47 protein-coding genes and 1 pseudogene (1 of these 48 running past the window's edge) are annotated in these 57,671 nt (G+C 41.0%); 11 read left to right on the forward strand and 37 right to left on the reverse strand.

The features are described 5' to 3' along the window. The first annotated feature begins 231 nt into the window (after window positions 1–231). Complete coding sequence (locus ABDW32_RS18960) at window positions 232–1,029, forward strand: hypothetical protein (RefSeq protein WP_343565230.1); 798 nt, start codon at window positions 232–234, stop codon at window positions 1,027–1,029. Between the two features lie 501 nt (window positions 1,030–1,530). Here the strand turns inward: ABDW32_RS18960 and ABDW32_RS18965 are convergent. Then, a complete protein-coding gene (locus tag ABDW32_RS18965; RefSeq protein WP_343565232.1) occupies window positions 1,531–1,977 on the reverse strand; it encodes a nuclear transport factor 2 family protein in 447 nt (148 codons plus the stop codon). Window positions 1,978–2,229: 252 nt separating this feature from the next. Here ABDW32_RS18965 and ABDW32_RS18970 point away from each other — a divergent pair, with 252 nt between their 5' ends. Then, window positions 2,230–2,733, forward strand: a complete 504-nt coding sequence (locus ABDW32_RS18970; protein ID WP_343565234.1) for a hypothetical protein — start codon at window positions 2,230–2,232, stop codon at window positions 2,731–2,733. A 256-nt stretch (window positions 2,734–2,989) separates the two neighbouring features. On the opposite strand, the gene ABDW32_RS18975 is transcribed toward ABDW32_RS18970, so the two are convergent. Further along, window positions 2,990–3,400 (reverse strand): hypothetical protein, encoded by a 411-nt coding sequence (locus ABDW32_RS18975; RefSeq protein WP_343565236.1) that lies wholly within the window; start codon window positions 3,398–3,400, stop codon window positions 2,990–2,992. Between the two features lie 431 nt (window positions 3,401–3,831). Continuing rightward, complete coding sequence (locus ABDW32_RS18980) at window positions 3,832–4,278, reverse strand: nuclear transport factor 2 family protein (protein WP_343565238.1); 447 nt, start codon at window positions 4,276–4,278, stop codon at window positions 3,832–3,834. Between the two features lie 158 nt (window positions 4,279–4,436). On the opposite strand from ABDW32_RS18980, the gene ABDW32_RS18985 reads away from it, so the two are divergent. Further along, window positions 4,437–5,453, forward strand: a complete 1,017-nt coding sequence (locus ABDW32_RS18985) for an ADP-ribosylglycohydrolase family protein (RefSeq protein WP_343565240.1) — start codon at window positions 4,437–4,439, stop codon at window positions 5,451–5,453. A 776-nt stretch (window positions 5,454–6,229) separates the two neighbouring features. On the opposite strand, the gene ABDW32_RS18990 is transcribed toward ABDW32_RS18985, so the two are convergent. From ABDW32_RS18990 to ABDW32_RS19035, 10 genes are all read right to left on the reverse strand, one after another. After that, the gene (locus ABDW32_RS18990) at window positions 6,230–7,111 is read right to left on the reverse strand and encodes a hypothetical protein (protein ID WP_343565242.1); all 882 of its coding nucleotides are present in this window, start codon (window positions 7,109–7,111) and stop codon (window positions 6,230–6,232) included. Between the two features lie 125 nt (window positions 7,112–7,236). Next, window positions 7,237–7,461 carry a hypothetical protein gene (locus tag ABDW32_RS18995; RefSeq protein WP_343565244.1) on the reverse strand — a complete coding sequence of 75 codons (225 nt, stop codon included), beginning with the start codon at window positions 7,459–7,461 and terminating at the stop codon, window positions 7,237–7,239. 15 nt (window positions 7,462–7,476) lie between these two features. After that, a complete protein-coding gene (locus tag ABDW32_RS19000) occupies window positions 7,477–8,253 on the reverse strand; it encodes a hypothetical protein (RefSeq protein WP_343565246.1) in 777 nt (258 codons plus the stop codon). 233 nt (window positions 8,254–8,486) lie between these two features. Continuing rightward, window positions 8,487–9,107 (reverse strand): hypothetical protein, encoded by a 621-nt coding sequence (locus ABDW32_RS19005; RefSeq protein ID WP_343565248.1) that lies wholly within the window; start codon window positions 9,105–9,107, stop codon window positions 8,487–8,489. 391 nt (window positions 9,108–9,498) lie between these two features. After that, window positions 9,499–9,945, reverse strand: coding sequence for a hypothetical protein (locus ABDW32_RS19010; RefSeq protein ID WP_343565250.1), 447 nt, complete (start codon window positions 9,943–9,945; stop codon window positions 9,499–9,501). A 147-nt stretch (window positions 9,946–10,092) separates the two neighbouring features. Next, window positions 10,093–10,608 (reverse strand): hypothetical protein, encoded by a 516-nt coding sequence (locus ABDW32_RS19015; RefSeq protein ID WP_343565252.1) that lies wholly within the window; start codon window positions 10,606–10,608, stop codon window positions 10,093–10,095. 195 nt (window positions 10,609–10,803) lie between these two features. Further along, entirely contained in the window at window positions 10,804–11,202 is a 399-nt protein-coding gene (locus ABDW32_RS19020) for a hypothetical protein (protein WP_343565254.1), read from the reverse strand. Between the two features lie 296 nt (window positions 11,203–11,498). Then, a complete protein-coding gene (locus tag ABDW32_RS19025) occupies window positions 11,499–11,861 on the reverse strand; it encodes a hypothetical protein (RefSeq protein WP_343565256.1) in 363 nt (120 codons plus the stop codon). A gap of 8 nt (window positions 11,862–11,869) precedes the next feature. Beyond that, window positions 11,870–12,856, reverse strand: a complete 987-nt coding sequence (locus ABDW32_RS19030; protein ID WP_343565258.1) for a PDDEXK nuclease domain-containing protein — start codon at window positions 12,854–12,856, stop codon at window positions 11,870–11,872. A 99-nt stretch (window positions 12,857–12,955) separates the two neighbouring features. Continuing rightward, window positions 12,956–13,150 carry a hypothetical protein gene (locus ABDW32_RS19035; protein ID WP_343565260.1) on the reverse strand — a complete coding sequence of 65 codons (195 nt, stop codon included), beginning with the start codon at window positions 13,148–13,150 and terminating at the stop codon, window positions 12,956–12,958. Window positions 13,151–13,427: 277 nt separating this feature from the next. Between ABDW32_RS19035 and ABDW32_RS19040 the strand changes: the two genes are divergently transcribed. Beyond that, on the forward strand, window positions 13,428–15,488 hold the full coding sequence (locus tag ABDW32_RS19040) for a M48 family metallopeptidase (RefSeq protein ID WP_343565262.1): 2,061 nt from the start codon (window positions 13,428–13,430) through the stop codon (window positions 15,486–15,488). A 60-nt stretch (window positions 15,489–15,548) separates the two neighbouring features. Here ABDW32_RS19040 and ABDW32_RS19045 read toward each other — a convergent pair whose 3' ends face one another. The 16 genes and pseudogenes from ABDW32_RS19045 to ABDW32_RS19120 all read right to left on the reverse strand — a co-directional run bounded on the left by ABDW32_RS19045 (window position 15,549) and on the right by ABDW32_RS19120 (window position 36,376). After that, the gene (locus tag ABDW32_RS19045; RefSeq protein ID WP_343565264.1) at window positions 15,549–15,995 is read right to left on the reverse strand and encodes a nuclear transport factor 2 family protein; all 447 of its coding nucleotides are present in this window, start codon (window positions 15,993–15,995) and stop codon (window positions 15,549–15,551) included. A gap of 469 nt (window positions 15,996–16,464) precedes the next feature. Then, window positions 16,465–17,067 carry a DUF3267 domain-containing protein gene (locus tag ABDW32_RS19050; RefSeq protein ID WP_343565266.1) on the reverse strand — a complete coding sequence of 201 codons (603 nt, stop codon included), beginning with the start codon at window positions 17,065–17,067 and terminating at the stop codon, window positions 16,465–16,467. Between the two features lie 1,180 nt (window positions 17,068–18,247). After that, window positions 18,248–18,649 (reverse strand): annotated as a pseudogene (locus ABDW32_RS19055) (PDDEXK nuclease domain-containing protein); the annotation flags it as partial. Window positions 18,650–18,916: 267 nt separating this feature from the next. After that, entirely contained in the window at window positions 18,917–19,327 is a 411-nt protein-coding gene (locus tag ABDW32_RS19060) for a hypothetical protein (RefSeq protein ID WP_343565267.1), read from the reverse strand. 680 nt (window positions 19,328–20,007) lie between these two features. Next, complete coding sequence (locus tag ABDW32_RS19065) at window positions 20,008–20,454, reverse strand: nuclear transport factor 2 family protein (protein WP_343565269.1); 447 nt, start codon at window positions 20,452–20,454, stop codon at window positions 20,008–20,010. Window positions 20,455–20,617: 163 nt separating this feature from the next. Then, window positions 20,618–21,067: a hypothetical protein gene (locus ABDW32_RS19070; RefSeq protein ID WP_343565271.1), complete on the reverse strand. Its 450-nt coding sequence runs from the start codon at window positions 21,065–21,067 to the stop codon at window positions 20,618–20,620. A 336-nt stretch (window positions 21,068–21,403) separates the two neighbouring features. Then, on the reverse strand, window positions 21,404–22,252 hold the full coding sequence (locus tag ABDW32_RS19075; protein ID WP_343565273.1) for a TraB/GumN family protein: 849 nt from the start codon (window positions 22,250–22,252) through the stop codon (window positions 21,404–21,406). Window positions 22,253–23,083: 831 nt separating this feature from the next. Further along, window positions 23,084–24,163: an SGNH/GDSL hydrolase family protein gene (locus ABDW32_RS19080; protein ID WP_343565275.1), complete on the reverse strand. Its 1,080-nt coding sequence runs from the start codon at window positions 24,161–24,163 to the stop codon at window positions 23,084–23,086. Window positions 24,164–24,255: 92 nt separating this feature from the next. After that, the gene (locus ABDW32_RS19085; protein WP_343565277.1) at window positions 24,256–25,128 is read right to left on the reverse strand and encodes a phosphodiester glycosidase family protein; all 873 of its coding nucleotides are present in this window, start codon (window positions 25,126–25,128) and stop codon (window positions 24,256–24,258) included. Window positions 25,129–25,134: 6 nt separating this feature from the next. Beyond that, window positions 25,135–26,283 (reverse strand): YdcF family protein, encoded by a 1,149-nt coding sequence (locus tag ABDW32_RS19090; RefSeq protein WP_343565279.1) that lies wholly within the window; start codon window positions 26,281–26,283, stop codon window positions 25,135–25,137. A 1-nt stretch (window position 26,284) separates the two neighbouring features. After that, complete coding sequence (locus ABDW32_RS19095; RefSeq protein ID WP_343565281.1) at window positions 26,285–27,982, reverse strand: right-handed parallel beta-helix repeat-containing protein; 1,698 nt, start codon at window positions 27,980–27,982, stop codon at window positions 26,285–26,287. 24 nt (window positions 27,983–28,006) lie between these two features. Beyond that, entirely contained in the window at window positions 28,007–28,933 is a 927-nt protein-coding gene (locus ABDW32_RS19100; protein ID WP_343565283.1) for a sugar phosphate isomerase/epimerase family protein, read from the reverse strand. Window position 28,934: 1 nt separating this feature from the next. Then, on the reverse strand, window positions 28,935–30,716 hold the full coding sequence (locus ABDW32_RS19105; protein ID WP_343565285.1) for a RagB/SusD family nutrient uptake outer membrane protein: 1,782 nt from the start codon (window positions 30,714–30,716) through the stop codon (window positions 28,935–28,937). 20 nt (window positions 30,717–30,736) lie between these two features. After that, complete coding sequence (locus tag ABDW32_RS19110) at window positions 30,737–34,279, reverse strand: TonB-dependent receptor (RefSeq protein WP_343565286.1); 3,543 nt, start codon at window positions 34,277–34,279, stop codon at window positions 30,737–30,739. A gap of 189 nt (window positions 34,280–34,468) precedes the next feature. Then, entirely contained in the window at window positions 34,469–35,680 is a 1,212-nt protein-coding gene (locus tag ABDW32_RS19115) for a FecR domain-containing protein (RefSeq protein WP_343565287.1), read from the reverse strand. Between the two features lie 153 nt (window positions 35,681–35,833). Beyond that, complete coding sequence (locus ABDW32_RS19120) at window positions 35,834–36,376, reverse strand: sigma-70 family RNA polymerase sigma factor (protein ID WP_343565289.1); 543 nt, start codon at window positions 36,374–36,376, stop codon at window positions 35,834–35,836. A 480-nt stretch (window positions 36,377–36,856) separates the two neighbouring features. Here ABDW32_RS19120 and ABDW32_RS19125 point away from each other — a divergent pair, with 480 nt between their 5' ends. Beyond that, complete coding sequence (locus ABDW32_RS19125; RefSeq protein WP_343565291.1) at window positions 36,857–37,558, forward strand: Crp/Fnr family transcriptional regulator; 702 nt, start codon at window positions 36,857–36,859, stop codon at window positions 37,556–37,558. Between the two features lie 61 nt (window positions 37,559–37,619). Here the strand turns inward: ABDW32_RS19125 and ABDW32_RS19130 are convergent, their stop codons facing one another. The 4 genes from ABDW32_RS19130 to nirB all read right to left on the reverse strand — a co-directional run bounded on the left by ABDW32_RS19130 (window position 37,620) and on the right by nirB (window position 41,867). Further along, on the reverse strand, window positions 37,620–38,051 hold the full coding sequence (locus ABDW32_RS19130) for a hypothetical protein (protein ID WP_343565293.1): 432 nt from the start codon (window positions 38,049–38,051) through the stop codon (window positions 37,620–37,622). A gap of 5 nt (window positions 38,052–38,056) precedes the next feature. Beyond that, complete coding sequence (locus ABDW32_RS19135; protein ID WP_343565295.1) at window positions 38,057–38,869, reverse strand: formate/nitrite transporter family protein; 813 nt, start codon at window positions 38,867–38,869, stop codon at window positions 38,057–38,059. A 47-nt stretch (window positions 38,870–38,916) separates the two neighbouring features. Further along, a complete protein-coding gene (nirD, locus tag ABDW32_RS19140) occupies window positions 38,917–39,276 on the reverse strand; it encodes a nitrite reductase small subunit NirD (protein WP_077438650.1) in 360 nt (119 codons plus the stop codon). 74 nt (window positions 39,277–39,350) lie between these two features. Then, a complete protein-coding gene (gene nirB, locus ABDW32_RS19145; RefSeq protein WP_343565298.1) occupies window positions 39,351–41,867 on the reverse strand; it encodes a nitrite reductase large subunit NirB in 2,517 nt (838 codons plus the stop codon). A 200-nt stretch (window positions 41,868–42,067) separates the two neighbouring features. Here nirB and cobA point away from each other — a divergent pair, with 200 nt between their 5' ends. The 4 genes from cobA (at window position 42,068) to ABDW32_RS19165 (ending at window position 49,300) form a co-directional block, all read left to right on the forward strand. After that, window positions 42,068–42,829, forward strand: a complete 762-nt coding sequence (cobA, locus tag ABDW32_RS19150; protein ID WP_343565300.1) for a uroporphyrinogen-III C-methyltransferase — start codon at window positions 42,068–42,070, stop codon at window positions 42,827–42,829. A gap of 166 nt (window positions 42,830–42,995) precedes the next feature. After that, a complete protein-coding gene (locus ABDW32_RS19155; RefSeq protein WP_343565302.1) occupies window positions 42,996–44,300 on the forward strand; it encodes an MFS transporter in 1,305 nt (434 codons plus the stop codon). A 19-nt stretch (window positions 44,301–44,319) separates the two neighbouring features. Next, window positions 44,320–47,841, forward strand: coding sequence for a molybdopterin-dependent oxidoreductase (locus ABDW32_RS19160; protein WP_343565304.1), 3,522 nt, complete (start codon window positions 44,320–44,322; stop codon window positions 47,839–47,841). Then, window positions 47,831–49,300, forward strand: a complete 1,470-nt coding sequence (locus tag ABDW32_RS19165) for a rubredoxin (RefSeq protein ID WP_343565306.1) — start codon at window positions 47,831–47,833, stop codon at window positions 49,298–49,300. The genes ABDW32_RS19160 and ABDW32_RS19165 overlap by 11 nt, the downstream gene beginning before the upstream one ends. A gap of 138 nt (window positions 49,301–49,438) precedes the next feature. Here the strand turns inward: ABDW32_RS19165 and ABDW32_RS19170 are convergent, their stop codons facing one another. The 4 genes from ABDW32_RS19170 to ABDW32_RS19185 form a co-directional block, all read right to left on the reverse strand. Next, window positions 49,439–50,608 carry an alpha/beta hydrolase-fold protein gene (locus ABDW32_RS19170; RefSeq protein ID WP_343565308.1) on the reverse strand — a complete coding sequence of 390 codons (1,170 nt, stop codon included), beginning with the start codon at window positions 50,606–50,608 and terminating at the stop codon, window positions 49,439–49,441. Window positions 50,609–51,035: 427 nt separating this feature from the next. Continuing rightward, window positions 51,036–51,449, reverse strand: coding sequence for a hypothetical protein (locus ABDW32_RS19175; RefSeq protein WP_343565310.1), 414 nt, complete (start codon window positions 51,447–51,449; stop codon window positions 51,036–51,038). Window positions 51,450–51,523: 74 nt separating this feature from the next. Continuing rightward, a complete protein-coding gene (locus ABDW32_RS19180) occupies window positions 51,524–52,540 on the reverse strand; it encodes an alpha/beta hydrolase (RefSeq protein ID WP_343565312.1) in 1,017 nt (338 codons plus the stop codon). A 163-nt stretch (window positions 52,541–52,703) separates the two neighbouring features. Further along, window positions 52,704–53,867, reverse strand: a complete 1,164-nt coding sequence (locus tag ABDW32_RS19185) for a helix-turn-helix domain-containing protein (protein WP_343565314.1) — start codon at window positions 53,865–53,867, stop codon at window positions 52,704–52,706. A gap of 615 nt (window positions 53,868–54,482) precedes the next feature. Between ABDW32_RS19185 and ABDW32_RS19190 the strand changes: the two genes are divergently transcribed. Together ABDW32_RS19190 and ABDW32_RS19195 are read left to right on the forward strand one after the other, a co-directional pair. After that, entirely contained in the window at window positions 54,483–54,821 is a 339-nt protein-coding gene (locus ABDW32_RS19190; RefSeq protein WP_139351257.1) for a hypothetical protein, read from the forward strand. A 356-nt stretch (window positions 54,822–55,177) separates the two neighbouring features. Further along, a protein-coding gene (locus ABDW32_RS19195) for a TraB/GumN family protein (RefSeq protein WP_343565318.1) crosses the window boundary here: on the forward strand, window positions 55,178–57,671 show its 5' portion. Its footprint extends 989 nt past the window's final position; only the first 2,494 of its 3,483 coding nucleotides appear in the window; the start codon lies at window positions 55,178–55,180; its stop codon lies beyond the right edge, outside the window.

Raw genomic sequence — 57,671 nt, forward strand, 5'->3', positions numbered from 1 at the left:
TTAAGGCTGCTGCTGCGAATGTTTTTACTAGCGTTTTCATAATGTCTTTATTTTATTGTGTTAGTATTCTTGTTCTTATTTGTTGACTCAAAACTACAACACGATGCGCCTCTGGCCTATGGACTTTAGACCAACGATCGGGAAAACTCGGTGAATGGTAGGAACGGGGAGGTGAAGCGAGTTGCATTTCAGAATAATTTTGCCCATATTCATCTTATATATTAAACGACAATGTCAGGCAACCTAACCTTTAAAACAGTAAAAATCCTCTTCTTTATACTGATGATTGCATATACTAACTCAGTTTATAGCCAAAACATCTTACGGTATACGAGGGACAAAGATTTCACCATTGAAACACTTCCAAATGTCCCAGTAGCAAAAATGGAGAAGGAAGCGGTCTTTTATACTTCGAATGGTGCAGAAAAAATAAAAACCACCTATATTTTTAACAAGCGCAACCGAGTTGTATCCGAATCCAGACACAATGAGACCAGAGAACAAACGTTTTTTTTCGAAAACAAATATCTAAACGATACGATACTCCTGGAAAGAAGAATGGAAGTTAAGCATCCGCTCCTCCCTCTAAAAGTAGAAACCATATATTATACCAGAGATCGTAAAGGGAATATAACAAAGCAAATGGCCCTAAATGATCTTGGGGAATGTACCTGGAAGATAGACATTGCATACAACGAACAGGGAGATCCTATTCATTATATGGAAAATGATGGCAAGTATGGTTTTACAAAAGCCGAATATGATTACACAAATGATTTAGTAATAAGCACCGAGTATGATCAACGAGGAACCGCGGTTAAAACAGAGAAAGGATATATCAGCAAAAACGGGAAAATAAGCGACGATATTGTCTATGATACATACGGGAACTTTCTATCTTCATCTACAGTGTTCTATGAATATAAATATGACAAATACGGCAATTGGATATCAGCAACACGGTTTCAAAAAAAAGGTAAAGAGAAAAAATCATTGGAAAAGAGAAAAATAACATATTCCAAAATTTAACAAAACTATTTCAAACCGACTATTGTTCTTACTATACAGAACGGCAACAAGCTTCCTTTCGAAAGAAAGGTTCAACATAAAAATTGGCGTCGTACAGTGAAAATCCAATTGTCTTCAAAAACATTGGATGACGAAACAAAAAAGAGGAAACGATAGGAAACATAAAAATTACTGTACAATTAAACGCTAAGAGAAAGGGTCTGATGAGAATCAGGCCCTTTTGATGTAAAAATATATTCATGCAGATACCAACTTATCCCTAATCACAATTTTCGACCAATTTTTAGACAGTAATTAGTCACTGGTTATTCAGTCTTCATTGAGTAATCACCGAGCAAGCACTGAACGAGCACTGAACAAGCTCTGTTGAAATATCAAATTTGATCCCTCTTTGAATCCCATTTGCTGCAAAAACATTAAAAGAATGGAAAGGAGCTAAAACAGAAAAAGCCACATCCGTAGACATGGCTTCACAACTTATATATTTGTAAGGGATGGCTCTTATTTATAGGAATTGATTGATTTGGATACTTTCCAGTTATTACCTTCACGTACCAAAGTCACAAGGTCTACTTTGCTGAAATTTTCAAATTTTAGAGTCACTTTAGCCACCATATAGTCAGCTGATTCTTCTAAGATGTCTGTGCTTACTTCACAGTTCAACTTCTCTCCTTTTTGCTTTTTCAAAGATTTAACCACTGCTTCACGGCCATGAGATTGTGCATTGGAAGATTGGATCTTTTGGTTGAAATCAGCAGCGAACAATTGCTCCACACCTGCAGATTCACCTTCGGTCGTGACCGCAACATAATGCTCAAGAGCAAAGTCTGCGGTTGAAAGGTTAACGTTTGTTTTTGCTGATTTGGAACCTGGTCCTTCAGCGGCCATAGCGAATGTGGATACTGCGATTAAAGCTGCTGCTGCGAATGTTTTTACTAATGCTTTCATAATGTTTTTATTTTATTGTGTTAGTAGTATTGTTGTTCTTATTTGTTGACTCAAAACTACGACACAATACGCCTCAGGCCTATGGGCTTTAGACCAACGATCTAGAAAACTCGGTGAATGGCGGGAATGGGGAGGTGAAGGTCAATAATAAATTATCGACTTTTTGATAATCTGACGATAACAGCTATCTTTAATATTAAAACTTCCAAGCTTTGAGCACAAGAGTCTATAATATCAATAAATATAGTTAATATGAGAAAGTTTATATTAGTTACCGCAGTGTTGTTGATTATCTCTCAGATAGCTTTAGGTCAAAAGAATAACGACTTTCCATCCTTTGAAAAGTTCTATTCCAGTTTGACTCATACTATGAGATATCCTTCAATACTTCAAGAAAATTGTGCTTCAACGCTAACACTAATCAAAGTTATTTTTGATAATAAAGGAGAGATTGATTCCTTAACTTTTTCGGATAGTGCACATCCCAAATTTGTCGAATATATGCAGACAATAAAAGGACAGCTTGATTTCAAGAGTATTTACATAGATCTAAAACAAAAAGGATATGAGTCCAAGCCTATACTAATACCTATTTGTATTGATTTTGAAAAAATAGGTGAATGCAGATCAAGGATTACATCCGATCTCAAAAACATGTATCTTTTCTCCGGGAAGCAATTTTCAGGCGAATATTTTCTATATCCAAACATTTATTTCAGATATGTAGTAGGAAAAACTCACGAAGAACATTTTTAATCTCTTAAATCTGTTCCCATATTGACGATCAAATAAAGAAGAAGGGCGGAACGTTGTTCCGCCTTTCTTCTTTATTTGATCTTGCTTTTGCTACACATTCAGTGAATGCTTTCCCTGCTTTAAATTTTGGTATTTTCCTTGCCTTTATTTTTATCGTGCGCCAGTTTGCTGGTTGCGGACTACGGGTAGCTATTACAGCTTAATAACTAAAAAGTAGCTCTGATTATAAATTTTGTCATATTCAATCCGACTTATTCTAATCAGTCTTTACGTAGAAAAAATTGCAAGCATCATCCAAAACAATATTGATCTTATTTCCTACTTTTTTAATTTCAAGTTCGTGTGAAGCAGTTCCTCCTGAATAACTCAAAACCAATAGAGTTCTAAAAATCCCGTATTCTACGCGATATTCTCCGTTACCCCAATAATAACTTCTATATTTATTATCATCAAGCAAAGTTAGCGTATCATCACTGTCAGGAAGTTCTGCTAAGGTACCACATTCGTGATATTTGAAATAATATTTTCCCAATACCATCGATGGAGTAATTAGCCGAGCAAAAATGATCGCTAAAGCTAATAAAAACAAGATAGTTAAGAATGGCCAACTTTTAGTTTTTCTCACTATTAATCCAGGGTTTTGCTGATGGTTATTATTGAACTGCATACATTAAAACATGTTAAGTCTATTATTGCTCACAGAATCTATAGATTTTTTGATCAGAAAGCCTTTTTAAATATAATCTTCTTTCGCCATAATAGGTCTCAATCCGATTAATTACCGCGATCGCAATGCAAACAAAAAGTCGTATTATAAGACGTAGTATATATGATGGAATTTCAGAAAACTCAATTTCACCAGTAAAAATATTTACAAGAGTATAAAGGGAAAATAAAAACAAACAATACTTTATAATAACCCATAGTATTTTATATTTTTTCATCTCAATTATTTATATACACTCATTTCCGTTGGCATACCTATCAACTCATAATAATACGAAAAATAAAAAGCCACATCTCACGACGCGGCCTTAAAATAAACATATGTTTCACTAGTGATCTGCCTTGTACCGATCTAGGCAGATCACTAGTTAGTTATTTATACGAATTAATCGATTTGGACACTTTCCATTCATTCCCCACACGCTCCAACGTAACTAAGTCAGTTTTGGTGAAGCCCTCAAATTTCAAGGTCACTTTAGCCACCATATAGTCTGCTGACTCCTCGATGATATCGGTGCTCACTGCACAGTTCAAACGCTCACCTTTTTGTTTTTTCAAAGATTTAACCACTGCTTCACGGCTATGAGTTTGCGCATTGGAAGATTGAACTTTTTGACTAAAGTTTTCGGCAAACAATTGCTCTACCCCCGCCGACTCTCCTTCGGTTGTGACCGCAACATAGTGCTCAAGAGCAAAATCTGCTGTGGAAAGGTTAACGTTGGCTTTTGCTGATTTGGAACCTGGTCCTTCAGCCGCCATTGCGAAAGTGGATACTGCGATTAATGCTGCTGCTGCGAATGTTTTTACTAGCGTTTTCATAATGTCTTTATTTTATTGTGTTAGTAGTATTGTTGTTCTTATTTGTTGACTCAAAACTACAACACAATACGCTCTTAGCCTATGGACTTTAGACCAACGATCGGGAAAACTCGGTGAATGGCGGGAATGGGGAGGTGAATATTTTTTATTATATTGATATGGAATCAACGGTCAAATTATTTATGAATATAGAGTCTAATTCATCCACTAGTCAAACGAAAAATAAAATGTATGGTGGATTGTTTGGCATTGCGGTTGGTGATGCTCTTGGCGTACCATTTGAATTCAGGCAGAAAGAAGATATGCTAAAAAATCCAGCTAATGAAATGATCGGATTTGGCAGCCATAATCAACCTATGGGTACCTGGTCGGATGATACATCTTTAACCTTATGTCTCGCGGACTCGTTGTTAGGTGGGTATGATTTGGAGGATATCTCCAAAAAATTTATAGCTTGGAAGGAAGGTAAGTTGTGGACGGCAAGAGGAGAAGTATTTGATATTGGTATCACCACGGCTAAATCGATCGGTGAGCTTAAAAATATTATCGAATCCGGGCAAATCGGCGAGCTAAAAGCGCTAAAATATCAGGCAAAAGAACGAGATAACGGCAATGGTTCGTTAATGAGAATATTGCCCCTTTTATTTGAAATCAAAGGACTTAGTCCGTCGGAACAATTTGAGAAAATTTGGGAGATTTCGGCGCTAACGCATAAACATGTACGCGCTGCAATGGCATGTTTTATCTACCTTAAATTAGCGGAACTCATTTTGCTCGGTTTGGCCAAAGAGCAGGCTTACGCTGAAATGCGGAATCAGGTTTCTAAATTCTGGGCGGATAGCAATTTCCCTGAGTCAGAAATAATCCATTTTAATAGCACGATTTTGCATGACATTCGGTCTAAATCACCTAATGAATTAAGGTCAAGTGGTTATGTAATCGATAGTTTAGAATCGAGCTTATGGTTTTTTATGGAAAAAGAAAACTATAGGGATACTGTATTATCTATTATTAACCTTGGCGAAGATACAGACACCGGAGCTGCGATTGTAGGAGGATTAGCTGGTTTGTACTATGGATTGGAAAGTATACCTGAAGATTGGCTCCTGAACCTCGCCCGCTATGATGATATCAAATTGCTGATAGAAAAAATAGCGAGAAGATATCCGGATTAGGAATTCGATAGTAACCCCTAGCAAGATAGACTTATTTCAACCATGTCAATTTTAAAGCATCTAAATATTTGTTTTTAAAACTATTTTAGATCTGCTATTGTTCTTACAATACAAAACGGCAGCAAGCTTCCTTTCAAAAGAAAGGTTCAACATAAAAATTGGCGTCGTACAGTGAAAATCTAATAGTCTTTAAAAACATTGGATGACGAAACAAAAAAGAGGAAACGATAGGAAACATAAAAATTACTGTACAATTAAACGCTAAGAGAAAGGGCCTGATTATCATCAGGCCCTTTCGACGTAAAAAAAACACATCTCACGATGAGACTCTACAACTTATATATTTATAAGGAGATTCTTATTTATACGAAGCAAACAAAGCCCGCATATGCGGGCTTTGTTTGCTATGATTCACCATCATTTTTATATTTAATTAATATATCCGGATAACCATATCTATTAGTATGAACACAATGAAAATTTGCCGCCCATTGAGACGGTCGCCAAAATGGCCAAAACCTTTGGCATAACGGTGGATTTTTAATCGGGGAAGGAGAAAACACTTCTTACGGCAAGGAAACGTTAGAACGTATCAACGACATACAGAAAATGGATACCGAAACCAAAAGTGTCCTATTCAACTTCATTGATACCTACAAGGAGCCGGCGATACTCAGATAAAATAACAGCTTAAAGTAATGGGGTCATATCAAATGGCTATTTTGATATGACCCCATTATACTATTTCTTGCTTTTTTAAAGTGTCTCCTAAAGAACTAATCTATCCCCATCTTTTGACAAAAAGCATCAAATTCCTCGTCTACCAACTTAGACACATTATTATTCACAGTTATACTTTCCCCTTTCGACTGCTTTAAATTATTAATCATTGATATATAGCCTTGCAACAGTTGATCTGGTCCTGTATTCTGATGATCGATCACTCTTTTGATTACCTTATCGTTTTTGACAAAAGATATAGAGTAATGAACTGATGCTCCCGTACCGCCTCCAATATACTCCTGCTTTAAAGAATGTATATCCAAATGACTAAAACCTGAAAATATATCATTGACAATATGTTGACTAAGCCGATAGCTAGCAAGCTTATTTGTGCTGTTTTTATAATAATAATATCCTTGTTTATTAAAGTAAAATGATTCATCTAAACATTCATACCCTTCTCCAAAAAACAATTTAGAAACAATGATTCCATCAAAAAGAATATCTTTTGCATTTTTGGGTCTGACATACCTTATGTCATATTGCATATTTCGATCAAATAACACCAAACTATCTTTTGTTAGATTTCTTATTAAGTAGGTATGCCACCGTTTTCGCTCAAGATCCCAAATCCGCAAAGAATCGTTTCTAATGTCGAAATTTGTCATAGATCCAGTGGTCATACCATCACAAACATTGGATTCATTTTTTCTATAAAATGCACATCTCATTTTACAGGAGTCATTTTGAAACTTAAAACCACAGTTATCACGAATTTTTGAAATAATTCTTCCTGTTCCGATGTTGGGCAAGCCAGAAGTATCAAAAACCCAATCACCCTGTATATTTTTTATTGATTCTTCCTTTTTATTGGAGCCACACGAAAGCGTTAATACGCCAATAACCACACTAAAAATAAATACAAAACGATTCATCAGCTGATAAATAACACTTTAGGCATCATTTTTCCCATATTCAATAAGTCGATCTCCCATCACCTTGTCTGAATAATCCCTGCCTTTTAATCGCAAATAATATTCGATCAAATCCGTAGCATGACTTATAGAAAATAAAGTATATATTTGATGCCATTTCTGTCAAAAATAAGTTCCTCATTAGATTCTTCACTGTTAAGAATACAAATTTCAGATGACAGGTCCAGTGTGTTTAAACAATAAATACCGAGATCCTCGGGATCCGAATCTAACGGTATACCCATCTTGATGTAAAGTTCATCCAATCGCTCTGGATTTTCCGAAAATTTAATTGTTTCTAACACATTCATAACATCTAAAATATATCACCTATAGCTTATTTTACGCGTAATGACCTGATCGGTTTTATTTCGTTTTTTATTCTTTCTTGTTCGCTTTATCCAATTACCTTTATCATCGTATTTATAGCTAAATTTATAGGTTTCCGTATCAACAGAATCGCCATATTCATTATACTCGTATTTCGGATTTTTAACGGTATAGTCGATAAGACCTTTTGAGGTGCTTATGGTCTCATTTTGAGCATTAACTATTGATGTATAGACAATGTTATTTGGGTAATCATACGATGCAGCTTCATAGCCATATTTTCCTCCATCTATTTCCAATTTGATCGGGTTGCCTTTCTCATCATTTAGGTACTCCATTTCCTTATAAATATCTGTCTCACCTTCTGTTTTGATCTGTTTAATCAAAAAATTATTTTGGTCATAGTGATATACTATAACAGACTTATCATTCTGATTATAAGGACCGCTGCTAAATACAATTTGTTTTACCAACAAAGTATCATCTCTAAACTCATTCTGGTATGATCCGCGATAGCCACGTTCCACAAAATAACTCTGACCGCTAATGGCTCGCTGTCGTTCATTAAAATAATGAACTTCCTTTCTGGTTTCAGTATTACCTGAAAGACCATAAAGAATAGATTCAATTTCTACGTGATCAACGAGACTCTTTTCGTTAAAAATAAGGTCAATCTCGCGAGATAATCTTGTGTTTATGCTCTGCCCTTTTACAGTGGTTATAAATAAAATAGACAAAATCCAATATCCAGGAATTAGATGTTTAAACCACATAAAATATGTATTTTAGGTTATCGTAATTTTTAATAATACAGCAGATATTTTTTACAAAAGACAGCAACCAGTCAATTGTCCTCCCTTTACCCGCTAAAATTATATAAAAAACTCAATTTTCAGAATTAATTGAGAACAAAAAAAGCCACATTTCCCGACGTGGCCTTAAATAAGGGTCAATATATTTTAGAAATAGTCATTTTAAGCTTTCTTTTTCACATCGCACTTACCAATCATTTTCCGTTCAAAGGAATAAAAAAAGTAGCCGGTTCATAATCATCTTCCACTAACAGAAAACCTTTTAAATAGAATAAATAGGCTATAGAATATTTTGCACTTAATGGGCTGACAAACTCACTTTTTAAGAACAAATTATCCATACCAGCTTTACGAAAAGTAAATCGCTCAATAATATCTGAAAGCGGTTTATCCTTATATTTTAATATTTCTGGGTCTTTATTAAAAATATCATTTTTATCAACTATTTCTGCTATAAAAGCTTCATCCTGAGGGTTGGTTAAAAGGTCATTAAGAAATTGCGAAAAACTCATCTCCGTATGCATGTTTTCCTTAAAATAATTTCTAAACCACATAATTCGTCCCTTAAAAAGTCTATTATTTTTTGTTTTTCCATATATAAGATGTAGATCGATTCTATCATAAAAAACTTCGCTGTTTTGGCTTAAGACAAACTCTTTAATACCTACTGATTTGTTTAACTTTTTCGTTAGAGTATCTATGGAAGTACTTTTATCATTATCTAAAACAATATCATTTCTATCAGAAGCCTTATTTTGACATGATATGTTTAATATTAATCCAACGAACAAACATATTTTAAAAATTAATTTCATTTATAAATCATATTGTTTGGGTTTTTCAATAGATCTGGATCTATTTTTTCATCGCCGTAAGAATCTCTAAGTTCCAAATTGTAGATTTTTCCGTGTTCAATGCGTTGCCCTTGTTAAAATAAGATATGCAATAAAACTGATACATTCAAATATCAACTTATACCTATTCACAATTTTCAACCAATTTTTAGACAGTAATTAGTCACTGGTTATGCAGTCTTCATTGAGTAATCACTGGCGAGTACGGAACAGTTCTGTTTAAATACCTAATTTGATCGCTTGTTGAACCGAATTTGTTGCAAAAAATTAAAAGAATAGGAAGGAGCTAAAACAGAAAAAGCCACGTCCTGAGACATGGCTTCACAACTTATATATTTATAAGGGATGGCTCTTATTTGTAGGAATTGATTGATTTGGATACTTTCCAGCTATTACCTTCACGTGCCAAAGTCACAAGGTCTACTTTGCTGAAATTTTCAAATTTTAGAGTCAATTTAGCCACTATATAGTCAGCTGATTCTTCTAAAATGTCTGTACTTACCGCACAGTTCAGCTTCTCTCCTTTTTGCTTTTTCAAAGATTTAACCACTGCTTCACGGCCATGAGATTGTGCATTGGAAGTTTGGATCTTTTGGCTGAAATCTTCGGCAAATAACTGCTCTACGCCTGCAGATTCACCTTCTGTCGTCACTGCAACATAATGCTCAAGGGCAAAGTCTGCGGTTGAAAGGTTAACGTTTGCTTTTGCTGATTTGGAACCTGGTCCTTCAGCTGCCATAGCGAATGTGGATACTGCGACTAAGGCTGCTGCTGCGAATGTTTTTACTAATGCTTTCATAATGTTTTTATTTTATTGTGTTAGTTCTGTTGTTCTTATTTGTTGAATCAAAACTACGACACAATACGCCCCTAGCCTATGGGCTTTAGACCAACCATCAGGAAAACTCGGTGAATGAAGGAAATGGGGAGGTGAAAGAATAGACTATTACTTGCTAACGGACAAAAAATCATCAAACGCGATACAATCTACTCGTATTTCTTTTTGTTTGATCATAGCTCTTGAAGCAAAAATTGATAATGGGTTTATTATGGTTGATTTTTCTCCGTTTGTTTCTATCTTTTCAACATCCCACATACCGACCAAAGCTATTATATGCTTGTCAAAAATAGGGTGGGCATTAAAAAATAAATTACCGTTCGAATATCCGTATGCAATGGATTTATATTTATTCCATATCAAACCATAAGAAATCCCAGTTTGGTAATCGTATGTCTCAAGAAAGAATACAGTGTCGCAAGATGATATAAAATTCAGGCTATCCATATCAATGACTTGTCGCCTTATATTTGCGTCTAGATCATATCCTTTTTTTCTTAACTTATTCTTTATTTGAATTTCAGATATTTTGGACGAAACATTACTAGGAAATGCTGACTGAGCAAATGAATACCCTCCAAAAAAGAGTATTATCCCAATTAGCAATAAGACCTTTTTACTCATTATTAATCAATCAGATAGATTCGTCTTAAAGTTGATTATATTATCCCGCCAAGGATCCAAATAATCTAACCCTCTTTCTTCAAATATTTCCTCAAGCTTTTCGGCACCATACTCCCTTTTAAAGGCTAATTCATCTTCTGTAATAGGCACTAACCAATAGAAATGGACTGACTTACTCTCATCAAGGTTAAGAACTTACAGTTCGGGTCCATCCAAATAAGGCAACGAAATCAGCCCATAGGAGCAAGAGGCCCCCAATCGCCATCCTCTTCCCCAATTGATGGTATGCCAGTGTCCTAAACGCGAGCGGAATCTATGAAAATGAGCAACCACAATCAATGATTCAACTAAGGTTTGGTCTTGCTCATCAGAAAAAATGTGCAGTTCGAGGGCAAATTCATCATCATAGCAGGACATCCCCAGAGTGGCATAAGCCCACATGTTGCGTTCGGTTGTTGGGGGAAATTCCAAGATCCTAAAATGATCGCCTAAGTTGCGATATGGGCCTTTTTTCCAAGTAAACGCCTTATAATATTGTCCCCAATTGGAGATATAGTGCGCTAAAAGTTTTTGTTGATATAAGTCCTTGTCCATTTTAATAAGTCAATTCAAGTTATCAAAAATAATTTACTCAAAATAAAACTATTTCAAACCGACTATTGTTCTTACCATACAAAACGGCTACAAGTTACCTTTCGAAAGAAAGGTTCGACATAAAAATTGGCGTCGTACAGTGAAAATCCAATTGTCTTTAAAAACATTGGATGACGAAACACAAAAGAGGAAACGATAGGAAACATACAACTTACTGTACAAAAAACGCTAAGAGAAAGGGTCTGATGAGAAATCAGGCCCTTTTGACGTAAAAAGCCACATCTCGCGAGGTGGCCTTAAATAAACATATGATTCACTAGCGGTTTGGCTTCTATGACTCGTAAACCACCAGTGATAAGGTAATATTTATACGAATTGATTGATTTAGATACTTTCCAGCTGTTACCTTCGCGCTCCAACGTAACCAAGCCAATCTTGGTGAAGCTCTCAAATTTCAAGGTCACTTTAGCCACCATATAGTCAGCTGATTCTTCAAGGATATCAGTGCTTACTGCACAGTTCAAACGCTCACCTTTTTGTTTTTTCAAATATTTTACAACTTCCTCACGGCTGTTGGTCTTTGCATTTGCCAATTGAACTTTTTGACTAAAGTCTTCGGCGAACAATTGCTCCACACCTGCTGGTTCTCCCTCCGGCAAATAACAATTTAAATATCACTATTGGCAGCCTGTTCAAATAATTCGTGTAACTTTTGTTGAAGTAGCTTTTTATCCGGTAATTGTGTTTTATATTCCGCAACTACCGTTGGTGAAAGACTGCGGCTCAAAGCATACTCAACCACCTCACTATCTTTATCTTTACATAATAGAACACCAATACTTGCATTCTCATTGGATCGCTTAACGTCTCGATCAAGCGCCTCTAGATAAAAATTCAATTGACCAAGATGCTCGGGCTTAAATTTATCTACTTTTAATTCAAATGCCACTAAACACTGTAATCCTCTATGAAAAAAAAGTAGATCAATATAAAAGTCAGAGTTTCCTACTTGTACTTTATATTCTTGGTCAATAAATAGGAAGTCTCGCCCTAGCTCAAGAATAAAATCTTTCATCTGACGAAGCAGCCCTTTTTGAAGATCGCCTTCATTATAGGATTCTGGTAAATTTAAAAAGTCAAAAACGTAGCTATCTTTAAACGCTTTACTAATGTCTACTTCAAATTCTCTCGGCAGTGACGAGAGTTTTACATTTCCGATCATTGCGCGTTCAAAGACAGAACTATTAATCTGTCGCTCCAACTCCCTGGAACTATATTTTTCCTCGATAGTTAGCTTCAAATAAAATTCCTTTTCCTCAACTGTCTTGGTACGACTAAAAATTAAAACATTATTTGTCCAACTCAATTCTCTCGTCAATGCCGAGAGTCTTTCACTGCTGCGATAAGTTTCGTAAAACTGTTTCATTCGCCAAAGATTCTTATCTGAAAAACCTTTCAATTCAGGTTCTTGCTGCTTAATGAAAAAAGCCAATTCTTTGACGACCGACTGTCCCCATTCGGAAGTTTCAATACGCGCGCTAATATACTTTCCAATACGCCAATATAAATTCATTAATTCCGTATTAACTGCCTTAATAGCTTTAGATTGAGATTCTTTAATAAGCTGGATAATTTCTACAAAACGCTGCTCCATGTATAAGGTTTATTTCTCAAATATATAAAAATCTAAAAAAATTAGCAATCAAAAGAAAATCTTATTATCACAAAAAACACCACATCAATCGATGTAGTGTCATAACATGATATATTTATTTAAGATGACTCCTAATTTATACGAATTGATTGATTTAGATACTTTCCAGTCACTTCCCACACGCTCCAAAGTAACTAAATCAGTTTTGGTAAAATCTTCAAATTTCAACGTTACTTTAGCCACTATATAGTCAGCGGACTCTTCGATGATATCCGTGCTGACCTCACAGTTCAAACGCTCACCTTTTTGTTTTTCAAAGATTTAACCACCGCTTCACGGCTATGAGTTTGCGAGTTAGTAGTATTGTTGTTCTTATTTGTTGACTCAAAACTACGACACAATAAGCCCCTAGCATACAGGCTTTAGAGCAACGATCAGGAAAAATCGGTGAATGGCTGGAATGGGGAGGTGAACTGATTATGAACTAGATCTCCGGCTATATCAAATAAATGAATATTATTTTTTAGTTTTAAATCAGTCAATTACCAAATTTATCACTGTTAACAGTTTTATGAAAGTACAAGTATCAGCAAGTTTTAAAAAACATGCACGTAAAACGATCTTATCTATTTTCGTCTTTGCATTTACCTATATTTTCCTGCTTCTATTTGCAATAGGAATTACGGTTGGTTTTACCCTCTTAGGTATATTAATTTTTACTTCCAAACCGATGTTCCTAACAGCGGTTGCCTGTCTAGGGCTGTTTGCCTCCGGTCTCACGGTTTTATTTTTTCTTGTAAAGTTTATATTTGCTTCGACAAAAGTAGATACGAGCCATCTGACCAAAATTACTGAACAGGATGAACCGGAACTATTTTCCTTAATCCATCAGATTGTCGACGAAGTTGGCACCAGTTTCCCAAAGAAGGTGTTCCTATCTCATGATGTCAATGCCTCAGTATTTTATGATTCAAGTTTTTGGAGCATGTTTCTTCCCATAAGAAAGAATCTACAGATCGGTGTGGGCTTAATAAATGCTGTAACTGAACAGGAATTAAAAGCCATTCTTGCACATGAATTCGGACATTTTTCACAGAAAAGTATGAAAGTCGGTAGTTATGTCTATCATGTCAATCAAATCATCTACAATATGCTATATAAAAATGAGTCGCTGGACCGCACATTTGAAACATGGGGAAATGTGAGTGGCTATTCTGCTATTTTTATCGGTATATCGGTTTTTATTATCCAGCAGATTCAAAACATCTTGAAATACCTTTACAGATATGTTAATCTAAATTATTTGGCATTGTCCCGGGAAATGGAATTTCATGCAGATGAAATTGCAGCACATGTAGCTGGTTCCAAAGCCTTAGCAGACTCTTTATTGCGATTGGGTTTTGCAAATCATGCATTAAATTATGTTTTTAATTTTTATGATGGAAAGATCGCTGATAATATCCGCAGCAATAATATTTATCACGAACAACATTGTGTGATGCACCTGCTTGCAGAGAGATCTAGGTATCAGGTTCAAGAAGGCTTCCCTCAGATCGAACTGGCGACATTAAAAAGATATGATAAATCGAAATTGAATCTCGAAAATCAATGGGCTTCACATCCAACGGATGAAGAACGAGTGAAAGCCTTGTGGAAACTTAATATCATAAAGACTGATGTTTCGAATAAACCTGCTATTGCCTTACTTGCAGATGGAGCTGCAATAGCAAGTCAAATTTCGGACAAGCTATTTTCGAATATCCAATATCAGCAAGCCCCAGCAGTTTTTGAGCTCCAGACATTCAAAGATAATTTTGAAAGTCAAATCAACAAATATACCATCAATCCAAAATTTAACGATTTCTACGATTACAACAACCCTATACTACAAGGCGATCAATTAGCGGCAAAAGAGCATATTGGTCTAACATTTGACGAATTGTTTGCGGATGACAGAATTGAGCTGTTCTATGAGCTCAACAGTCTGAAAAATGACAAATATGTTGTGGAAGCAATACACAAGGGGGAAATTAAACTAAAAACCTTCGATTATGATGGTAAAAAATACCGGGATATCGATGCCGATGAGCTTTTGTTAAAAATTGATAACGACATCCAGGATATAACGCGTCAAGTAGACGGCTATAATCATCAAATACATCATTATTTTTTACAGCTTTCCATTGCACAGAACCGTAAAGAAGAATTTGATCAGAAATATTATGATTTTGCGGCTTTCCATAAAACATTTGATGAGTCGCAGGCGATTTATGACGACATGAACGAAAATACTGCGTTTCTCGCTCAGACCTTGCCATTTGGGGAAATCGAAGCAAGAGTGAGTGACCTCAAAAGAAGAGAAACGGTTTTCAAAAATAAATTAGCCAAGCTTATATCACTGCAGGACAACATACAGCCGCCAATGGATGCAACTTTGTTGACTACACTAGATAAATATATTGCTACGGACTTGTTATACTTTAATGTAGATCAGTACAAAGAGGAAAATGTTCAAATTCTGCTGCAGGCTATTACAGCATATAAAAGCTTATTGGATGACATCTATTTTTCAAAGAAAAAAACATATTTAGATTTTATACTTCTGCTTGAAAAAGATAAACATCAACAGTAAAAATTAAAGCCACATCTCCCGATGTGGCTCTACAATTTATATATTTGTAAGGGATGGCTCTTATTTATACGAATTGATTGATTTGGATACTTTCCAGTTGTTGCCTTCGCGCTCCAAGGTAACCAGATCAGTCTTTCTGAAGTTCTCAAAGTTCATCGTTACTTTGGCCACCATATAGTCTGCTGACTCCTCGATGATATCGGTGCTTACTGCACAGTTCAACTTTTCTCCTTTTTGTTTTTTCAAAGATTTAACCACCGCCTCACGACTATAAGACTGTGCATTGGAAGCCTGAATTTTTTGGCTGAAATCAGCAGCGAACAACTGTTCTACACCTGCTGATTCACCTTCTGTCGTCACTGCAACATAATGCTCAAGGGCAAAGTCTGCGGTTGAAAGGTTAACGTTTGCTTTTGCCGATTTGGAGCCTGGTCCTTCAGTTGCCATTGCAAATGTTGATACTGCGACTAAAGCTACTGCTGCGAATGTTTTTACTAGCGTTTTCATAATGTCTTTATTTTATTGTGTTAGTTTATTTATCTGTTCTTATTTGTTGACTCAAAACTACGACACAATAAGCCCCTGGCCTATGGACTTTAGACTAACGATCAGGAAAACTCGGTGAATGGCGGAAATGGGAAGGTTAATAAACTACTTATCACTATGTTACATTTTTTAAGAGTTTGCAATACCGTAGTTATTTACGTAAATTGGTAGAAGAAGGATATAAAGGAAAAAGTTACTAATTAAGAGATCATGGAATCAATACTTAGAAAACTAATGTACTGCCTGATGCTTTTGGAGGTATCATTGATATTTTTTCGCTGTATAAATGGAGGGGCTGATTCTTTTACTCGCGCGCTTTCAATTATGCTAATATCTCAAATAGCAATCGTAGTCATGACACTATCAAAGCAAAAAAAGAGCAGTTCATAAAGTAAGCTTCAAAAAACAAAGTAGCGAAGAGCTTATATATTTATACCTGCTGAATTAAAAAACCGATCTTAGAAGGATGATCTAAAATCTTGTCCCTTTTATCCACATGTTTCAAAATATAATAGATAATAATAAAGTCGCCCATCGCTCCCAACAAAAATAGATAGCCAAAAAAATAAACTAAGATATTTCCCATGCTAAGACCTATAATAAGTGGTACAAGTCCTAGGATAAAGGCTGGAGCAAATGCACCAATGATATAAGCATTTCGGTCGAGGGGCACCTTAATATGGCAATATGGTGTATAGGATGGTTTCAGGATTCCAATGCTAATATTACTGAAGCTTTTCGTTCGGGACACGGCCAACCAAGAAACAGCATGAATGAGCTCATGAACAACAATTCCTACAACAACAATAATTGCCATCATAAGAAAAAGCAGGCTGATTTCCATCGGGCTATCGATATGTTGCGCTACAAACCATCCTTTTAGCTTCTCAAGTTGAAACTGATCTTTCCAAATAAAATAATATAACGTAAAAATAACAGCAGAGATCGGAACAAGCCATTGCAGAAGAATTCGGTTAGCATCTCTTTCCGCAATGACATATTCTTTTAAATTTTCCTGGGCATCTTGTTCCATACAAATTTTATAAGGAAAGTGGAGGTGACAGTCTTATTTATTTTCCAAATATATCATTTAAACCTAGCTTTACACCGTGCATAAATGCATCAAGATTATTTATCAAAGCAATCAAAAAACCGACAACAACTAGAGTATACACCATATACCTGATAGATTCAGATCTCAAATTTTCCATAGTCTAATAATATTATTTGCTAAAATCAAATATCCAAGTCGTTGCTCAATGTTAAACAAAATACCATACAAATTGAATACATCAATGAAAAAAATATTTAATTTTTACAATCATATCATCTATATCTACTTGAAGTAAATAAACCAATAATGCAATAGTAACAACTGTAAGTATATTTTTCCATATCTTTTTATTCTTTTCTGTCATATAATCAAAATATAAGGTAAACAATTTCTGTTGGAGCCGCAGCAATTACAGACAACATAAAAAATATTGATGTATAAATACTACCAAATTAATAATCATATGTAAAAATGTGGTATGCCAAAGACCTGTCTCCTTCTGCTTAAACTCCATGATAAGAAAGAAAAAACAAAAACTGCACCCATCAGAAAACTTAAAATAAAATAATAGAAACTATACATATGACTCAATGCAAAAATAAGGGCAGAAATTAAAGCGAGTAATAATTTCCTTTGTTTAAAAAAAGTATATGTAGATAGGAGCTTTACAGGAATAAATTGAAATAATAATGTTTCAAGAAATGGGCCTAAAATTATTGTATAGATGAATGTTAGCAGCATGCCTTTATCACGAATTATCTCATTTGAGCCTCGTTCTAATTTAAATAGATTCAAAAAAATTAAATTACACAGAACATCAATAGTCAGGTAAGCAAAGAGCATTATTGCATATAAATATGCGACCCGTAATCTTAATAATCGTTTTATATATGTAGACATTTAAAATTACCTTTTAAGATCAGGAGAGTTGCTTCTGTAATAATAATCATTTGTTGGCAACATAATACTATTCAAACCAGTTTCTGTTGTTCCGCTCATTGGAAGTGAAAAAAACCATTGAACATAATTCCAACCGAAGTGTAATCCAACAGGATAATATATAGATTTACGGGCTTTAGACCAACGATCAGGAAAACTCGGTGAATGGCGGGAATCGGGAGGTGATTGCACCGACGATATATAGTATGCAAATAACAATCTAAATCTCACTATTATCAGCCTGTTCAAATAATTCGTGTAACTTTTGTTGAAGTAGCTTTTTATCTGGTAATTGTGTTTTATATTCTGCTACTACTGTTGGTGAAAGACTGCGGCTCAAAGCAATACTTGCGTTCTCATTGGATCGCTCAACGTCTCGATCAAGAGCCTCTAGATAAAAATTCAACTGACCAAGATGCTCGGGCTTAAATTTATCAACTTTTAATTCAAATGCCACTAAGCACTGTAATCCTCTATGAAAAAAAAGTAGATCAATGTAAAAATCAGAGTTTCCAACTTGTGCTTTATATTCTTGGTCAATAAATAGGAAGTCTCGCCCTAGCTCAAGAATAAAATCTTTCATCTGACGCAGCAGCCCTTTTTGAAGATATCCTTCATTATAGGATTCTGGTAGATTTTATAAGTCAAAAACGTAACTATCTTTAAACGCTTTATTAATGTCTACTTCAAATTGTCTCGGCAGTGACGAGAGTTTTACATTACCAATCATTTTGCGTTCAAAGACAGAACTATTAATCTGTCGCTCCAACTCCCTGGAACTATATTTTTCCTAGATAAGCTGCGGACTATTACGGGATGTAGCTATTACAGCTTAATAACTAAGAAGAAGCTATGACTATAAATTTTATCATATTCAATCTGACTTATTCTAATCAGTCTTTACATAAAAAAAATTGCAAGCACCATCCAAAACAATATTGATCTTATTTCCTACTTTTTTAATTCCAAGTTCGTGTGAAGCAGTTCCTCCTGAATAACTCAAAACCAATAGAGTTCTAAAAATCCCGTATTCTACGCGATATTCTCCATTACCCCAATAAGAACTTCTATATTTATTATCATCAAGTAGAGTTAGCGTATCATCCCTGTCAGGAAGTTCTGCTGAGGTTCCACATTCGTGATACTTGAAATAATATTTTCCTAATACCATCGATGGAGTAATTAGCCGAGCATAAATGATCGCTAAAGCTAATAAAAACAAGATAATTAAGAATGGCCAACTTTTAGTCTTTCTCGCTATTAACCCGGGGTTTTGCTGATGGTTATTATTGAGCTGCATACATTAAAACATGTTAAGTCTATTATTGCTCACAGAATCTATAGATTTTTTGATCAGAAAGCCTTTTTAAATATAATCTTCTTTCACCATAATAGGTCTCAATCCGATTAATTACCGCGATCGCGGAGTCAATAACCGGCCTACTATAGATGGTATCATTCCGGACGAAATTGTGTGTATCGTTAAACACAAGGATATCCGGTAGACCAATATTATCTCCACAATTTTTCCAAACGGAATTTATTAAACTCTTGTTTTTGCAAGAAAAAAGGAAAAAGCTCAGGCCTAAAATGGTAAAGAGAAATTTTAGTCTCATCGTAAAACTGCTTTGTATACTATGCACTATAGCAATAATACGTTATTTTTATAAACTATTTCAATCTCCACTTTTGCAGACAAGTTTTCTACTTTATTACCTAAAATACGAGCTGAGCCAATACTTCCCTAGGTATGAAATAAATGCTTTAGCTTAAAAAAAGCTTGGGACGAGTTTTTGAATCGAAATCTGGTTTAATCAATATTAAATCATATGGTTTAAAAGCAGGAGGACTCATAAGAATTATTCAATATTTGCATTTCATACTTTTCAAAAAAGAATAAAAGTGGAAAGGAGCTAAAACAGAAAAAGCCACATCGCCCGGTGTGGCTCTACAACATATATATTTATTTGAGATGGATGCCTATTGATAAGAATGAACTGACTTGAACACCTTCCAACTGCCATTCTCGTACGCCAAAGTCACCAGGTCAGTTAGGCTAAAGTGATCAAATTTCAGTACAATTTTTGCAATCATATAGTCTGCTGATTTTTCGACGATCTTGATGTTCGTCTTACAGTTCAGAATTTCTCCCTTTTGTTTTTTCAAAGAGGTTATCACTGCATTACGTCCGTAGGTCATTACATTGGACACTTGAATCTTTTGACTAAAATCATCGGCAAACAGCTCCTCCACACCTGCTGATTCACCCTCAGTCGTGACGGCAACATAGTGCTGTAAAGCGAAATCTGCTGTCGAAAGGTTAACGTTTGCTTTTGCTGATTTTGAACCTGGTCCCTCAGCTGCCATAGTGAAAGCGGATACCGCGATTAGGGCTACTGCTGCGAATGTTTTGGCTAATGCTTTCATAATATCTTTTTATTGTGTTAGTTTTTTCATCTGCTCTTATTTCTTGATTCAAAACTACAACACAATACGCACCCTGGCCTATCGGCTTTAGACCAACGATTAGGGAAACTCGGTAAATGGCAGGAATAGGCAGGTGAATATACTGCCAGCTAAGAGTCCGTATTTACTCATCTTTAAATAAATGATAGAATTCATTTCTAAGCTCAATATCTTTTTCGTCGATACTGATCTTTCGAAAGAAATATTGTTCCATAGAACGATCGTGAAACAATTCTGTCATTATCTCATGTGGGTCATCGACTACATAATTTTTCCCCTGTAGCACGCCACAATATACACACGTATTTGCGATGTAAGTTGAATCCGTGAATTTACTATAACATTCCTTTATTGAAGGAATCTCATGCTTCAGTCGATTATCTATCCATGGTACATCGCCTAATCCTAATCCATGAACAGACTGATAAGATTCGTCTAACTGTTCCAATTCGTAATACAGGAAGTAGCTGTATACATCTGTATGCTTTCCACATTTATAGCATTCTTTTTTCCATCGATAAACATTAATCCCCTTCTCAACGAAAAACTCGAACACTAAATCATGTATCTTCATGGTAGACCTACAAACTGGGTAATTTGAGCAACCTCCAAATACCCCATATTTTCCGTGCCTTAATTTATAAAAGCCTGTAGGGCAAATATTACATTTTATTTTCATAATAAATCGCACATTTAATTGATGAGAATCCTATTACTTTACTCTTGCTACTAAATTTTCATCGCGTCCATCCTATAAAAAAAACTAGATTAATCCCAGTTCGTACTGCTTAATTATATTTGTAAGAAAAGGTTCTTATTTATAAGGATTCGATTGAATACCCGACATATATGACATATTTTGATGAATTCAATGTTTTAATTCTGATTCAGAGTCGACGTGGGTTAATGATCATTCAACGGCAGTAACAGTATAGCCATTTTTACGAAGCAGGGTAATCAGCCCTTTATCCCCAGCGAGATGTCCCGCGCCAACAGCGATAAAACAAGATTGATCTTTGATCATCTTGGGTATGATGGTCACCCAGTTCTCGTTGCGCATACTCAGCAGTTTTTCTTTTTGTTCTTCAGTCATCCAGGTAGGGTCCTGAATCAGGGCGTTCAACTCTCCCAGATTTTCAGCCTTATAGGCTGCAACCATTTTTGCGGTCAAGGCTGGATATTTGTTCAGCTGATAGACCGATTCCATGAACAGCTGGGGTGTAATGATGTCTTTTAGCAACGCAAACTGCTGATCAATCGTTTCAAGCTCCCCGATGACCTTCCCCTTGGAAGTTGCGAGGCCAGACAATTCCATTTCATAGGACTTCATCTTTGTTGGATCAGCACAGTTGAACCCTTTCATCGTAAATAAAGAAATAACCGCAACAGGAGACACATAATCCAAGAGCTTAATGGAAAGATCTTCCGCGGCCAATACGCTATCCATTTTTTGGACTTCACTGTCAGAGAATGTCTTTATAAATGCAGTATCTGGTGCACTGTAGGCTTGTATTTTCTGGGCATTGTCTGGATTGGAAAGATCTACCTCAAAAACTACTTTTTGGCTTTTGTCCAGGGCATCAAGGCATTTCTGTTTGATCTCAAAATCATCTGGGCACAGCATATGCACGGTACCGAACAGGTAAGAATCTTGCTTGAGGCCATTTCCGGTAATTTTCCACAACATGGACTTTTCCTGAGCGAATCCGCTAGAAACAATGAAAAAAAATAACAATTGTAGAATCAGCTGCTTTTTCATTTATTATAGAGTATATAAAATATTGTTAAAAAGTCTTATTTTGCTGCGTCACTAAAACCATCTTTAATTCCTTGGACAAAATCGGCGCTATTTGATAATATACAGATAACGCATATCACAACAACAAGTATCATCAGCATTTTTAACAGTTTTTTTCTTTCCATAATTTAAATTTGGTTTATTTTTACATCACAACTTTTCAAATCCAACGGATGCTCCATCCGTCAGTGTCTATAATTACCCAACAATATAACGAATTAATTTTAATTTACTAAAAAGCTATAGGTAAACCATCTAATTAATTTTGTATTATAATATTTTCAAGACCGCAACCACAAAGCCTGCTGACTCGCCCTCAACGTTACGGCAATATTGTGCGCTAAAACAAAGTCTGGTTTAATTTGAAACCATCGTATCCTTTTTCATTTTAAGGTAAGCTCACTTTATCAAAAAAAAACAGGAATGATAAAACTATTTCAAATCGACTATTGTTCTTACTATACAAAATGGCTACTAGCTTCCTTTCGAAAGAAAGGGCCGACATAAAAATTGGCGTCGTACAGTGAAAATCCAATTGTCTTTAAAAACATTGGATGAGGAAACAAAAAAGAGGAAACGATAAGAAACATAAAAATTACTGTACAGAAAACGCTAACAGAAAGGGTCTGATGAGAATCAGGCCCTTTTGACGTTAAAAGCCAGATCTCGCGATGTGGCTTTTAATGGGTGAGAAATACATAGCTAAATCTGCGAACTGACACGCCCCTATGACATTGTGTTTCTCAAAGTCAGCGATTACTTCCGGAGTAGTGCTGGAGAGCTGGTGAAGATTTACGGACTATTTGCTAGGATAGCCTCAACTTTAGGTCCGATTATTTTAAGCATCCTTTCAAATCCTACATCTGTTGGGTGGGTGCCATCCACTGTTCCTTCGGAATCATCGCCTATCAAATGATCCGTGGGTATATAATACAAATTTTTATAACCTGCCTGCAACAATCGCTCATACTCCAACTTAAAATTCCTGTTCTGCTCGGTCAAGCGCGTGTGCCACTTTAAATTATAATTGCCGACCTGACGCGTAATGCTCTCTATCAGCAATATGGGTAACTGGGGATGGGACCGACGGATCCGTTCCACGAAATTAAACGTGCGTTCCCGGACCTCATCAGGGCTACTATTGGGCACACAATCCATAATGAGCAGATCCATGGAGTCAATAGCACTCAGCATATCGGCCACAGCGGGCTCCATGCGGGCATTGCCGCTCACGCCCATATTGATCACGTTGGCATTGAGCCGGCGCCCCAATTGCGCTGGATAGGCTAATCCCGGACGGCTCGCGGACGCTCCATGGACAATGCTGGAACCGTAAATCACGACCTTTTTAGCAAACGACTGTCTGGTACCAACAAAGCTGGCTTTGTCGTCGATAATCAGGTCAAAATCCAATAGCTCTTTATATAGCGGAAAGTAAATAAGAAATTCTTTTTCTGTCGCAGCCATATCTTCGATCAGCGTAGCCTTACTTTCCGCCAGGTTAAGATTGGGGCGGGCTACCCCTGCAAAGCGCCAGCCGCTGGCTTCTTTTACATACACATCAAAACCTCTTGACATAATCGGCGTGGAATTATTGCCCAGCGCTGCATCAACCGTCTTCCAGCGTAAAGATAATTTGCTCGTATTGCTCTTAAACGTGATAAACATTCCTGCAGCATGGGTATATAATTTCTTTACCGCAGCAGGAAGTTCGCTGTACTTCGCTGTATCTACCCGATGAAATTTTGGCGTATTTTCAAAAGCTCTTCCTTGCAGCGCAAATTTAGCAGACGGAATAACCTGTTGAGCGTACGAAAATACTAAGCCGCAAACCAGGGCCAGGAAGAATAGGATACCTGTCTTTTTTTTCATGATGTTTCAATTAATAGAAATCATTATCACTTCATAGCGGCCACCTCTTCTTATCCATGAGATGGCCGTCTAATTATAAAAGTATCATTTTTTTATTTCACGGTAAATACCGTAGCTACAGCGCGTTCACCTTCATGGTCAAATTTTCCATTATCAGAGGGGTAGTTGACCACACCTTCGCCCTTCACCCAGGCTGTGGAGGAACCGCCGCCATCATAGTTTAACGCGGAAGTGCAGCCCAAGGCGGCCATTAACTCGCCCAGCTGGGGAATTGTCAGTCCCTGTGACTGCGACGAACGTCCATCGATAACAGCTACGATCAGCTTATTGTCCTTGGTAAGTCCTACTGCTGTTCGGGGATGTCTGCTGGTATTGAAGTCTACGTTCAACTGCTCCAGCACCTGACCATTCTGCATCAATAACGGACCGCCAGCCAGTGCAGCGGTAGCGCTCAGGGTCCCCCAGCCGCCTGCCGGCTTCGGTACAATCTGATAGCTCTGCCCGGTAAAGGTAAATGCGCCGTTTTCACGGTAGCTATTAAATCCATTCACAGTCTGATTGATCACCTGACCATCGTATTTGAAAAATACGGTTGATCCGCCTGTACTGGTATTAAAGTAACTGCCATTGAATGCAACCAAAGCGCCCTTGGCCGTGGCAGCAGCACTTGTTTTTAGAAATCCGGTCTTGACATAGGGAATTTCCAGCTGCATGCCTTTCTTCAGATCGATCTCAAATACATTGACGTATTGTTTGGAATCAAATATCCGCGGAAATTGGTAATACTTCCACACGACACCGTCGGCAACCGTTTTTGTATTCCAGGCAGTCGTATTGATAATCTCCGCCAGGTCTTCTTGCTGGGGAATACTGTAATCATAGGGCAGCTGCGTTCCGCCCTCATTTTTCTTGCATGAAATAACAAGAAAAAGCAGCAATAAGCTGTATATAAAATTTCTTTTCATCTGTTCTTACTTTATTTCACCGATCCATTTTAATTTTAATGGAATCGCTTTTTCAATTGTTTTCTGGTCAATAGTGCATACGGCAGACTCCATATTGCGGTACAAGATGAGCTTATTTTCTCCCGGCATCAATCTTGCCGCACTGACATTGCCCGCCCCCCAGCTATAGGGCCAGTTGACAAAATAATGTTGCGGCACGGTTTCCCGGAGATATCGAAAGATCTTTCCTTTTCGCTCCGCCAATAGTACCTTGTCCTTTCCGATCAGTACCAAGGATTTTCCCTGGATATATCCGGTATTGATTTGGCTCCAGTTTAGTGTGTCTGGCAGCTTCAGCCATTCCTGAATAGGCTGTTCATCCAGTACCTTATAGTCTTTTTTTGAAACTTTACGGCAATAGCCATCAAAGAGAATGTACCATGCGGTGGACTCATCGATATATACTGGCGGATTAAACTCTGAACTGCCTTTCAGAAAAGGAAACAGCTTCGCCACGGGACTGACGCTATAGCTGCTGTTAGCTGCATCCGTTGTGTAGACGATATCCTGCGTCAGGTAATAGGTACTGTCTTTTTTTGTCCATACCGCTTCCGGTGTCAGCCAGGTTCCTTTTAACGTAAAAAGGTGATTGTCATCGTAAGCGTTAAATATTCCGGCATAATCAAGCCGGTCTTCCTTTTTGGGCTGTATAGCACCTTCAATAAAAAACTTCGCTGTCACCCCATCGTATTTTTGCAGGCGAGCAGCGACAGCAATAGCATGCCAGTGGTTGGAAACAACATACACGGTATCTCCGGGCTGTATGATTCGCTCGCCAGCATTATTTTTGAGGCGCCTGCTAAAAATGTAGTTCTGCACCGTCGTCTTGGAGTTTTCCTCCTTGAAGATCAATGCCGCCGGCACGCCCTTGCTGACCAATTGCAGCGCCATGGACGAAGCTTCACAAATCTTGGAACCGTGCGCACCACAACCTCCAGACACCACAATAGCATCCATCGGCCGGATACGGTAGAGCTGCGCAGCAACATCTACCCGTTGAGCCAGTACCTCAGGATCGGCTGAACCTAATAACAGTAGGATGTTTTTGTGCGCAGCAGCCCAGCTGTTGCCCAATAAAAGCATGGTAAGGATAAATAGACAGCTTAATTGTTTCATCTTATTTCACTTTTGCACCCATCCAGCTGGAAGAGCGCGGGTTATTATTGATATCTTGTTGCATGCGACTATCGTCCAATGCCGGCGTATATTTCTTGGCAAGCTCCAGCAGTCCGGCTGGACTTAAACCATAGCTCATGGACGGATTTTCGGCACCTATGGGCAGGTAATCCGGATTCAGCATGGAAGCAGGTTCAAAGCTTACTTTTGGAACAATGCTTCCATCAGCAGCATACACAGCTTGCGCTGCAACCGAGTGCTGTATCCGTGGCACGACAGCGATGTTATCAGAATAAGCATCAACATCGGTAGAACTGCCCGCCTGGGTATTGCCCGATACGATCGAATTGATCAAAGTCAGGTTGTTGACATTGCTGCGTCGATAGACCCCACCGCCAGGACCAACAACAGCATTTTTGGTAATGGTGGTACTGATCACGTCTGCCTGACTGTTATCATACAGCATCAGTCCGCCGCCGCCATTGGCTGATGTGCTCGAATTTTCAGCCAGCAGGCAATTAACAAATATCCCTTTTGATTTTTCACGCAGATAAACGCCTGCTCCATAAGATGTATTTGAATTGCCGATCACCTCACAATTATAGAGTGTAATATCCGCATTTGGATAGGCGTGTACGCCTCCTGCGGTGCCTTTAGCGCTATTGTGATTAAACTGGCTATCGTAGGCAATCAGTGAACCATCGGCGATCCATAGTCCGCCTCCGTTATTTCCGCTGTTGCTATTATTGTTGATGCGACAGTTTTCCAACCTGAGCTGGGCGCCTGCAAACGCGTAGATGCCGGCAGCAAAACCTGCGGTACCCTTATCTGCGGTCGCTTTATTGTCGACTACATCCACATTTTTGAGCAGTACCCGAGCCATGCCAATCAACATACCACCCCCTTGGCCGCGGCTGAATTTAATGTTGTCAATCGTCGTACCGGCACTGCGGTCGGTGGCATTTCCTCCTTTGATGCTGATGTTTTCCAGCCTAACCTGATTTTCAGGATCCGCGGATGCCGTCACCGTGACCGTGTGAAACACCGATTTTCCACTTGAAAGCTTTCCCTGAAAAATGGTTTTATACAGCGCTGGATTAGGCTGATCTCCAGGTTTGGCATTGGCCGCATAGCCACCGATCAAGCTGACATTCTTTGCGATCTCTATGGTTTTGTCCGATTCCTCATTGACGTCACCATTGCGAATGGTCCGTGTTGGAACATAGGTCCCCTCGGCCAGGAATAGCGTACTGCCTGTCGTTGCTTTTTCGAGTGCCTGATCGAGATCAGTAGCACTAGTCCAGGAACTGCCATCCCCTTTGCCCGCAGGAGTCACATAAAAAACGGGAACTTTTCCGGATTCCTGCAAAATCAGAATCTCCTGCGATAGGTTATCATTCAATCGGAGCAACAAGGTCGCCGAACGTTCCTCTTCCGAATTTTTAGAAACAGAAAACCGGATCTTATTTTTCCCTTTGGGATACACCGTACTATCGAGTTTGATCCAGTCTTTGTCGCTGCTTACGGTAACCGCCGCATTCGCCAAGATGTCCAACTGATAGGTATCGGCCCTACTGCCGACCTCTATATAATCCCGATCGACCAGGAGCCGTTGCTCACTTTCGACTTTATCTTTTTTACAGCTCTGTATGCTTAGGGCAAAAAATAGAGCCATAAAAATATATAACGTTTTTTTCATTATAATCAATGTTTTTGAACCTGCTTATTGTTTTGTACCACGATAATTCTGCTGTAGCTGGCGGTAACATTGGACCAGCTGAGCTGTGGTTTCATAATGGCACTCAAACATAAATACACCTGTATATTTAATTTTTTCCAGGGCGGCAAAGATCTTATTCCAGTCATTCTGTCCTTTGCCATTACAGGGTAGATAGTGACTTTCCTTTGTGCCATCCCCATCCGCGACATGCAGCGTCTTGACGCGCGATCCAAAAGCCAAAAGCAGGCGCTCGGGATGCGCAATATGGTTCATGTCCACTGCAATGCCGACCTGATCAGGAAAGCGGGCAAAAAGTTCCTGACATTCTTCCACGGTCCGCAGCAGGGGTCGCTCCCGCTCACCCACCGTCAGCGAAGGCCCGAGCATATTTTCGATGACGAGCTGCTGCCCCGCCTTAGACACTGCCGTGTACAGCTCGTTGACAGACCGTACCAGCTGATCCTTGCGGGCCGCGCGTCTGTTGGGCTCGAGGTAATAGGAAGGGTGAAACAGGATCACTTGGGGATGAAGGCGGTAAAGTCCTTCCAGCAGCTGCAAATGCATACGGATCACCTGCTGCCGCTGCTGTTCGTCCAACGTAGAGATATCTATTTTGGCGGAAAAGGGCATATGGACAGACCATACCCTCACCCCTGCTTTCTTCAGCACAGTAGCCAGCGAATCGCATTTGAGCAACCATTCATGCTGTGGAATCTTTAAACTGAGGTCTGCATTGACAAAGCTTCCGAGCCCCGCAATCTCGATATAATCCATACCAGCTGCTTTGTCTGCCTTTAATTTTTCCAATGCTATCTTCCGGATATCAAGTGAATAGCCAAGTGCATAATCAGGCCGATCCTGTTTTTGACAGTACGTATATCCGGGGAGCAATAGACAACAGAGGATCGCAATAAAGATAAGTTGTTTCATGTTATCGGTATAATTTTTCCCATTCAGGATTTTGTTTCAAATTTGGGTTTAACTGGATATCTTCGATTGGGATCGGTGCATAGTAATCACGTTTTTCATCAAACTTACCCCGTTGATAAAAGGGATCCAGGGAGCCTTTATTGGCATTCTGGGTATTTGAAACGGGATCCCAAAGTGTCCGCTGATTGATATTGATCAATGTGGTCACCGTACCCGGTGCACCCGCTGTATTGCCTGTATGGACATACACATCGGCCTTGCCATCCCCTGTAAAATCATAGGCTCCGACACCGGGAAAATAAACGCCGACAATAGGCTGATTCAGTTTGGATCCAGCTTTCCAGCGCATTAAGTCATCCCAGCGCTGTCCTTCGTTGAACAACTCGATCCGTCTTTCGCGCCGTATTTCCAACAGAACGCCCCTAAATGCGCCTCCGTCGATGTTCGGATACATAGCCAGCAAATAAGGATCGGGGTTGGCATTCGCTTCAGCTAAGGAAAGCATCGGCATGCCCGCGCGGCTACGCAGCTTATTGATCGTCAGGTCAAGGTCGCTTTGGCTGATCGTCCCCAGTTCGGCTTTTGCTTCGGCATGGATCAGCAGTGCCTCCGCATACCGAAATAAGATAACATCAAAATAGGAGGCCGATACGCCCCACTGCAATTTATCAGGCAAGGCCTTGATCAGGCGGTAGCCTGTGGTGGTGATCGTCAAGTTGACAGGCTCATTTGCTGTTTCTCCATTGGCACGGAAGTCCGGCCCCGCAGTTGTCTGTGTCAGCCTTGGATCTCTATTTTGCATTTCCTGATAGAATTCCATGGTCTTGTAACCTGTTCTATCGGTAAAGCGGCTCCCATCCTTCATCAGATAGCTATTGATCATATCTTTGGCGATCCCGTAGGCTCCCGAAGTTGCCGAGGTAAAGGAATAGCCAAGGCCATGCACACGCATGCCCAATTCAAAATCAATGGCAAGGATAGTCTCCACCTGATCCTGATTATTGCGGGCAAACAGATTCCGATAGGCTTGATCCGCTCCGCCCTGGCTGTACAAGGTATAGGCTCCAGCATTCATCAGTTCGGCCGATGCACTGACCGCCGCATTCAGGAACTTTTCATGTCCCGCGATCTGATGGTATTTTCTAAACGTCCCTTCAAAGAGCGCTACTCTTGCTTTCAGCAGCAGTGCCGTGTATTTGGTGATCAAATTAAGCTGTTTTTCGGCTGGTATATTTTCGATAGCATAGTCCAGGTCAGCCATAATGGAATCCATCACCAGCTGCCGGGAGTCCCTCGCTTTGAAAAGATCTTCATCTTTGGCAGTCAGCACCTTTCCATACCAGGGCACGTCACCGAAAGTTTTCACCTTATCGTAATAAAAATTTGCTCTAAAAAAACGGGCTATGCCACCGTATTTCTTTTGTGCCGCAGCGTCTGGAACTTTATGGTAGTTGGCCAGAAAATAATTGATCTTGCGCAACTGGCTCCAGGACCAACCGCCCGAGCCGCTTCCTACAGGGACAGTTCGATTGCCCTTGATCCGGTCGGCCACCGTAAGGGGGATCATATTGTCCGAACTCCCATCGTTTGTATACCAGGATTCATTGGGCAGAAAGGTGTAAAAATCGTTGGTGGCAACCTCCAGATCCTTTGCTGTATTGAAAAAATAGGGTGCTTCCACCTGGTCCTCCGAAGGACGGTCCAAATAATCTTTCTGACAAGCTGCCAGCGATAGCAAGATCAACAGACCAAGTAGTTTATAGCTGTTTGTTGTAAGTTTCATTATCATTGCGTTGTCAAATATTAAAGCGTAAGCATTAAACCAAAAGAATAAGTTTTACCCATGGGATAGTCCCGCAGCAGCCCCCGCTCCGAGGAGTCCGCAGGATCATTGGCACTCGCAGGTGAATTATAATTGATCATTGCACCTGCCTGTTCGGGATCTATATACTTTGTCAGATTGCCAAAGTTCCAGGTCAGCAGATTCTCGCCGCTGAAGTAAAACCGCAGTTTTTCAACTTTATAGCGCCTTGTCCATTGCTGCGGCAAGGTATAGCCTAACGTAAAGTTTTTCATCCGCAGGAACCCGACGTTGGTCAGGTAATAATCGTTCAGTTCGTATAGCGACCTTCCGCTCTGCAGGGACGAGTATCCCCGATAGATCTGTGGATACCTGTTCCCTTTCTTGTCCGGGGTCCATGCATTATCTACCAGGTCTTTGCGTACAAAGGAAAGATACGGGCGCTGATAGGAACCCCAGTATAAATCCCCTGTCGGGTACCAGTCCTGTTTGGCAACACCAGCAAAAGCCGCCGAGAGATCAAAATTATTCCAGGAAGCACTCATATTGATACCAAATGGAAATTTCGGCATGGCATTGCCAATGGGTCTAATATCACCGTGGTTGGCAAGCGTGTTGTCGCCTTTGTCGATGCGTCCATCACCATTGAGATCCACGTATTTCACATCGCCGCCGCGCAACATATTCCACTCACTATTTTGCGATACGCTTAGAATATCGTTATATACTTTCGAGAGGGACAATTGTGGATCCTGGAAACTATTCTGGTAGCTCAATGCTTCCGCATCGGACTGAAACTGTCCGTCGATATGGTATCCCCAGATCTGTCCCAGCACCTGTCCTTCGTAATAGGAACTCAACAAGCCCTGCGGATTATTATATTTCGTAATGATCCCTTTAAAATTGGTGGTATTCACGGCGATGTTAAAGCGAAAGGGTGAGCCGGCAAGGTCAAATTTGTCCTGGTAGCTTACCCCCAGTTCAAAACCTTTATTACGCAAAGCAGCGTAGTTTTCACGTGGTTCGCTGGCACCAAATACCGCTGGTAGGGGCTGTCCCGGAAGATACATGCCTTCGACATCCTTCTGATACCAGTCAAAATTGACATTTAGCTTGTTCTGGATCAGTCCAAGATCAACACCGAAGTCAATGCTTTTGGTCCGTTCCCAGGTGACGACGTTCGGCAATGGCGCCGGCGTACTCGCCCCAATAAGACGGGAGCCCCCATTTAGCCAAGCCAACTGCTGCACGGTCATCAATTCCTTGAAGGTATTGACCCCTACAGTCTGGTTGCCGAGCTTGCCATACGAAGCTCTGAGCTTTAAGGTAGGTATAGTGCCTTTGATCGATTCCCAAAAGTGCTCACGATCCAGCTGCCAGCCTAATGAGACGGAAGGGAAAAATCCCCATCGGCTCCCGCTAGGAAACCGTGATGAACCATCGTACCGTGAATTTATTTCCAGCAGGTATTTATTGTCGTAGGCATAATTAAAACGGCCAAAAACGCCCTGAATAGCCCAATTTTCAGCTGTTCCGCTCAGGCTGTACATGGAAGTTCCCAGCGCCAGGTTGGATAGATCCTCGATCAGCAGGTCGTCCATGGCTCCGGCGATACGGTCCCGGTCAAAGGATTCCTGATTGTAGCCCACCAATAATTTGAACTGATGCTTTTGCGCCACATTTTTTTCGTAGGTCGCAAACAGGTTCATCGCGTTATACTTGTCTTTCCAGCGGTATTCTGTCAAACGGTTGAGGCCTGCAGTGGTATAATTGAGTTTGTTGCCCGAATAGTAACTGAAAGGGTTGAGGCGTGTGCTCCGTGAAAAATTTTCGATACGGTTGCTATAATCAAAATTTACCTGAAGGCCTTTCAGTGGCTTGAGCAGGACACGGAACGTATTGGTAAACTCTTCGCTATTGCGTAGCTCCCAGCTTTTTCCAGATTCCAATCCGGCATTGGCTCCCTGACCGCCAGTCCCCACACCGATGTCCGTGGGAATACCATCGACAAAATTGGGGTAAAAAGGCATTAGATTATACCAGGTTGTCGTACTCCATAGTCCGCCCAGGCCATTGCTGTAGCCACCATATTCTTTATCCTTTTCGTTGATGAACTGCGTATTGTTCGAAATTTCCAACCAGCTATTGGGCGTGAATACCAGATTGGATTTCATATTCTGGCGGTCCATATCCGCATCGTCATTGATATTGTTGATTGTTTCCCGTTTGAATACACGTCCAGAGAGATAGGCTTTCAACTTTTCACTGCCACCTGAAATGGCGATATTATGGAAATTGGAGGGCTGATATTTTTTAAATAGGTAATCCCACCAGTTGGTCTTATAGAAAAATTTATAGGTTCCGTCTGCCTGCTTCTCATGAAAGGGCGCAATCTCCCCTGCAGCCACCATTTTGATCGCTTCCCAGTCCATTGGATTGTAGCGTGTATAGGAACTGCCGTTATAGCCATACAGTGCGGCATCTACTGTTTTCCCGTAGACATAAGGATCAGAGATATAATCGGTACGGGATGCCGGTGTAGTCCAGGCGAAATTATTGACATAATCCACCTTCACGGTTCCTGCCTTCCCTTTTTTTGTGGTCACCAAGATGACACCAAAAGCGCCACGGGCGCCATAAATGGCCGCCGAAGCAGCATCTTTCAGCACAGAAACACTTTCAATATCGTTGGGATTAACCCGTGTGATATTCCCTTCGATCCCGTCGATCAATACCAGCGGCCCGCCCTCATTGATGGAATTGAATCCCCGCACATTGATATCAGGTGTTTTGGATGGATCACCGTTGTTGAGCTGTATATTCAAGCCGGGCATAAGTCCCTGGAGCGTACCTGCTATATTGGCACTTGGACGCAACGCGATATCATCCGCATTGACCTGTGATACGGCACCCGTCAGGTTGGCTTTTTTCTGCACACCATAGCCCACGACGACCACCTCTTCCATCGCATTGATGGCCGCCTTCATGGTCACACTCAAGGTTGACTGCTGTGCCAGCGCTATCTCCAGCGGCTGATAGCCAACCATAGTAAATACAAGTATGGCATCAGGGCTGCTGACCTGGATCTGAAAACTGCCATCCTCCCGGCTGAGGGTTTTCTCCTTTTTGCCTTTTTCGCTGACCGTAACATTGTCCAATGGTCGGCCCTGATCGTCTTTGACCACTCCTTTGACCGGGTATAGCTGCGGAGCCTCCGTAACCGACGTTTGACGAACAGCCTGATCCGTTCTTTTGTTCAAGACAATATTTTTATCCGCTTTGACATAAGATAACTGCAGCTTTGTCAACAGATCTTTCAGGGCTTCTTCAAAAGCGATATTGTGGTAGCTGACGCTGATACGGTCGTCTTTTGCGATCAGCGATTCGTTGTAAAAAATGTTGTATCCACTTTGCTTCTGCAGTTCTTTCAAAACAGCACTCACCTTCACATTGTTCCGCTTCAGATTGACGGTCTGCCCGAAAGAAAATGCGTGCAGCTGTAAATTTGCTGCGAATAAGAGAGGAATTGCTAATGACAATTTCATAGAAATTGGTATTTTCTGGGATCTTACCTGACATAATAGGGTCGGTCCGATCAATTTTTTTTTATTAAATTGCATTCGGTTGAGATAAAATTTAACGGTTTTACTATTCATCCATGTCGAGAAAAAGACAAAACTTTCAGGGGCGTTGGCGCGCTCCTGATTGTTATATATGCTATCTTCTCATCAGCGTTAGTTTAGCACATATATCCTCCTTCCTTTACGTTCGAAATGTACGCCACCGGCGAAAGCAATTGTTTTCAATAGTTTATCGATATTTTCATAACGGGAGATAGTCCCCGAGAAGTGCTGTCCCTGCAGCTTGTCTGCGTAACTGATCTCGACGTCATACCAGCGTGCAACCTCGTCCATAACCGTTTGGATGGATGCATTATCAAAAGCGAAATTTCCATTTTTCCAGGCGAGACTATAGAAGGGATCCACCTGCTCCTTCTTTACATTCTTGCGATTTTTATCGAAAACGACCTGATCATTAGGCGCAAGGACTTGTTCTTTTAGGGCAGCATCGGCAAAAGAAAGTTTGACTTTACCCTCTACCAACGTAGTAACGATGTGATCACCAAAGCTCTTGATGTTAAAATGTGTTCCAAGGACCTCGAGCGTCTGTCCTCCACTTTGCACAATAAAAGGTACCCTTTTGCCTTTAACGTCCATTTTGGCTATTTCAAAATAGGCTTCCCCTTCGAGCTGCACCGACCGCAACTTTGTATCAAATTTTACGGGATATTTAATCCTACTCCCCGCATTGAGCTGCACAAGGCTCCCGTCAGCCATCCTCAGCGTATATTCCCCGCCCCGGGGTGTAATGATGGTATTGTAGACGATATTATTTGTTGGTGCCTGGCTGTCTTTTAGCCTATAACTGATTTGACCTTTGTTATCCTTGGTGATCAAATATTCGCCTTGGTCAAGTACCGTATCCGCACGGAGCAAACTGAGGTCGATCTGTTTTCCATCTTCAAGAATGATCATGGCTTTATCAGAACCCGGTACGATCGACACATTAGATAGCTGCTCTTTCGGTGGCGTATCCACGGTATAAAAATTATAATAGCCCCATAGCGCTGCACCGCAGAACGCAAGAAAGACTGCCGCAACCTGCCACCAATTTCTCCTGAAATTAAAATGTCCATCTGTAGTTTTTTGGGGAGTAGATGCCGCTGTTGCAATTCGGGGATCAGCCAGTATATTTTCCAGCATCCGAAGTGGATCAGGGTATGTTGCGGGATGTGCGGGATACGCGTTATCCCGCCAGACTTTCTCCCAAGCCTGAAGAAATACGGGGTCATCCATTAATTCCTGAAGCTGTGCCTGTTCTTCTTTACTGGCTTGATCAGCAAGATACTTACGTATTAATTGGCTGTATTGTTCAATTTGGTTCATTCCTTTGGATCGATTTCACCTACATAATCGCGTGAACCCAGAAAAAGTACCAATAGAAAAATATTTTTTTTAGAAAAGGATGATAGATGCCGTTTTTTTAGCCCTGGGATTGTTAAATGGGCTAATAAAAAATCGATGCACAAGTTGAGCTGCTTAGAAAAAAAAGATAGACAGGATTTTGTCCAGCTTGAACCGCACAAATTTTGAGGCGAGGCTGAGGTGATTGCGCACCGTATTTTTGGAGAGTCCTTCCTCATCGGCAATTTCCTGATAAGATTGATCTTCAAACTTGCTCCTTCGGTAAATTGCCTGTTGCTGTGGCGGCAATTGTTCAATAATGGATTCCAGGATGACCTGTAGCTCTTTGCCTTCCAGTTCATCCTGCAGCGAAAAGGAATTTTCAAGCCAGGTATGCTGAAGCGACTGTAGATAATTGGACCGAACCAGCGATTTACGGAAATTGGATATGGCCATTCTTTTTGAAATGGTATAAAGAAAGGGAAAAATAGCTTCCGGACCGGAAAGTTGCGTTCTTTTTAAATAAAATTCGATAAAAACTTCCTGTGTAACTTCCTCCGCATCACTATCATTTTTACAGAGCTGCCTGACTTTAAAATAGATAATCGGCTGATAATAATTGAACACAATACCAAAAATAGACTGATCTCCGGCTTGTAATAAGAGGAAATCGTCCATTGAAATGGAAATATGTTTCAGCCCAGCGATCATGAATTCGGTATATTTAATTGATGCAAATTAACCTAACAGATGTTAATTTCATATAAAATTAACATTAATATCCATAATATCGAGGGCGCTGAAAGCAAAATCTATTTCAGTATGATTTTGCTCATTTTCATTCGACAAACGATTCAATATGCTATTTTCCAGAAAAGTGGAGTGCCAAAGATATCGATATGTCAGTACAACGAATAAAACTGCTGATGCGGAAAGGAATCTAAGCATTTTAATAACCATGGTGCATTAATAGCCAAGGCGCAACTCGCTAAAAATAGCCCGCGGCGCTACTTCGATGACCATCGTTTGCAAAGTGAACTTGTGAAGAAATACCTATCGCCCATTCCTGCTTTTAATACTAAACAAAATAGGATTTTAAATGAATAGGTGATACCTTTGGTCAGACAAAAAGAACTTTACCATACGAAACTGATTCTGATGAGAACGAAGAAAGCGAATGCCTGTGACCACTCTTGCCTGATGTGCCGTTATGTTATGCAAGAGTGGCTTGGACAAATCGACCTCCACCGAAAAAATATCACACTGAAAAAAGGCGAACAGTTTATCCGTGAAGGGGAGCCGGTTCGTGGTATTTACTTTGTCCAATCGGGATTCGTCAAAGTCCACCGCAACCTTGGAGACCGGGAGACCATCGTACGTTTTGCCAAAAAGGGAGAAATGGTAGGCCATCGCGGGATTTCATCCGAACAAAGCATTTACCCTATTTCGGCCACGGCACTTGCCGCAACACAGCTATGTTTTGTAGCGTTGCCCTTCTTCTTGTCCACGCTGCGCATCAATCCTGAATTAAGCTATCGTCTGATGCTATTTTTTGCCGATGAATTGCATCTTTCGGAGCAGAAAATGGCCAACCTGGCCCAGCTTTCCGTCAAAAACCGCTTAGCATGGAGCCTTTTATTGCTTCATCGCGTTTTTGCGGAAGGAACAGAGGACGGGTACATCGGTCTTGAACTGAGCAAAAAGGATCTCGCAGCCTATGTGGGCACCACCTATGAAACCGTCTACCGCATGCTTGCCGAACTTGCTGATTCGGATGCGATAACAGTCGACAAAAAGAAGATTTTCATCAAAAACAAGGAACTATTAAACAAGTTGGCAACAGAAAAATATGGGGAGTAAAGCAAACCAATCCTGGCATACCAGCTCCCCAACGTAAATATTTCCCTAAAAATACGTCAATTTAAAATTTATAGCCCAGCCCGACCCCAAGCTTCCACTTACCGTCTGCGGTACTGGTCTTCGGGCTGTAGAAAGCAGGCAGCTGAACAGCGAGATGTCTGAACACCGCAGTCAGGCCAACGCCCAGTGTCGGAGTGATCCAGGCATTCTTGGGCTTCCCTTCCTCCACTTGATCTTCCTTTATTTTCAGGCTCGGCAGCAAGCCCAACAGGATATTTCCCTTCGGGGCGAAACTATATTTAATCGCTGGCCCCGTGCAGTTGACATAGGCCCCCTGGTCGGTATAGCCCGCCACCACGACACCTTCGAACAAACTCGCTTTCACTGTTTTTTGCTGCGCATAGGCCTGGTAAAAAACTACCGAAAAAAGCAGCTGGAGCAGCACTACCCCGGCCCGCTTTTTCCAGATACATCTATTTTCAATTCGTTGCATAATAGCTAGTTTTGAGAGGTGGATACCTGTTCTTTCCGGTGATAAGTATAATAAATGGCCATTCCCGTAAACAACAACCCACCAACAATATTACCGGCCGTCACGATCAACTGATTGTACAGCCACCAGTCCGACATCGTCACCTTGGCACCGAACATCATCCCGGCAGGAATCACAAACATATTGACCACCGCATGCTCATAGCCCAAGGCAAAGAACATAAAGATGGGAATTCCCGCCGCCAGGATCTTGCCTAAGGTAGACTTGGATGTCATGGACATCACTACCCCCATGCAGACCATCCAATTGCAGAGAACGGCTTTGACAAAGGCTGAAAATAACCCGGCAGCACCATGATTGCCGTAGCCCAGGGTTTTCTTTTCACTGATGACAATCAGGCTCTGCTCGATATTCCCAAGCTGGCTAGCCTGCCCAGTTTCCGTACTTGCAGCCCAAAACAGAAGCGCGAAGAGCACACTGCCCAATAAATTACCCAGGAAGACCCAGAGCAGGTTATTGGCCATCACCTTAAAATTGATCTTCCCTTCCAGCCAGGCCAGGGGCACCAAGGAGAAACTTCCTGTAACGAGTTCCAAGCCCAGGATAACAATGATCACAAAGCCCACGGGAAAAACAAATGCGCCGATAAGTCCCAGCCCGGTCTGCGCCGTAGCCAAAAGTGCGAGCGTTACAGAAATCGCCAATAAGGCACCTGACAATGCCCCTCGAATCAGCAGGTCTTTGATCGGGAGCGAAGATTTATAGATAGCGGTATTCATCATCACACCGGCTACCTCTTTGGGGCTAATATAATCCATCGTTTATTTGCTTTAAAAGGTTCTTATTTCAATTATTGGGCTCAGGCTTAAGCTGTCATTCCAATATATACCGTCCCATTCTCCACCTTCACAGGATACGTTTTGATCGCACATTCATCACCCGAAAGACATTCGCCCGTATCCAATGCAAAGGTTTTTTTGTGAAACGGGCAGGCTACTTTTGGGGTATCTCCCAGGGAGCCTAACATCCCACGGCTCAAAATCATCTGCCGCTTATGGGGGCATTCATTCTGGGTAGCATACCACTCATTGCGACGGGCGAAATAAAATAGGGCCACCTGTTCGTCATTCAACTTCAGGCAGACACCACCGTTTTCAATAGCATCCTCGATCTGGCAGGCCTTCAGCCATTGCAGGTCGATTTGTGTGTCAATTTGCGTGTTCATGTGATTTTTATTTTAAAGGTTTAGCGATTCTATGTAAGTGATTTTATCAGTCATTGATGTTACACCATGGTCTTTTAATAGGTTTTCAGATTCCAGTCAGCGGCTTTCTTTTGACCGCGCATGGAATCGAAGCGTACCGACTCGTCCCGCTCTTCAGGCGCATTTACAAAATGGACAAAGCGTTTGCGGATTTCCGGATCTTCCACAGCAACTTTCCATTCACAGCGATAGCTGTCGACAAGCAGCTGCATATCCTGCTCCCAGGTTTCCCCCATACCGAGGCTATCCTCGACCACAACGTTCCGCAGGTAGTCGATTCCACCCTCCATCTTATTGAGCCAGGTAGCGGTACGGGTCAAAGGGTCGGCTGTACGGATGTAGAACATCAGAAAACGGTCGATATAACGGATACAGGTCTCACTATCGATATCAGCTGCCAGCAGCAGTGCATGCTGTGGTTTGCTACCACCATTGCCGCAGACATAGAGGTTCCATCCTTTTTCGGTGGCGATGATACCAAAGTCCTTGCTCTGCGCCTCTGCACACTCACGGATACAGCCACTCACCGCTGACTTTATCTTGTGCGGAGCACGCAGCCCACGATAACGCTCCTCTATTTGTATGGCGAAGGACACACTGTCATGCAGGCCAAAGCGGCACCAGGTACTGCCCACACAGCTTTTGACCGTCCGCAAGGCCTTGCCATAGGCATGTCCACTTTCAAATCCGGCTGCAATGAGCTCCTCCCAGATAAGCGGGAGATCATTGAGATGTGCACCAAACAAATCAATGCGCTGCCCGCCCGTAATTTTTGTATACAGCTTATATTTCTTGGCCACCTGGCCAATAACAATCAATTTGTCCGGCGTAATCTCCCCACCAGGGATACGGGGAACAACCGAGTAGGTACCACCCTTCTGTATATTGGCCAGGTACCGGTCATTGCTATCCTGCGCCACATCATTTCCCTTGCTCAAGATCATCTCATTCCAGAGACTGGCCAGCAGTGAAGACACCAGCGGCTTACAGACCTCACAGCCGTGCCCACGGCCCAGCGCATCCAGCACCTGATCATAACTCTTCAGTTCATGGATCTTGATCAGGTCATAGAGTTCCTGCCGGCTCAGGTCAAAATGCTCACAGATGGTACTGCGGATATATTTACCCTGCTGTTTCATCGTGTAATTGACCAAGTCCTTCACCATCGGCACACAGCCCCCGCAGCCCGATCCTGCTTTGGTGCATTTTTTTACTCCATCTGCATTTTCACAGTTCCCATGGATTACCGCGTCACAGATCTGCGCTTTGGTCACCCCCTCACAGCTGCAGATCAGGGCACTATCGGGCAAGGCTTCCAAACCCGAAGAAGCGGATTTGTTCTGCCCCTGCTCGCTCATCAGGAGCAGCTCAGGATGCTCCGCCAGCGGCATACTGTTGTTGACCATCTGCAAGAGCATATTATAACTTGTGGCCTCCCCCACCAGTATCCCTCCAAGCAGGCGCGTCCCATCGGTGCTGACGTTCAACCTTTTATAGATCCCTTTGTTACGGTCCTCCAGTAAGATGGTCCGTGCATAAGGTTCACTGATAAAGGGATCTCCAAAACTGGCTACATCTACCCCCATGAGTTTCAATTTGGTACTCATATCAAATCCCTTAAAGGACTTTTCTTCCCCCAGGATATGTTCGGCTGCTATTTCTGCCATCTCATAACCGGGTGCCACTAGGCCATAGATCATATCATTGACCAGTGCACATTCGCCGATGGCATACACAGCAGGGTCTGAGGTCTGCATGTGCGGATTGACCACAATCCCGCCACGCTCACCGATGGCCAGCCCTATTTTCCTGGCCAGTTCATCCCGCGGCCGTATGCCCGCCGATATCACCAGCAGATCCGTTTCGATCGATGAACCATCCTGAAAAGCGATTCCCGTCAGGCGCTCTTCCCCCAGCAATCGACTTGTTGATTTTTGCAATAAACAATTTAGCCCCATTGCTGCCAGCTTGGTTTGCAGGAGCAGGCTTGCGCTGTCATCAATCTGACGCGGCATCAGACGGGGCGCAAATTCAATCACTGCCGTTTCTTCCAAGCCGAGGTCTACCAACGCTTTGGCCGCTTCCAGGCCCAGTAGTCCGCCGCCCATAACAGTACCCTTTTTGACTTTTGCTGCATAAGCTTTGATCAGATCCAGATCCTCAATCGTCCGGTAAAGAAATACCCCCTCCTTTTCCACCCCTGGAATAGGTGGCACAAAAGCAGCTGAACCAGTCGCAAAGACCAGATAGTCGTACGGAACAATAAGCCCCTGTAATGACCGTACTTCTTTTTTTGAGCGATTTACATCAACAATTGGATCATTTAAATGGATTTTCACATTATTTTCCACATACCACTCCTTTTTTGACAGGAAAAGTTCCTCTACAGACGAAACTTTGAAGTAATCGGTTAGATGCACCCGGTCATAGGCACGAATTGGCTCTTCGGCAAACACAATTATATCCAGAATATCAGATTTATGCTTTAATTTTTCGCAAATCTTATTACCAACCATACCATTTCCGATAATAACAACCTTTTTTCTTTCCATAATTACTGTTTTTTCTGATAAAAAATCATTTTTCATATTTAAACATCACTAATTTATGGAATAAAAAATTAAAAAATCAAAATAAATATGATTTTTATAATATTTTTTCAAATAAAAATCATTTAAAATTCAATATTTCATGATTTATATCAGATTTTTTAATAGATTTACATGTAAAATGAACATAAAATCAAAATAACATGAAAAAATTAGGCAAAACATCGTTATTTATTGTAGGATCTGGCCCTGGAGACCCAGAATTATTAACCATAAAAGCTTATAAAGCGATAAAAAATGCACAAGTTATCCTTTATGACAACTTAATCAATGAAGAAATCCTTAAAATAGCAAATAAAAACTGTACAAAACACTATGTTGGCAAACATCCTTATGGAAAATACGTCCCTCAAGAAGAAATAAACGAACTTATCCTACATTATTGTGCACGATACGACCGCGTGGTTCGGTTAAAAGGGGGCGACCCCTATCTTTTCGGGCGTGGTTTTGAAGAATGGCTTACCGCACAGGGGGAAAATATTGCGGTTTCTTACATTCCGGGCATCAGCAGCATGCAAGGCGCAGGCATCAACAATATTCCCCTGACCCACCGCAGTATCAGCGAAGGGGTGTGGGCACTGACGGGGATGAAAAAAGATGGTAGCCTATCGGCGGATCTCCCTTTGGCTGTCCAGAGCCGGTCCACTGTCGTGATCTACATGGGCATGCGCAAACTCGACGAGATAGCACGTACCTATGTACTGTATGGCAAAGGAGAAACCCCGGCGGCTATTATACAGCACGCGAGCCTGCCCCAGCAAAAACAGGTATTGTGCAAAGCCAAAGATCTTGTCAGGGCAAGCAAGGAGCATGGGCTTGGCCATCCAGCCATTATCGTCATCGGTGATGTCGTCGATCTGCAGCATGCACACAGCCTCGCGGTCGCACAAAGGTCTATTATATAAGCCGGCTGTATCACAGGCTACAACTACAGTACTAGAGAGGATCATCGCCTCTTTGGACACGACAAACAAGATCACACAGACCGAAATGCCCGCAACGGATTGCTTAAATCCTGGTAGTCTTGAACATTTGACAATTATTTCAATCATCAACCAAACAATATTCCTTATGAATCCACAAGAACAACCTCTCCAAAAGCTTAGTATCTTATCTTTTAAAGGTGTACAGATGCGCACTTTTCACATTACATGGATCACTTTTTTCTTCTGTTTCTTTGGCTGGTTCGGCGTCGCCCCACTTATGCCACTGGTTAGGGAACAACTCGGATTGACTAAAGGTGAAGTTGGAAATATCATTATCGCCTCTGTTTCAGCAACAATTATTGCGCGGTTATTTATCGGGAAGATGTGTGATACGCTAGGACCACGGATCTCCTACACGATTTTGTTGGTCGCAGGTTCGATTCCTGTTTTATTTATTGGACTGAGTAATAGTTATGAGTCTTTTTTGTTATTTCGTTTTTTTATCGGCATCATCGGTGCGTCTTTTGTGATTACGCAGTTCCATACTTCAATGATGTTTGCACCCAATATTATTGGTACGGCCAATGCCGTAACTGGAGGTTGGGGCAACCTCGGCGGAGGGGTTACTAATCTGGTCATGCCGCTCATTGCTGCGGCATTCGTCGGCATGGGCTTCGTAAGCCAGGCGGATTCTTGGCGGGTTGCCATGGTTGTTCCCGGTATTATCCTTCTCATTATGGCGTATATCTATTATCGGTATACGCAAGATACAGCGCAAGGCAATTTCAAAAAACTCTCCGAAGGCGGGAGAATCAATAGCAAGAAAAATGGTTCATTTTTGCTCGCGTTAAAGGACTATCGTGTCTGGATCCTTACACTCGCCTATGCGGCTTGCTTCGGGATAGAGATCACGGTTGACAACGTCGCTGCTACCTTCTTTATCGATCGTTTTGATACCGGAATTATCCTGGCGGGAGCCCTTGCCAGTATCTTTGGCGGCATGAATCTATTCGCCCGTGCGCTTGGCGGTATTATAAGTGATAAAGTAGGACAAAGTTACGGCATTAAAGGTAAGGGTATAATTCTCGGTATATTATTGATTTTGGAAGGAATCGGCATAAGTCTGTTCGCCACTTCCAACACATTACTTCTGGCTATTATTACCATGTTGCTTTTTGCACTTTTCCTTAAGATGGCAAACGGTTGTACATATGGTATCGTACCCTTCATTAATAAAGATAACATTGGCAGTGTGAGCGGAATCGTCGGTGCCGGAGGAAATATTGGAGCAATGTTAGTCGGATTTCTTTTTAAATCCGAAACGCTCAGTTATGCGGATGCCTTTCAATATATCGGTATTGGCGTTTTTCTGATAGGTTTCACGGTACTCCTCGTGCGTTTTCATCCTCGAACTGAAACTGTCGTTCAAAATGTGTCATTAGAAGTGTAGAATTAGTATCCCTTTTACTATGAATAAAGAGTCGAACAATGTATATAAAAGTACCTGCTGCTACTGTGGTGTGGGCTGTGGCGTGAAGATATCGGTCGAAAAAAATCAACTGATTTCTGTTAGCGGCGATAGTGAGCACCCCGTCAATCAAGGCAAATTGTGTAGCAAGGGCATGAATCTGCAATATACAGTCAATGATCGCTCAGACAGACTGCTCTATCCCCAGATGAGGCACCATAGATCCAGTCCGTTGCAACGTGTTTCGTGGGATGAAGCGTTGGATCGCGCAGCAGCGGTCTTCCGCACGTTAATTGCAAAATACGGTCCTGATGCTGTGGCATTTTATGCTTCTGGACAATGTCTTACAGAGGAATATTACATTCTCAATAAACTGGTTAAGGGATTTATTGGCACGAACAATATTGACACCAATTCACGTCTTTGTATGAGCAGTGCTGTGGCGGCATACAAAAAGACCCTAGGGGAAGACAGTGTACCCATATGCTACGACGATATCGAGCTTGCCGATTGCTTTTTGGTCGCAGGTGCCAATCCCGCCTGGTGCCATCCGATCCTGTGGCGACGTGTAGAGGCGCACAAAGCTAAAAATCCAGCGACCAAAATTATTGTTGTCGACCCTCGTGTCACGGACAGCTGTGCATTGGCCGACCTGCATTTACAGATTAACCCAGGGACAGACATCACGCTCAATTATGCGCTGGGAAGATTACTTATCGAACAAGGAGACATTGACCTTGATTTCATAAACCATCATACCGAAGGCTATGAAATGTACAAAAAACGGGTATTCGAACGTACCTTATTGGAGTCCGCTGCGATATGTGGTGTCCCGGCGGAAGACATTGAACGCGCAGCCAGCTATATTGGCGAATCCAATAGCCTTCTGACTATGTGGACTATGGGATTGAATCAGAGCGTAGTGGGAGTTAATAAAAACCTGAGCCTAATTGATCTCAACCTGATTACAGGGAAAATCGGAAAACCGGGAAGTGGCCCTTTTTCACTAACTGGACAACCCAACGCCATGGGCGGAAGAGAAGTTGGGGGGCTTGCGAACCTGCTACCCGCTCACCGTGATATGGATAATAAAACACATCGCGATGAAATTCAACAATTCTGGTCAGGGACTACTGTGAGCAGCAAACCAGGACTCACGGCCACCGAAATGTTTGAAGCCTTGGCCGACGGACGATTGAAGGCGATCTGGATTCTCTGCACCAATCCCCTCACCAGCCTCCCAAACACACGGCTGGTGGAAAAAGCTTTGCAAATGGCTAAATTCGTTGTCGTGCAGGAGGTATCCAACAAGCCCCAGACCCTAGACTTTGCCGATATTATTCTTCCTGCAGCTGGATGGGCCGAAAAAGAAGGCACAATGACGAATTCAGAACGCAGGATCAGTCACCTGCATAAGGCTATTGACCCGCCAGGGGAAGCTCTTCCGGATGCCGAAATCTTTGCAAGATTTGCACAAAAAATGGGTTTTAAAGGTTTTTCATATCCTACACAACAGGACATCTACAAAGAACATGTCCAGTTAACGGCCGGGACAAATATTGATATTGCTGGGTTGGATTATCAACTTATTGACAATCTAAATACCGTGCAATGGCCTTTTGATCTATCCAAGAGAAAAGGCACTTCACGACTTTTTCAGGATCACAAATTCCTTACGCCAAGTGGGCGAGCGCAATTACATAGCCCACCGGATCAGCATCACAGCGAACTGCCTGACCAAAATTTCCCGCTTATCCTGACTACAGGACGCATCCGTGACCAATGGCATACCATGTCTAAAACTGGCAAGGTAAGTAAGCTGAACCAACATATTCAGACTGCATTCTTGGAAATCCATCCAAGCGATGCAACAGCACTGAACTTGATTGACGGGCAATTGGCAAATGTTTATTCGCTACGGGGCGAAGTTCGTGTCAGAACACGGGTCAGCGAGACAATTAAACCTGGAGTCGTCTTTCTACCGATGCATTGGGGCAAGATATTAGGATCTGATCTCCATCGTGCCAATAATCTGACCAACGATTTGGTGGATCCTATTTCGAAGGAGCCTGACTTTAAATTTTGCGCAGTACGTGTCGAACCTCATGTGAAGCGCAAGGAACGTATCGTCATTGTCGGTGCCGGTGCCGGAGCGCATGGTTTTGTCCGTTCCTTTCGGGAAGTAAACAAGACCGATGAGATTATCATTTTCAGTAATGAGGATCTACCTTTTTATAATCGTGTCATGCTACCACATTATGTCAGTGGCGAGCTTCAATGGGAGCAATTGGTTAAAATGAAAGACGAAGAGGAGTCTTTACTCGATATCCGGCATATACGTGCTGTCCAGGTTACGGCAATCGACAGAAGCAACAAATATGTCACGGACTCACGCGGTATTAAAACATATTATGATATCTTAATTCTCGCGACAGGCAGCCGGCCCAGCCTGCCAAGACATGTGCCGAAGCTGCCTGGTATTTTTACGATGCGGCGTCGGACTGACGCTGACCTATTGAAGCGATACCTTCCTGAACAGGCACATGTCGTTATCGTCGGCGGCGGATTATTAGGGCTGGAAATGGCCGCTTCCCTTCGTGAAAATGGAACAAAAATCACCATCGTTCAACGTGTTTCGCGTTTTTTGAATCGGCAGCTGGATCCACTTGGGAGCCAATTGCTTCACGAAGAAATGATAGATCTCGGCTGCGATATTTTCTATAACGATGAAGTTCAACTATACTGTGGCCGCAATAAACTGACAAAGATCGAATTAAAGAGTGGACGACAGATCAAATGCGATGCCCTCATCCTGGCGATAGGGACTACGCCCAATATCGAATTAGCCCGGGATGCTGGCCTACTTTGCCAACGGGGTGTGGTCGTGGATAATCATATGAACACTAGCGACCCTGCTATTTATGCCATCGGTGAGATTGCAGAATTTGAAGGGACACTTTACGGTATCACTGCAGCTGCCGAAGAACAGGCTGCTATAGTTGCACATTATCTTCAGGGAGATATCAGCAGCCATTATAAGGGAAGCCTGTTTATGAATATTATCAAAATACAAGGTTTTGACCTCTGTAGCATCGGCCTTACAGAAACACCAAATGAGGACTATGAAGAGATTATTTTTATCGACAAGGCCAAGCGCTATTACAAAAAATGTATTATCTATCAGGATAGACTTGTTGGTGCCATTTTGATCGGAGACAAGAACGAATTTCTTGAGTTTAAAAACCTGATCGCAAACAGGATCGAATTAAGTGAAAAACGACTGCAGCTACTACGAAGCGGAACGGCCAAGGAAGCTGTCGTCGGGCGATTGGTATGCTCATGCAGCCAAGTTGGCGAGGGAAATCTCCAACGATGTATCAGTGATGGATGTACCGACCTCCAGGAGCTATGTACATCCACCGGCGCTGGGACAGGTTGTGGATCCTGTAAACCTGAAGTTAAACGTATTCTGGAAAATTACGTAATAGAAAAGGATAAGGAGGTAAAATCCTATGCAGAGTAAAACGATAAAAAAAGGACAGTTTATCAAGGTTAACCTTTCTGGTGGTGCAATCTCTCCAGGAGAGCTCGCCAACCTATTGATTCCTTTGGAGGAGGTGGGTATTACGGAAGTCAAATTTGGCAGTAGGCAGCAACTGTACTTTAGGGTGAACGACACCCAACTCGAAGAATTAGAATATATACTCATCAATCAGGAGTTTGCTTATGAAATCGGTGAAGATATATATCCAAACATTGTGAGTTCATATGTAGCCGACGGGCTTTTTAATCAGGGGCCATGGGTACGTGAAGGCGTATACAAAGATGTTTTGGACAGTTTCGAGTTCAATCCCCAATTAAAAGTGAATGTTGTGGACTGCACACAGTCTTTGGTACCTTATTATACTGGAAATCTAAATTTCATCACTTCGGAATTTAGCAATTATTGGCACCTGCAGCTCCGATTTCCCAAAAGCAACGTGTTTTATACCTGGTCTACCCTTGTAAACACAGACGATATTGCGAGACTAACGCTGTTTTTGGAGCCCATGATGATCGGGACGCTGGTTGCAAGTTCAAGCGAAGGACAAACGTTGGGACAGAAGTTAGAAGCATCGGCTATTGCCTCCGGAAAATTTCTTTTCCAGCCGACAGAACAGCCCTTTATGGAGCCTGCGTTTAAGCTCCCCTATTATGAGGGGTTTAATAACTACCAAGATAGACTATGGTTGGGCGTATACCGACGTTCCGAAACCTTTTCGACCGCTTTTTTACGCGACATATGTCATCTCTGTCTGCGACACAGGATAGGCCAATTGTACACTACACCCTGGAAATCAATTATTATTAAAGATATTCAACCTACAACAAGAGCTGATTGGGATAGCGTCTTAGACCGACATCGAATCAACCTCCGGCATGCCCTAAATGAACTCAATTGGATGACGGAAGATTTTGATCCCATTGCATTAGCGCTTAAGCAGGAATTGGTGCACCATATGAACTGGTTGGATATCCGCACGTACAAACTTTGTTTTGGTATTAAAATGCAACCAAAGAGTGGGATTTGGGGATCTGTAATTTTGCGTTTTATCGAATCTAAGGGAGATAAATCTTGGTTTAACGTACAACATACACCAGATTTTAACCCTAATTCAAGAGATTTTGTCACTTATCGAAAACGCGTGGAACGAGCAGAACTTATCAATGTGATTTTGGCATTGTGTGAAGATTTTTATCAACTTCAAGGTAGCACAGTAGCCCAAGAACCTCATCATCTTCCTACGCAGGCTACAACAGAAAAATCCAATCCGGTCAGGGTCACTTATCAATGTCCGGCTTGTCAGACAATATATGATCCCATCTGGGGAGATAGTACACAGCATGTCGCCGCAGGAACACTATTTGAAAACCTGCCTGCAACATATTGTTGTAGCATTTGTGAAACCGAAAAGTCAACTTTTAAGAAACTGATCAATTAAAGAACGATGCTTTTTAATGTAATCACCTAAATAGCCAGGCCTCACGACCTGGCTATAATATAAAGCTTATATAGTACACTAGCAGTCAGTCTTTAGAATAACCGAACTAACAGTTATTGGACACTATTTATATTTCCCCTACGGTGCTTTAAACAACTTAGGCACAAAAAGAGTAAGATAATCCCGCCAGTTGGCCCAAATATGGCCGCCTTCGCTTTCGTGATATTCATAAGGCATATGGAGTTGATCCAACCTATCCTTGTATTGTTTTATTTCATTGTAAAGAAAATCGGTTTTGCCCATGGCAATCCAATAAAGCTGATAACCGTTTTCTTTTTGGCGGGTAAGACTTTCATTTAAATTTTGGTAAAACTCAGGGAGTACTTCAGATCGTGGCATAACGGCAGCCGAGAACAAGCCCATATATCCAAAGGTATTGGGATAGTGTCTGGAAATATGGAGCGAATGAAAGCCGCCCATGGAAAGCCCTGCAATGGCCGTGTGGTCTTTCCCCTTCTTGACGCGGTAATTGCTATTGATAAATTCCAGCACATCCCCGAAAGTCTTTTCCATTTGGCCATCCATGGTGTGTGGCAGGGCCATCGTAGGTTTATAAAACCCCTTGTCCGATTGCCCTGGTGCAGCTTGTTGAAAAACATTACCGTTGGTCATCACGACGATCATTGGCTCGGCTTTTCCTTGCGCAATAAGGTTGTCCATAATTTGTGAAGCTCTACCAAGATCCATCCAAGCCTCTTCATCGCCCCCCATTCCATGCAACAGGTAAAGAACAGGGTAATCTTTTCGACTCGTTTCGTATCCTGCAGGCGTGTAAACAGTCATTCTGCGTTTCATTTTATTTCCGGGAGAATCATACCAACGCTTGGCCACGGTACCATGGGGGATATTGTTAACAGAATAGTTGTCAGCCTTGCCTCCGCCCACAATAAAAACGTTGAAAATAGAACTCACATCCCGAATAAGGTATACGTTGTTGGGGTCGGTCGTTTTCACTCCGTCGATAATTACATTGTAACTATATAACTCCGAAGGTAAGGGAGGACTGCTGAAGGTCCAGACACTGTCTCTCCCTTTGGTCATGGCTTTTGGGACAATGGTCCATCCTTCGCGGGGCATCCAATCGCCGGAGAGTTCCACCTTTTGCGCATTGGGTGCAAAAACCCTAAATGTTACTGATTTGTCTTCGTGAATTTCGGGGGAAACGATTTCTTGGGGATTAAAAAGCGCTTGTTGTGCCGAAAGCGGCAATAGAATGAAAAGCAATAAAACGGTGAAAAGATTTTTCATGATTTAGGGGTTTATTTGTTGAGATCGTAAACAATTTCCTTTTCTCTAAAATAACCATTTTTGTTCAATTTATTTCTTTCTTTCCTATTTAGATCTATACGCAAAAATTAAAACCATATCTCACGACATGGCATTTAACCTTTATATATTTACTTAAAGATAGCTTCTTGCTTATTTAAATGAATTAACCGATTCAGATATCTTCCAACCGTTAGTTTTTTTATTTCTTTTCCTCATTGTCGCAAGGATATGGCTACTGTTGCATCATCTCCCTGTGGATTCAGAATCAAAACTACGATACAATAGTCGCCCGATCTATGGACTTAGACTAAAGGACAGGAAAATTCGGTGAATAAAGGAAATTAAATGGTGAAATTTGAGACGTATCCCTGAAAAGTAGAGTACTTTTCAAGGATATGTCTGCAAACTACCGCCATATGTAACTAACTGCATCATTAAAACTTGCCGTCGCAGAATTCGACGACGCAGTTTTAGTGCCTATTAATTTGTTGTCTATGTAAACCTCCACCTTTATTCCCCCTGGTCCAAATGCCGAAAAATGAGCAGCTGCATCATCATAAGGATTTACAGTACGACTTATTTTTTTCGAATAAGGTAGTATGACATCTTTCACGTTTTCCCTTCCGCCACTTGCATTCGTGTAGGATAGTTCCACTTTGTTCGGCGTACCCGAAGCTACAGTAAACTTGTATTCAATGGTTACATTTTTTGGATAGCCCTTGTCTGAGCCGTCATCTGGTCCATCATCTTTGCCGCAGGATACCGAGCCAAAAATCATTGTTGCAATCAACCCAGAAAATAGGATACATTTTGTTTTCATGATTATACATTTAAAAGTTAAAAAAATTAAAATCGTATTGATATCAAATCGAAACAGGTCATTAACTTTCCGATCTATCGGCCATCTTTTACGGGAGAAGGATCACGGAATTGAAGAATAAGTTCTTTTACTGCACCAACAATAACCTGCGGTTGGTCCAAAGTGATGTAATGGCCACTGCCTGCGACCCGAAGATGTTTGCTGTTTGTAGAAAGGGACAAAAGGTTTTTCTGCATATTATCCCATGCTGTTACCATTTCGGCCCGTAGTCTTTTTTCTTTAAACAACGTATCAAAACGGGAAGTATCCGTCGCACTGACAACGCAAAGAGGAATATTGCCAAAGGATATTATTTTTGCGGCATCATTCTTTATAGCGGCCATCTGCTCTTGTTCTTCAAGAACGGCAGCAGCGCTTTTATATAATAATGCAGGCATTAAAGAGTTCTGATATTGATATGGTTTCGAAGGAGGAAACATATCCTTGAACATCAGTCTTGCCAAACCAAATGTATTCGCAAACTTCAAAAATTCAGCAGGCAATCCCTTGTTCACCAATTTATAAAGTCCCGGCGAAAGGTATTTTTTATTGTCCGGATGCTGGCTATCGATCAATACGGCTCCAGCTACATCCTGCGGATATTTATCAACGAAAATTCGGACCAGCATACCTCCCATAGAATGGCCAACGAGGATGTAAGGTTTCGGTGCATTAGATTTCTCTAACAACAAGTATAGTTCCTCGGCCATTTTTTCTCCGGTTTTTGGATTTTTCCCTCTTTCACTCCAAAGTATACCAGCCCTGTCATAAGATACGGTTGTTGTATGTAAACTTAGTTCCTGTTGAATAGAATACCATTGCAAATGGCCTTCCGGGCATAATGCCGATTCAAAGACAATTGTTGGCCCACCTGTTCCCTTTTTCAGGTAATGAAGTCGGCAACGGTCCAGTTCGGCGAACTGACCATTGGGAATAATCTTTTCAGCTTTTGCACGAGACCAGCTTTCAAATATGAAACCTGCCAGTAGTACTAAAACGATGAAAGAAATAATGATAACGACTATTTTTTTTATCCAATTGAACATTTTCATATTGCATCTTTATATTGCATAGCATAATGCATATACAAAAGTATGCGATATATAAGCTCATAAAGGCTCATCCGACAGGTTGACACCTCTTTGAATAAAACGATATAAACCTATTTTACAGGTTATTATGAAGAATGAGTCCGCTTTTTGAAGATTGAGTCTTTTACAAATCTGTCTTGAGGTACTGCTGAGGAGACTTGCCTGTGTACTTTTTAAAATTTCGGTTAAAAGAAGCTTTTGAGTTAAACCCACAGTCATACGCAATTGTTAGCAACGTATATTTTTTGTTGTCAGGTAAGGTCATCCGTTGTAAAAATTCTTTCACACGTAGCTCGTTTATCAGTTCGTAAAATTTTTTTTCGATCACGGAATTGATCACCTGTGACAACAAATTGGGATGCGTATCAACCATCCCTGCGAGGTCGTTAAGGGTGAGTTCTGGGTTTAGATATGGTTTTTGCTGCTCCAGTACAATTTGTAGTTTTACGTATATCCGATTCGCAGCATCTGGTTCCAGAAGTGATTTTGCATATTTAGGCGGATACGGACTGTTTTCCGGTGGTTGTTCTTCTCTATTAACGATCTCGGTATAATTAGCAAGGTTCGCGTCCTCAATGTGCTTCTGGCTAAACACATTTACCTGTTTGATGCCAAAATAGCCCATCCACCATACATAGATTACAGAAGCAGAAAAAACAAGATGATCTTTATGAAAGATGAGGACAATTATCCAGATTGCCGCCATACCCGCGACCAAATAAAGCAGCCATAGAAAATTTACTTTTTCAATATTTGAAAATCGGTATTTAAGATTTCTCCTAAACAATAACAGCTTGTAGAAAGATAGTGGAATATAGATAACGCCCGAGAGATATATTAAAACAATCCGCCATCTATTTTCTGTTTCGAATCCCATGGAACCATTTTTAAGCACATTCACTTTATCTTCAAATGAAAGCCAATAAAATTGAGAAAAAAGCAGATAGCCCAGAATAAATGGTAAAAAGTGTAATAGGTCTATTTTTTGAAAGGGGATTGGGCGTGTCTGATATTTTATATAGAGGTAGAGGAACGGCCCCTGCGCCAATGGCATCCATAAGCCCTGGATTGATAATACTGGGTGTTGGAGGTAGAGCCCTGACTTAAGTAGATAAATCGATAGCAGCATTATTGTTGATACAGTCAGCCAACACGCGAGCATGTAATCTGTTACTTTTTTCTCTGTTTTAGTAAACAAAACAAAAGACAAAAAGCCTCCTATAACAACGCCAGACAAGTAAGGTATTTCCAATGATATAAATAGTAGTGTTGCTAGAATTGATTCCATGATATTCTTTTTTATTCTCCAAAAAATTCTAAACGTTCTCTCCGATCGATGTTCACGAGTAATTTAAATTGTTCAGGCTGTCAAATCCATCTATTCGCTATTGTCCGCGGCTCGCCGGCACAGTAGGATATTTCTCGTCTCAAAGTTTCGTTAGTACCAATATCGAAAAAATTCTCCTATCCTTTAAATGGCAACCATGTCTATGCAACCATATAACCACATTTGGCTCCCCTCCTCATTCCAGAAAAACTATGGATTAGGGTTTAGTTTGAATTATCTATTGTTTTTTCACGAATAAATTTACATGTTTTTGTCACATTGTATTGTTTTTTATGTGTTAGGACCTACCCTACTCTACGCCTGACCTTACACAATACTTATATCTGATCGCATGACTTTAAAATCATCAGCGTTGGATAGTTAATAGCATCAGTATTACAATAAAAGTAAGCTATACAAAAACGAAAAATCAAATAAGTAATAGCGAATAATGTTTCAACCCGCGCGAATACCAAACGGCCAAAATCAATTCAATTCCTAGCTCTATTTTTAGAATATGATAATTAAAGTATGCCCTAAACAGGCATGCATGGTTAAACAAAAAAAGTAAAAAAAATGAAAAAATTAGTAATGAGTTTGGTCGCCGTAGCTGCGCTATCAACTACGGCCTTTGCTGGAACGGGTGCAAAAGCTCCCAAAGGAAATGCAAATGTAAAAACAGTCAATTACAAGCTAAGCAAAAACACCGCTAAGGTTAAAGTTACCGAAGCGTCAAAGGAAAGCAAAAGCATGTTGACAAAATGTGTTTACACGCTAAATGTTTACAATAGTAGCGGTCAAGTGATTGACACCTTCACTTCGCAAACCTATGTAGAAAATTCCTGCTCAGGATTCTTCGACACCTGCAGAACGGTTTATAGACATATGCTTGCCAGTGGCGAACTAGGCATATAGTCTGAAAGTGACTTTCAATCGAATTACAGATTCAAAAATTTAAGCAGGGCCTAGGGTCAGCTTGATGTAAAAAAGCCACGTTTCAGGACGTGGCTTCACAACTTATTTATCCCTTCCAGCTGTCCCCTTCCCGTACCAATGTAACAAGGTATCGATCTGGTTGTGCAAACCCATGTACTGCTGAAATTTCAACAAAATGTACTCTTGTACAGTTATTAAAATTTATCTAATTTTAATAGGCACGATTTGATATTGACCTTACATTATTTAATTCAAATTTTTAGTTATAAAAAAGATTGAGCCAACTAATCGTTTAATCTTCGTTTGCCAAAACCATACTGTTAGCTATTGATCAAATGTATAAATCTGTTGAAACTACAAAATCGGGAAAACTGCTGCTATCACTGTTTGTTGTTTGCTGCTTCTTATTAGTGCTGCAAAGGGCCAATGCCCAGGAAATAAAATACCCGAGTTTTTTATGGGAAATCAGCGGAAATGGTCTGAAAAAACCTTCTTATTTGCTCGGTTCCGCGCATTTAAAAGATAGACGTCTGATCAATAGCAATGATTCATTATTTATTGCTATCGCCAATACGGATGCCCTTGCCCTGGAAATACACCCCGACAGTCTTTATAAAGAAATCTGGAATATCCGGTTCAACAAACAACCCGCGTCCAAAAAAATTGAACTTACTGATGCACAAAAAAAGGAATTTATACAACGCTATCAAAAGGTACATGGCGTAATGCCTGATTCGCAACAAATGGCGTCTCCACAGATCGTAAAGTACTTTTTGAATCCGAGTCACGATAAACCAGACGATATTACCGCTGTACTCGATGCGTATCTCTATGGTCTGGCCAAATCGCATAGAAAGCTCATTATTGGCCTGGAGCCCATGGAAGATCAGCTAGAGACAAGCGCGAATGAATTGGTCCATCTAAAGAACAAAAAGGACAGTAGTGTTTACTATCAGCGTTTTGAGCAACTGTTGCAATTCTACAGTACCGGAAATCTAGATGGATTATGGAAAACCATCTCGCCGTATATTAATAGCGGCGAAATGCAACGCAGGAATAATACCATGCTAAAAAACATCATGGCACAATTGGACAAGAGTACAGTCTCTGTTGTTGTGGGCGCCTCACACCTGCCAGGGGACTTCGGTCTAATCCAACTGTTGCGGAATAAAGGCTATAAACTCCGTCCCGTCAAAACGAAAAAAACGAACCTTGCCTCCAAATATAAAATAGATTACAGTACAATGGAATGGGTCCTTCATCAGGATTCAGTCTATGGCTTTGCCGTATCTATGCCAAAAGGATATGTCCACAAAGCGAATATTATCGGCGGAACCAGCATGATGTACGGTGATCTGAGCACAGAAACAGAACTGATCGTATCAGCAGCATTTGTAGGTGAACTTCATGGGCTGACAACGAAAGAATTTTTTACCAAGGAATACGAAAGAAGGTCCGCCAAGAGCAAACATCGTATTGTATCCCAGCAATTTCTTGAAAAGGATGGTGCACAGGGGATGCAAGTAGTTACATTGCAAAACAATATGCTATCCAAATGGGAATTCTGGCTAAAAAACAATACGCTGTATAGCTTATTAGCTTTTACCAACAGTGGACAGTTGGATGCATATCTTTCAGACCGTTTTTTCAATGGGTTCGCAATTTCCGGTCTACAAGTATCCGCTGACCTGACGGAATCTATTTATGACATCGGTGCTTTTGCAGTCAAAATACCGCCTCCTGCACAATATATCTACCAGACTCGCACAGAGCAGATCGGGAATGACACGGTGCGATACAACATATACAATTATTTTTCGATGGATAGGGCCCGAAAAATAAATTACATAGTCGAATATCACGATTATCCAATCGGTTATACCATGATCGACAGGTCATTGGCGCTGCAAGCGATAAGCGGAATTCTCGAAAAAAATCCTTCACTCAACGTCACCTCTGTTGAGCCACGTGAAAAGGGCGATGTGATCGGTACAGCAATAACGGCCCAGTTGGACAAATCAAACCTATTTGCAGAAGTATGGGTCCGGGGAAACCGGATTTATCAGGTCATGCAGGAAAATCTGGATAAGAACGATAAAGAAAAAGATCAAGCTTTTTTCGGCTCCTTCCGGATGATTCCTTTTAAAAATATAGATTGGAAAGATTTTACACTGAATAATATACAGCTAAAACTCCCTGTCACCTCGCTGATAAAGATAAAAGATGTGAATACCGCGGAACAGCCGGATAGCGAAGGTCATATATATGCAGCAACGGATAGCAATTCGAGTACAGCTCTCCTTTTGGAAATAGCCCAATTGCCCAAATATTATCGACTGGCAAAAAGCGACAGTCTATATTCAGAAATACACAGTGGTGCAAAAAAACAATCTGAAAAGTTGTTGCGTTATGACACGCTGATATCGGACAGTGTAACTGCCGCAATCTATACAAGTATGGATTCCCTAACGGCCAACTATCACAAAAAAATCATTTGGATAAGAGGCAATATGTCCTATGGGATTGATGTGATCGGTACACAGGAGGCCATTGAACAAATGAATATCGAAAGGATCATTAAATCGGTCCGTTATTCGGAAAGCCCCGCAAATTTTGATGTATATGGCTCAAAAGCAGCAATGCTTTTTAAGGATATTTACAGTCCAGATACGCTCGTCGCCCGACAGGCGAGAAATATATTGGCGCTCAATTACAGCTTTAGCAAAGATGATCTACCGCTGATCTATAAAACATTAGCCAAAAAGCAGAGCGATGACGACCAGAGCGCTGGACTACGGAGAAGCCTGATCTATAGCCTGATAAAAAATC

The sequence above is a fragment of the Sphingobacterium sp. genome, from assembly GCF_039596235.1.
Taxonomy (GTDB): domain Bacteria; phylum Bacteroidota; class Bacteroidia; order Sphingobacteriales; family Sphingobacteriaceae; genus Sphingobacterium.

Excerpts from the sequence above, each read along its gene's own strand:
- ABDW32_RS19155 (WP_343565302.1), top strand. The coding sequence starts at position 42,996 with ATGAATCCACAAGAACAACCTCTCCAAAAGCTTAGTATCTTATCTTTT.
- ABDW32_RS19130 (WP_343565293.1), bottom strand. The coding sequence starts at position 38,051 with ATGCAACGAATTGAAAATAGATGTATCTGGAAAAAGCGGGCCGGGGTA.
- ABDW32_RS19160 (WP_343565304.1), top strand. The coding sequence starts at position 44,320 with ATGAATAAAGAGTCGAACAATGTATATAAAAGTACCTGCTGCTACTGT.
- ABDW32_RS18980 (WP_343565238.1), bottom strand. The coding sequence starts at position 4,278 with ATGAAAACGCTAGTAAAAACATTCGCAGCAGCAGCATTAATCGCAGTA.
- ABDW32_RS19125 (WP_343565291.1), top strand. The coding sequence starts at position 36,857 with ATGAGAACGAAGAAAGCGAATGCCTGTGACCACTCTTGCCTGATGTGC.
- ABDW32_RS19010 (WP_343565250.1), bottom strand. The coding sequence starts at position 9,945 with ATGAAAGCATTAGTAAAAACATTCGCAGCAGCAGCCTTAGTCGCAGTA.
- ABDW32_RS18990 (WP_343565242.1), bottom strand. The coding sequence starts at position 7,111 with ATGAATCGTTTTGTATTTATTTTTAGTGTGGTTATTGGCGTATTAACG.
- ABDW32_RS18970 (WP_343565234.1), top strand. The coding sequence starts at position 2,230 with ATGAGAAAGTTTATATTAGTTACCGCAGTGTTGTTGATTATCTCTCAG.
- ABDW32_RS19115 (WP_343565287.1), bottom strand. The coding sequence starts at position 35,680 with ATGAACCAAATTGAACAATACAGCCAATTAATACGTAAGTATCTTGCT.
- ABDW32_RS18975 (WP_343565236.1), bottom strand. The coding sequence starts at position 3,400 with ATGCAGTTCAATAATAACCATCAGCAAAACCCTGGATTAATAGTGAGA.
- ABDW32_RS19070 (WP_343565271.1), bottom strand. The coding sequence starts at position 21,067 with ATGAAGATACATGATTTAGTGTTCGAGTTTTTCGTTGAGAAGGGGATT.
- ABDW32_RS19165 (WP_343565306.1), top strand. The coding sequence starts at position 47,831 with ATGCAGAGTAAAACGATAAAAAAAGGACAGTTTATCAAGGTTAACCTT.
- ABDW32_RS19050 (WP_343565266.1), bottom strand. The coding sequence starts at position 17,067 with ATGGAACAAGATGCCCAGGAAAATTTAAAAGAATATGTCATTGCGGAA.
- ABDW32_RS19060 (WP_343565267.1), bottom strand. The coding sequence starts at position 19,327 with ATGCAGCTCAATAATAACCATCAGCAAAACCCCGGGTTAATAGCGAGA.
- ABDW32_RS19040 (WP_343565262.1), top strand. The coding sequence starts at position 13,428 with ATGAAAGTACAAGTATCAGCAAGTTTTAAAAAACATGCACGTAAAACG.
- ABDW32_RS19080 (WP_343565275.1), bottom strand. The coding sequence starts at position 24,163 with ATGAAAAAAAAGACAGGTATCCTATTCTTCCTGGCCCTGGTTTGCGGC.
- ABDW32_RS19030 (WP_343565258.1), bottom strand. The coding sequence starts at position 12,856 with ATGGAGCAGCGTTTTGTAGAAATTATCCAGCTTATTAAAGAATCTCAA.
- ABDW32_RS19105 (WP_343565285.1), bottom strand. The coding sequence starts at position 30,716 with ATGAAACTTACAACAAACAGCTATAAACTACTTGGTCTGTTGATCTTG.
- ABDW32_RS19065 (WP_343565269.1), bottom strand. The coding sequence starts at position 20,454 with ATGAAAGCATTAGCCAAAACATTCGCAGCAGTAGCCCTAATCGCGGTA.
- ABDW32_RS19180 (WP_343565312.1), bottom strand. The coding sequence starts at position 52,540 with ATGAAAATGTTCAATTGGATAAAAAAAATAGTCGTTATCATTATTTCT.
- ABDW32_RS19110 (WP_343565286.1), bottom strand. The coding sequence starts at position 34,279 with ATGAAATTGTCATTAGCAATTCCTCTCTTATTCGCAGCAAATTTACAG.
- ABDW32_RS19095 (WP_343565281.1), bottom strand. The coding sequence starts at position 27,982 with ATGAAAAAAACGTTATATATTTTTATGGCTCTATTTTTTGCCCTAAGC.
- ABDW32_RS19020 (WP_343565254.1), bottom strand. The coding sequence starts at position 11,202 with ATGGACAAGGACTTATATCAACAAAAACTTTTAGCGCACTATATCTCC.
- ABDW32_RS19175 (WP_343565310.1), bottom strand. The coding sequence starts at position 51,449 with ATGAAAACAAAATGTATCCTATTTTCTGGGTTGATTGCAACAATGATT.
- ABDW32_RS19100 (WP_343565283.1), bottom strand. The coding sequence starts at position 28,933 with ATGAAACAACTTATCTTTATTGCGATCCTCTGTTGTCTATTGCTCCCC.
- ABDW32_RS18960 (WP_343565230.1), top strand. The coding sequence starts at position 232 with ATGTCAGGCAACCTAACCTTTAAAACAGTAAAAATCCTCTTCTTTATA.
- ABDW32_RS19085 (WP_343565277.1), bottom strand. The coding sequence starts at position 25,128 with ATGAAAAGAAATTTTATATACAGCTTATTGCTGCTTTTTCTTGTTATT.
- ABDW32_RS19135 (WP_343565295.1), bottom strand. The coding sequence starts at position 38,869 with ATGGATTATATTAGCCCCAAAGAGGTAGCCGGTGTGATGATGAATACC.
- ABDW32_RS19000 (WP_343565246.1), bottom strand. The coding sequence starts at position 8,253 with ATGTGGTTTAAACATCTAATTCCTGGATATTGGATTTTGTCTATTTTA.
- ABDW32_RS19190 (WP_139351257.1), top strand. The coding sequence starts at position 54,483 with ATGAAAAAATTAGTAATGAGTTTGGTCGCCGTAGCTGCGCTATCAACT.
- ABDW32_RS19005 (WP_343565248.1), bottom strand. The coding sequence starts at position 9,107 with ATGAAATTAATTTTTAAAATATGTTTGTTCGTTGGATTAATATTAAAC.
- ABDW32_RS18995 (WP_343565244.1), bottom strand. The coding sequence starts at position 7,461 with ATGAATGTGTTAGAAACAATTAAATTTTCGGAAAATCCAGAGCGATTG.
- ABDW32_RS19015 (WP_343565252.1), bottom strand. The coding sequence starts at position 10,608 with ATGAGTAAAAAGGTCTTATTGCTAATTGGGATAATACTCTTTTTTGGA.
- ABDW32_RS19120 (WP_343565289.1), bottom strand. The coding sequence starts at position 36,376 with ATGGACGATTTCCTCTTATTACAAGCCGGAGATCAGTCTATTTTTGGT.
- ABDW32_RS19090 (WP_343565279.1), bottom strand. The coding sequence starts at position 26,283 with ATGAAACAATTAAGCTGTCTATTTATCCTTACCATGCTTTTATTGGGC.
- ABDW32_RS19045 (WP_343565264.1), bottom strand. The coding sequence starts at position 15,995 with ATGAAAACGCTAGTAAAAACATTCGCAGCAGTAGCTTTAGTCGCAGTA.
- cobA (WP_343565300.1), top strand. The coding sequence starts at position 42,068 with ATGAAAAAATTAGGCAAAACATCGTTATTTATTGTAGGATCTGGCCCT.
- ABDW32_RS18965 (WP_343565232.1), bottom strand. The coding sequence starts at position 1,977 with ATGAAAGCATTAGTAAAAACATTCGCAGCAGCAGCTTTAATCGCAGTA.
- nirB (WP_343565298.1), bottom strand. The coding sequence starts at position 41,867 with ATGGAAAGAAAAAAGGTTGTTATTATCGGAAATGGTATGGTTGGTAAT.
- ABDW32_RS18985 (WP_343565240.1), top strand. The coding sequence starts at position 4,437 with ATGGAATCAACGGTCAAATTATTTATGAATATAGAGTCTAATTCATCC.
- ABDW32_RS19170 (WP_343565308.1), bottom strand. The coding sequence starts at position 50,608 with ATGAAAAATCTTTTCACCGTTTTATTGCTTTTCATTCTATTGCCGCTT.
- ABDW32_RS19185 (WP_343565314.1), bottom strand. The coding sequence starts at position 53,867 with ATGGAATCAATTCTAGCAACACTACTATTTATATCATTGGAAATACCT.
- nirD (WP_077438650.1), bottom strand. The coding sequence starts at position 39,276 with ATGAACACGCAAATTGACACACAAATCGACCTGCAATGGCTGAAGGCC.
- ABDW32_RS19075 (WP_343565273.1), bottom strand. The coding sequence starts at position 22,252 with ATGAAAAAGCAGCTGATTCTACAATTGTTATTTTTTTTCATTGTTTCT.